General features: G+C 71.7%; 39 protein-coding genes and 2 pseudogenes (1 of these 41 cut by a window edge). 13 read left to right on the top strand and 28 right to left on the bottom strand.

Annotated elements, in window-relative coordinates; translation table 11 throughout:
• Positions 1-415, bottom strand: a 415-nt coding sequence (locus tag KUM39_RS14950; RefSeq protein ID WP_217786113.1) for an ATP-binding protein, incomplete at its 3' end; no start/stop codon positions are given.
• Between the two features lie 148 nt (positions 416-563).
• Here KUM39_RS14950 and KUM39_RS14945 point away from each other — a divergent pair.
• Positions 564-1,820, top strand: coding sequence for a helix-turn-helix domain-containing protein (locus tag KUM39_RS14945; protein ID WP_217786112.1), 1,257 nt, complete (start codon positions 564-566; stop codon positions 1,818-1,820).
• Between the two features lie 155 nt (positions 1,821-1,975).
• Here the strand turns inward: KUM39_RS14945 and KUM39_RS14940 are convergent, their stop codons facing one another.
• The 3 genes from KUM39_RS14940 to KUM39_RS14930 form a co-directional block, all read right to left on the bottom strand.
• Positions 1,976-3,130, bottom strand: coding sequence for a helix-turn-helix domain-containing protein (locus tag KUM39_RS14940; protein ID WP_217786111.1), 1,155 nt, complete (start codon positions 3,128-3,130; stop codon positions 1,976-1,978).
• Positions 3,131-3,199: 69 nt separating this feature from the next.
• Entirely contained in the window at positions 3,200-4,390 is a 1,191-nt protein-coding gene (locus tag KUM39_RS14935) for a helix-turn-helix transcriptional regulator (protein WP_217786110.1), read from the bottom strand.
• Between the two features lie 97 nt (positions 4,391-4,487).
• Positions 4,488-5,717, bottom strand: coding sequence for an NYN domain-containing protein (locus KUM39_RS14930; RefSeq protein ID WP_217786109.1), 1,230 nt, complete (start codon positions 5,715-5,717; stop codon positions 4,488-4,490).
• A gap of 236 nt (positions 5,718-5,953) precedes the next feature.
• Here KUM39_RS14930 and KUM39_RS14925 point away from each other — a divergent pair, with 236 nt between their 5' ends.
• The gene (locus KUM39_RS14925; RefSeq protein ID WP_217786108.1) at positions 5,954-6,130 is read left to right on the top strand and encodes a hypothetical protein; all 177 of its coding nucleotides are present in this window, start codon (positions 5,954-5,956) and stop codon (positions 6,128-6,130) included.
• 187 nt (positions 6,131-6,317) lie between these two features.
• On the opposite strand, the gene dnaE is transcribed toward KUM39_RS14925, so the two are convergent.
• Positions 6,318-9,860: a DNA polymerase III subunit alpha gene (dnaE, locus tag KUM39_RS14920; RefSeq protein ID WP_217786107.1), complete on the bottom strand. Its 3,543-nt coding sequence runs from the start codon at positions 9,858-9,860 to the stop codon at positions 6,318-6,320.
• A 354-nt stretch (positions 9,861-10,214) separates the two neighbouring features.
• On the opposite strand from dnaE, the gene KUM39_RS14915 reads away from it, so the two are divergent.
• The 3 genes from KUM39_RS14915 to KUM39_RS14905 all read left to right on the top strand — a co-directional run bounded on the left by KUM39_RS14915 (position 10,215) and on the right by KUM39_RS14905 (position 13,220).
• Positions 10,215-11,540, top strand: a complete 1,326-nt coding sequence (locus KUM39_RS14915; RefSeq protein WP_217786106.1) for a DUF2252 domain-containing protein — start codon at positions 10,215-10,217, stop codon at positions 11,538-11,540.
• Positions 11,541-11,622: 82 nt separating this feature from the next.
• The gene (locus KUM39_RS14910) at positions 11,623-12,309 is read left to right on the top strand and encodes a hypothetical protein (protein WP_217786105.1); all 687 of its coding nucleotides are present in this window, start codon (positions 11,623-11,625) and stop codon (positions 12,307-12,309) included.
• An 86-nt stretch (positions 12,310-12,395) separates the two neighbouring features.
• On the top strand, positions 12,396-13,220 hold the full coding sequence (locus tag KUM39_RS14905) for a thioredoxin domain-containing protein (protein ID WP_217786104.1): 825 nt from the start codon (positions 12,396-12,398) through the stop codon (positions 13,218-13,220).
• Positions 13,221-13,426: 206 nt separating this feature from the next.
• Here KUM39_RS14905 and KUM39_RS28875 read toward each other — a convergent pair.
• A pseudogene (locus KUM39_RS28875) lies at positions 13,427-13,549 on the bottom strand (IS630 family transposase); the annotation flags it as partial.
• A gap of 296 nt (positions 13,550-13,845) precedes the next feature.
• Between KUM39_RS28875 and KUM39_RS14900 the strand changes: the two are divergent.
• Together KUM39_RS14900 and KUM39_RS28205 are read left to right on the top strand one after the other, a co-directional pair.
• Positions 13,846-14,190, top strand: a complete 345-nt coding sequence (locus KUM39_RS14900; RefSeq protein ID WP_217786103.1) for a hypothetical protein — start codon at positions 13,846-13,848, stop codon at positions 14,188-14,190.
• A 174-nt stretch (positions 14,191-14,364) separates the two neighbouring features.
• A pseudogene (locus KUM39_RS28205) lies at positions 14,365-14,617 on the top strand (PhoD-like phosphatase N-terminal domain-containing protein); the annotation flags it as partial.
• Positions 14,618-14,645: 28 nt separating this feature from the next.
• On the opposite strand, the gene KUM39_RS14895 reads toward KUM39_RS28205, so the two are convergent.
• Complete coding sequence (locus tag KUM39_RS14895) at positions 14,646-15,230, bottom strand: dienelactone hydrolase family protein (RefSeq protein WP_217786102.1); 585 nt, start codon at positions 15,228-15,230, stop codon at positions 14,646-14,648.
• A gap of 110 nt (positions 15,231-15,340) precedes the next feature.
• Between KUM39_RS14895 and KUM39_RS14890 the strand changes: the two genes are divergently transcribed.
• Complete coding sequence (locus KUM39_RS14890; protein ID WP_217786101.1) at positions 15,341-16,453, top strand: mechanosensitive ion channel family protein; 1,113 nt, start codon at positions 15,341-15,343, stop codon at positions 16,451-16,453.
• Between the two features lie 48 nt (positions 16,454-16,501).
• Here the strand turns inward: KUM39_RS14890 and KUM39_RS14885 are convergent, their stop codons facing one another.
• From KUM39_RS14885 to KUM39_RS14865, 5 genes are all read right to left on the bottom strand, one after another.
• Positions 16,502-18,088: a Na+/H+ antiporter gene (locus KUM39_RS14885; protein ID WP_217786100.1), complete on the bottom strand. Its 1,587-nt coding sequence runs from the start codon at positions 18,086-18,088 to the stop codon at positions 16,502-16,504.
• Positions 18,089-18,261: 173 nt separating this feature from the next.
• The gene (locus KUM39_RS14880) at positions 18,262-18,729 is read right to left on the bottom strand and encodes a GNAT family N-acetyltransferase (protein WP_217786099.1); all 468 of its coding nucleotides are present in this window, start codon (positions 18,727-18,729) and stop codon (positions 18,262-18,264) included.
• A complete protein-coding gene (locus tag KUM39_RS14875; RefSeq protein WP_217786098.1) occupies positions 18,726-19,670 on the bottom strand; it encodes an RluA family pseudouridine synthase in 945 nt (314 codons plus the stop codon). Before KUM39_RS14875 ends, KUM39_RS14880 begins: the two co-directional genes overlap by 4 nt.
• A 106-nt stretch (positions 19,671-19,776) precedes the next feature.
• A complete protein-coding gene (lspA, locus tag KUM39_RS14870; protein ID WP_217786097.1) occupies positions 19,777-20,403 on the bottom strand; it encodes a signal peptidase II in 627 nt (208 codons plus the stop codon).
• 68 nt (positions 20,404-20,471) lie between these two features.
• Entirely contained in the window at positions 20,472-21,356 is an 885-nt protein-coding gene (locus tag KUM39_RS14865) for a TraR/DksA family transcriptional regulator (RefSeq protein WP_246620140.1), read from the bottom strand.
• A 582-nt stretch (positions 21,357-21,938) separates the two neighbouring features.
• Here KUM39_RS14865 and ileS point away from each other — a divergent pair.
• Entirely contained in the window at positions 21,939-25,082 is a 3,144-nt protein-coding gene (ileS, locus tag KUM39_RS14860; protein ID WP_217786095.1) for an isoleucine--tRNA ligase, read from the top strand.
• A gap of 252 nt (positions 25,083-25,334) precedes the next feature.
• Here the strand turns inward: ileS and KUM39_RS14855 are convergent, their stop codons facing one another.
• The 16 genes from KUM39_RS14855 to rsmH all read right to left on the bottom strand — a co-directional run bounded on the left by KUM39_RS14855 (position 25,335) and on the right by rsmH (position 43,213).
• On the bottom strand, positions 25,335-26,549 hold the full coding sequence (locus tag KUM39_RS14855) for a DivIVA domain-containing protein (RefSeq protein ID WP_217786094.1): 1,215 nt from the start codon (positions 26,547-26,549) through the stop codon (positions 25,335-25,337).
• Between the two features lie 55 nt (positions 26,550-26,604).
• Positions 26,605-26,892 carry a YggT family protein gene (locus KUM39_RS14850; protein WP_217786093.1) on the bottom strand — a complete coding sequence of 96 codons (288 nt, stop codon included), beginning with the start codon at positions 26,890-26,892 and terminating at the stop codon, positions 26,605-26,607.
• Positions 26,893-26,942: 50 nt separating this feature from the next.
• A complete protein-coding gene (locus tag KUM39_RS14845; RefSeq protein WP_217786092.1) occupies positions 26,943-27,584 on the bottom strand; it encodes a cell division protein SepF in 642 nt (213 codons plus the stop codon).
• 128 nt (positions 27,585-27,712) lie between these two features.
• Positions 27,713-28,432, bottom strand: a complete 720-nt coding sequence (locus KUM39_RS14840; protein WP_217786091.1) for a YggS family pyridoxal phosphate-dependent enzyme — start codon at positions 28,430-28,432, stop codon at positions 27,713-27,715.
• A 6-nt stretch (positions 28,433-28,438) separates the two neighbouring features.
• The gene (pgeF, locus tag KUM39_RS14835) at positions 28,439-29,167 is read right to left on the bottom strand and encodes a peptidoglycan editing factor PgeF (protein ID WP_217786090.1); all 729 of its coding nucleotides are present in this window, start codon (positions 29,165-29,167) and stop codon (positions 28,439-28,441) included.
• The gene (gene ftsZ / locus KUM39_RS14830; RefSeq protein WP_217786089.1) at positions 29,164-30,372 is read right to left on the bottom strand and encodes a cell division protein FtsZ; all 1,209 of its coding nucleotides are present in this window, start codon (positions 30,370-30,372) and stop codon (positions 29,164-29,166) included. Before ftsZ ends, pgeF begins: the two co-directional genes overlap by 4 nt.
• Positions 30,373-30,649: 277 nt before the next feature.
• On the bottom strand, positions 30,650-31,444 hold the full coding sequence (locus KUM39_RS14825) for a cell division protein FtsQ/DivIB (protein WP_217786088.1): 795 nt from the start codon (positions 31,442-31,444) through the stop codon (positions 30,650-30,652).
• A 26-nt stretch (positions 31,445-31,470) separates the two neighbouring features.
• The gene (murG, locus tag KUM39_RS14820) at positions 31,471-32,559 is read right to left on the bottom strand and encodes an undecaprenyldiphospho-muramoylpentapeptide beta-N-acetylglucosaminyltransferase (protein ID WP_217786087.1); all 1,089 of its coding nucleotides are present in this window, start codon (positions 32,557-32,559) and stop codon (positions 31,471-31,473) included.
• Positions 32,560-32,565: 6 nt separating this feature from the next.
• Positions 32,566-33,924 carry a putative lipid II flippase FtsW gene (gene ftsW / locus KUM39_RS14815; RefSeq protein WP_217786086.1) on the bottom strand — a complete coding sequence of 453 codons (1,359 nt, stop codon included), beginning with the start codon at positions 33,922-33,924 and terminating at the stop codon, positions 32,566-32,568.
• A gap of 66 nt (positions 33,925-33,990) precedes the next feature.
• Positions 33,991-35,424, bottom strand: coding sequence for a UDP-N-acetylmuramoyl-L-alanine--D-glutamate ligase (gene murD / locus KUM39_RS14810; protein WP_217786085.1), 1,434 nt, complete (start codon positions 35,422-35,424; stop codon positions 33,991-33,993).
• On the bottom strand, positions 35,406-36,479 hold the full coding sequence (mraY, locus tag KUM39_RS14805) for a phospho-N-acetylmuramoyl-pentapeptide-transferase (RefSeq protein WP_217786084.1): 1,074 nt from the start codon (positions 36,477-36,479) through the stop codon (positions 35,406-35,408). Before mraY ends, murD begins: the two co-directional genes overlap by 19 nt.
• Positions 36,476-37,891, bottom strand: a complete 1,416-nt coding sequence (locus KUM39_RS14800) for a UDP-N-acetylmuramoyl-tripeptide--D-alanyl-D-alanine ligase (RefSeq protein WP_217786083.1) — start codon at positions 37,889-37,891, stop codon at positions 36,476-36,478. Before KUM39_RS14800 ends, mraY begins: the two co-directional genes overlap by 4 nt.
• Before the next feature lie 4 nt (positions 37,892-37,895).
• Positions 37,896-39,548: a UDP-N-acetylmuramoyl-L-alanyl-D-glutamate--2,6-diaminopimelate ligase gene (locus KUM39_RS14795; RefSeq protein ID WP_217786082.1), complete on the bottom strand. Its 1,653-nt coding sequence runs from the start codon at positions 39,546-39,548 to the stop codon at positions 37,896-37,898.
• A gap of 44 nt (positions 39,549-39,592) precedes the next feature.
• Positions 39,593-41,563: a peptidoglycan D,D-transpeptidase FtsI family protein gene (locus tag KUM39_RS14790; RefSeq protein WP_308288136.1), complete on the bottom strand. Its 1,971-nt coding sequence runs from the start codon at positions 41,561-41,563 to the stop codon at positions 39,593-39,595.
• A 5-nt stretch (positions 41,564-41,568) separates the two neighbouring features.
• A complete protein-coding gene (ftsL, locus tag KUM39_RS14785) occupies positions 41,569-42,171 on the bottom strand; it encodes a cell division protein FtsL (protein ID WP_217786080.1) in 603 nt (200 codons plus the stop codon).
• An 85-nt stretch (positions 42,172-42,256) separates the two neighbouring features.
• On the bottom strand, positions 42,257-43,213 hold the full coding sequence (gene rsmH / locus KUM39_RS14780; RefSeq protein WP_217786079.1) for a 16S rRNA (cytosine(1402)-N(4))-methyltransferase RsmH: 957 nt from the start codon (positions 43,211-43,213) through the stop codon (positions 42,257-42,259).
• Between the two features lie 501 nt (positions 43,214-43,714).
• Here rsmH and KUM39_RS14775 point away from each other — a divergent pair.
• The 4 genes from KUM39_RS14775 to KUM39_RS14760 form a co-directional block, all read left to right on the top strand.
• Positions 43,715-44,263, top strand: coding sequence for a beta-class carbonic anhydrase (locus tag KUM39_RS14775; RefSeq protein WP_217786078.1), 549 nt, complete (start codon positions 43,715-43,717; stop codon positions 44,261-44,263).
• A gap of 325 nt (positions 44,264-44,588) precedes the next feature.
• Complete coding sequence (locus KUM39_RS14770; protein ID WP_217786077.1) at positions 44,589-45,608, top strand: AAA family ATPase; 1,020 nt, start codon at positions 44,589-44,591, stop codon at positions 45,606-45,608.
• Entirely contained in the window at positions 45,608-47,026 is a 1,419-nt protein-coding gene (locus KUM39_RS14765) for a DUF58 domain-containing protein (protein ID WP_217786076.1), read from the top strand. Before KUM39_RS14770 ends, KUM39_RS14765 begins: the two co-directional genes overlap by 1 nt.
• Before the next feature lie 16 nt (positions 47,027-47,042).
• On the top strand, positions 47,043-47,545 hold the start of the coding sequence (locus KUM39_RS14760; RefSeq protein WP_217786075.1) for a transglutaminase TgpA family protein. It continues 1,876 nt past the right edge of the window; the window shows 503 of its 2,379 coding nt (coding positions 1-503); the start codon lies at positions 47,043-47,045; its stop codon lies off the right edge, out of view.

The following is a 47,545-nucleotide window of genomic DNA, read 5'->3' as shown; positions in this document are numbered from 1 at the left end:
CCCCCCGCCCGCGCCCCCCGCCCGGGCCCCCCCCCCCCCCCCCCCCCCCCCCCCCCCCCCACCGCACGGAGAGCCCCGCCACAAGCAACAGCCCCCGCCCGCCGTCGGCCCCCGCCCCCGGCACGCACAGCTCCGGCACCCGCGTGGAGAAGTCCGAGACGGCGACCCGAACGGTGCCGGGCGCGGGCCGCTCCACCACCACCCTGACCGACTCCCGCCGCGCATGCCGCACGGCATTGCCCACCAGCTCGGACACGACGAGCGCGGCATCCTCGGCCAGTCCCTCCATCCCCCACACAGCACAGGCGGCCCACACCAACCGCCGAGCCACACCAGCACTCTCCGGCTGCCTGGGCAGGGTCTGGCTGTAACCGGGATGCCCGGTCGGACGTACCCGAGTAGTGGGCTGCTGCATGACGGTCTGCCTCCTCGGAGCGGCCGAGCCCGGAGCGGCGCGTACGACCGCCGGGGCGCTGTGGGTCCAGACAACCGGAGGGCGTGATCGCACGGAGGAGCCACACAGGGGGCCAGGGAGGGGCCACACTGGAGACCGAGGGGGCCACATGAGCAACACCACTGAGCGGCGCCGTGAGTTCGGGGCGTACCTCGCCGGTCTGCGGCGGCACTCCGGCCGCTCGCAAAGTCGGTTCGCCGCCGCACTCTGCGCCGTGTCCGGCGCGCAGTCGCTCACCCGGAACGAGGTCTCCCGGTGGGAGCGGGGCGGACGCGTCCCGGATGTATGGCTGCCTGCGTTCGCCCAGTTGCTCGGAGTGCCCCTGCCCGAGTTGGAACAGGCCGCCGCCTACGCGCGGGGTGACGCCCGGATCACCCTTCCTGGGATCACGGCCACCCTGGCGGACCTGTTGCCCGACGGAGACGCCTTGGAGGCCCTGGCAGCCCCATCCGGCCGTCGGATCGGCGCCACCGCTGTGGACGACTTGGCGGCTCGCGTACATGGCCTCCGGCTCGCGGATGACGTGCTGTCGGGTGGGGACTTGATTGCCCCCGCCTTCCGTGAACTGCGGGCTGCCATTCGGCTGTACCGAGAGTCCGAGCACTCCGAGGAGACCGGGGGTGGGCTGCTGGTCCAGATCGGGGAGTTGGGCCAGATCGTCGGGTGGATCGCCTCGGACGCGGGGCGCGGCGGGGACGCGGAACGGGCCTACCGAATCGGTATCTCGGCCGCCCGGCAGGCCGGGGACGCGCCCCTCGTGGCACAGCTCGCGGGCAGCCTCGGCTACCACCTGACGAACACGGGCCGAGAGAAGGAAGGCCTGGAGTTGGCGAAGGCAGCCGTGGCGGAGGCCGGGCCGGACGCGCCGGCCGTGGCGCGCGCTCTGTTCCTGGACCGTGTGGCTTGGGCGCATACCCGTACCGGGGAGTCGCAGTCAGCTCTGCGGGCGCTGGGCCAGGCACACGCCGCTCTGGACTTCACGGGCGGCCCCCCGGCCCCCTCATGGGCGTACTGGGTGAACCGCGAGGAACTGGAGGTCATGGACGCGCGGGTGTTCACCGAGCTACGCCGTCCGCTGCGCGCGGTGCCGCTGCTCCAGGAGGTGCTGGCGCGCTATGACGCCACCCACGCTCGGGAAATGGCCCTTTACCGGTCATGGCTCGCCGTGGCGCTGGCAGACGCGAACGAGCCCGAGCAAGCCGCCGAAGAGGCTCGTCGTGTCATCGACACGTCCGGAGACCTCTCATCGGAGCGCACGGCGGACCGGGCCCGGAAGGTTCTCCACCGGCTGAGGGAATTCGAGGACGTACCCGAGGCACGCGAAGTGCTCAACGACTACGGCCACTTGTTGCTGACCGTCCCATGAACGGCCCAGCGGAACAACGCCCGTTCGGAGCGCACTTGGCGGACCTGCGCAAGCGAACCAGGCCGCCACAGAACAATTCGGCGGAACGCGGGCGGATCACACGCGAAGTGAGAACAGCCTGACCTGGCACCAGCAACACATATGAACAGGGAAGTTCAGAGCGGGAGACCCATCAGGTCGGCAAGTTGACGCGTCTCGTTCGTGAGGGTGCGGCGTCGGGCGATCGTGTCGGCAAGCGTGTCTCGGGCGTACGGCTGCTCGGCGATCCACTCGGGCGCCTCGGCCGCGACTTCGCCCAGCACTTCCAAGGCGCGGCCGTGCTGCCGGGTCATGGTGTACGCCTTCGCCACGTCCAGCCGATGGCGGTGGTACTCGGAGCCCTTACCGCCCTTCATCCGGGAGGCGATCTCCAGCACCTGGTCCGGTCTGTCCGTCACGACTCCCTGCTCGGCGGCCTTGTAGGCGACCGTGGCGGGCCCCCAGGTGGCAAGGCGCACGTCACCGTCGCCCAGTGGCCCGGTGGCCACGGCAGCCGACCGGGCGAGGCGCAGCATGTCGGCGGCTTCCCCGCCCCGGTTGTCCCGGAGGGCGGCCGCCTGTCCCTGGATGAGCAGCCACCCCCAGGCCGCGATCTCCTCGCCGGTCGCGCGGGACAGCCGGGGCTCCGCGTCGTCCGCCCACTTCACCGCCAGGTCACGAGCGGCGTCGAAGCGTCCTTGGCGGACCAGCAGCCAGGACCAGGTGGTGATGACGCTCGCCGCCCTGAGGCGGTCCGGGGCTTCGTCCAAAGCGCGGCGCAACGCCGTCTCGGCGGCGGCGTACTGGCGGGCGCCCGTCAGCGTCGAACCGGCGATCTGGAGCAGCTGGGCACGCGCCGCCCGCGCGGCCGGTGCGTCCCCGAGGGCTTCCGCGTCCCGCAGCAGCGGCACCAGGAGGTCCACCGCCTCCCGCATCCGCTTGCCGAAGTGGGCCGCCCGAACAGCCTCCAAGCCGTCCAGCACACCTCGGGTCGTCGGCTCCTCCTCGGGCTGCTCGGCCGGGCGCTCCACGGCATGCTGAAGCGCCTGCCACGGCTCGGGAGCGGGGTACGGCTCGGCAGGCGCCCGCGTGACCAACGAGGTCGTCGGCACCCGCAACGCACTGGCCAGCTTCCGGGCGGTCTCCATCCGCGTATCCGCGACCACACCCTGTTCGAGCTTCGTGATCAGCGAATGGCTGACCCCCGAAGCCCGCGCCAATTCTCTTGATGAGAGGCCGCGTTGCTTCCTGATCTCACGCAGCCGGTCTCCGAGTCCGTGTTCACCGGGCATGGACTGCCCTCCCTCATCCGTCACCACGGTACTGCTGCGTGCGCGTGCTCAAGGAAGCTTCAGATCAAATCAGTTGATGCCCCTCACCCCCAGAAACTCCGCCAACTCCCCCACCCCCGGCGGCCGATCCTCCAGCTCCTCCAGATCCCGCACGATGCCCACGGCCGACGTGTGATGCCGCATCCACGCGGGCGCGATTCGCCGCAGGGACTCCAGTACCCGCACCGCGCGAGCCCCGTGCCCCAGATCCGTGTGGGCCCGAGCGACGTCCAGCAGCAGCCAGGTGCGCCAGGACGGCGGGGTGTCGCTTGCCAGCCGCAGCCCCTTCGCCAGGTGCAACGCCTCCTCGGGGTGCCCGAACTGCACGGCCAGGCGGACGCGTTCGATGCGTACCGATGACGTGCTGAAGACGCTCACCCTGCGGGGGTCACCGGCGGCGGGGAGCGCGGGGACACGGGCCGCCTCGGTCTCGGCGCGTGCCATGAGACCGGCCGCGCGGTCGTGGTCGCCGCTGCGGGCCGCCGAGGTGGCGGCACTCATCGTCAGCGCGCCCCAGACCTTGAGCCCGTCGGCCGTGCCGGTGTGGCCGCCGTCGCGCAGCGTCTCCGCGGCGCCGAGCGCAATGTACAGCGCGTCCTCCAGCCGCCCCTGGCGCTGGTACGTCCACGCGACGGAGTTCACGACCACGGCCCGGAGCAGCGGATCGGCGGACCGCTCGGCCGCGTCCACGGCGCGTTCCAGGGCCGTCAGGGCGAGATCGGTACTGCCCGTGCGGACGGCCACGTGCCCGGCGAGCTGGAGCGCCTTCGCCAGGGCCCCGTGTCCGGCGGCGTCGGTCACGGCGGCGGAGCGGGCCTCCGCGATCAGGTGGGGCAGCGCCTCCAGCACGGTGTCGAACTCGGCCGCGTGGTAACGGGTCCAGCCGTCCGCTGTCCGCTCGCGCAAGCGGTCCAGCGAGAAACCCTCCCCCGGCGGCTGCGAGGGCGCCCCCAGTACGGGCATGACGGCGCGTCGTACGGCGACGAAGCGCGGCCCCTCGGCAGGGACGGCGGGCGGGTCGCCGAGCAGCGCGGTCAGCTCCACGTCGAGGCCGTTCGCCAGGGCGTGCAGCACGGGGAGGCGCGCCGAGTGGGCGCGTCCCTGTTCGAGCCGGTGGATGACCTCCACCGGAACCCCGGAGCGCTCGGCCAGTTCCGCCCGGGTCAGGGACGCCGACCGGCGCAGGCGGGCCAGGTTCCCGCCGAGATCCTGGTCGGCCACGATGCCCCCACCCCCGTACGGACTCCGCCCGGCGAGGAATCGGCCCCGCGCCGAAGCCGACCCGCGCGCGCACTCCCCCGCCCGGACATCGGGCTCCTCACTCCCCCGCGGACGCGTGCTCCGCCCCCGCCGGGACATCCATCTCGCGCCAGAACCCCGCCCGAATGGCGTAACGATCATGTTCGTCGATCTGGTCGTCCTTGTGGGCGAGGAGGCCGAAGCGGGCGGCGTAGCGGAGGAGTTCGCCGTCCACGCGGTGGGGGATGCGGGGGTACATGGTGGAGAGCTTCTGGAGGTGGTGCTGGTCGCCGAGGCGGGACATCCAGCGGCGGGCGAAGACCTGGCCGACCTCGTAGGGGTCGCCGCCGACGGTGGTGATGTCCTCCTCGCGGTCGGCCCAGCGCTGCTCGGCGGTGGTGAGCTGGGCGAGGGTGGGCATGGCGGCGGCCTCGGGGGGCTCGGCGGCCGTGCCGGGGCGGTCCACCCAGCCCTTGTCCGAGGACCACCTCAGGGTCGCGCTGCCCGGCTGCTGCACGGGGTGCGGGCCGGGCGCGCGCAGGGCGGCGAGGTCCTTGGGGGTGGGGACGCCTTTGGCGGGCGCGGGCACCCGCTCCCGTGCCCCGTGCTCGGGTGTGTCGGGGGCGGCCGGGCGGACGGGCTCGTCTTCGGGGTGCTCGGCGGGCCGCGCGGACGACGGGGCGGACTCGGGCAGCGGCGCGGAGAGGATCGCGGCGATCTCGGGCCGGGGCACGGGCGGCGGGGCGCACACCCCGGCGTGCTCCTTGGCGCGGACGGCCTGGGTGATCCAGGCCCGGTCCAGCACACGCCGCTCGTCGGCCTCGGCGACCAGGTCCTCGGACTGGTTGTAGTCGCCGTCGGCGGCCTGCACCGCCCACAGGTGTACGGCGACTCCGTGCTCCTTGGCCGCCATCATGCCCGGCAGCAGATCACCGTCGCCGGTCACCAGGACGACATCGGAACAGGCGCGGTTGCGGGCGAGTTCGGTCAGCTCGGCGTGCATCGCGGCGTCCACGCCCTTCTGCGCCCACCGACCGTCACTGCGGGTGAGGGCGCCGAGCCGGACGGTCACTCTGGGCATCACGCGGAGCCGCCGGTGCTCGGGCTGGGGCACGCGGTCGGGGGCGCCGTCGAACCAGTAGATGCGCAGCAGTGGCTGCTGGGTCTCGGCCTCGGCGCGCTCGCGCAGCCCCTGGATCAGCGCGGCGTGATCGACGGTGATCCGGGAGCGGGAGGGCTCACCGGCGAGGAGGCTCGCGGCGGCGCCCAGCAGATACCCGGCGTCCACCAGGACGATGCAGCGGTCCACGCGACTCACCCTCTTCCCCGAGGCTCTGTATGTCGGCTGTTCGTTGGCTTCCTTCGAGTCTGCCCGACCACGCGGGGGTTAACGGCCCGAACTCGATCTTCGGCGTGGCGTTTGCGGCGGGCGTCCGCCCACCACCCCTGTCACACACGGTAATTATCCGACATGCGCCTGATATCAGCCTATGTGAATCTGGTTTCGGTCCTGGCCCCCCACGATCCCCCTTCAGGAGGCAGATCATGGCCAAGAACAAGAACCGCAAGCAGAACGGCCCCCAGAACCGCGCCGCCCAGTCCGAGCAGGGCGCCGAGCGCGCGCAGCGCACCACCGAGGAGCACGAGGCCCCGCTCGCGGGCGCCACCGGCAGCCCCTCGGCCGCCGCCCGCAAGCAGCAGAAGCGCTTCGGCCACAACTGAGCCGACTTTCGGGCCGACTTCCGGGCCGACTTCATGGGCAGTTGACGCCCGCATTCTGCGAAGGTCCCGCGTTCCGCGTCGATTCCACGGTGCCACCGCGTTGATCGTGCATGGTGCGTATGCGTGAGAAGGGGCGCACCCCACTCGGGTGCGCCCCTTGTTCACGCGGCGTTCGTACGGCGGCGTTTCACCCCGCCAGGCACGACGGGCCCAGCAGCACCTTCAGGTCACCGAACAGCGCCGGGTCCGGCTTCACCCGGTGCCGGTCGAGCCGCAGCACCGTCGTCTTGCGCGGGCCCTGGAGCTTGATCCGGACCTCGCTGTCGCCCCGGTGGTGGGTGAGGATCTCCCCGAGGCGGCTGATCATGGGCGGGCTGACGCGGGTGACCGGGATGGTGAGGATCACCGGCGCGTTGGTGCCCGCGTTGGAGAGGTCCGGAACCTGGAGCTCCATCGCGACCAGCCGGGGCACGTCCTCCCGCTTGTCGAGCCGCCCCTTGACGAACACCACGGCGTCCTCGACGAGTTGGGTCGAGACGAGCTGGTAGGTCGCGGGGAAGAACATGCACTCGATGGAGCCCGCCAGATCCTCGACGGTGGCGATGGCCCAGGCGTTGCCCTGCTTGGTCATCTTGCGCTGGAGGCCGGAGATGATCCCGCCGATGGTGACGACCGCGCCGTCCGCGTGCTCGCCGCCGGTGAGCTGGGCGATACCCGCGTCCGCCTTGTCGGACAGCACGTGCTCCAGACCGAACAGCGGGTGGTCGGAGACGTAGAGGCCGAGCATCTCCCGTTCCTGCGCGAGCAGATACGTCTTGTCCCACTCGTCCTCGGAGAACTGGACGTCGAGTCCGAAGCCGGGTTCACCGGCCGCCGCCTCGTCGCCCATGCCGCCGAAGAGGTCGAACTGCCCCTCGGCCTCCTTGCGCTTGACCGCGACCACGTTGTCGATCATCGGTTCGTACTGCGCGGTGAGGCCCTTGCGGGTGTGGCCCATCGTGTCGAACGCGCCCGCCTTGATCAGCGACTCGGTGGTGCGCTTGTTGCAGGCGACCGCCTCGACCTTGTCGAGGTAGTCGGGGAAGGAGGCGTACTTCCCCTTGGCCTTGCGGCTCTTGATGATCGACTCGACCACGTTGGTGCCGACGTTGCGCACCGCCCCCAGACCGAAGAGGATCACGTCGTCGCCCTGGGCGGCGAAGTTGTGCACCGACTCGTTGACGTTCGGCGGGAGCACCTTGATGCCCATGCGGCGGCACTCGTTGAGGTAGATCGCCGACTTGTCCTTGTCGTCCTTGACGGAGGTCAGCAGCGCCGCCATGTACTCGGCCGGGTAGTTGGCCTTGAGGTAGGCGGTCCAGTACGACACCAAGCCGTACGCGGCGGAGTGCGCCTTGTTGAACGCGTAACCGGCGAACGGGACCAGTACGTCCCACAGGGCCTGGATCGCCTCGTCGCTGTAGCCGTTCTTGCGCGCGCCGGTCTGGAAGATGGTGAAGTTCTTCGCCAGTTCCTCGGGCTTCTTCTTGCCCATCACGCGGCGCAGGATGTCGGCCTCGCCGAGGGAGTACCCGGCGACGATCTGGGCGGCCTTCTGCACCTGCTCCTGGTAGACGATCAGACCGTAGGTGACGTCCAGGACCTCGGTGAGGGGCTCCTCCAGCTCCTTGTGGATCGGGGTGATCTCCTGGAGCTTGTTCTTGCGCAGCGCGTAGTTGGTGTGCGAGTCCATGCCCATCGGGCCGGGACGGTAGAGCGCGGAGACGGCGGAGATGTCCTCGAAGTTGTCGGGCTTCATCAGCCGCAGCAGCGAGCGCATCGGGCCGCCGTCGAACTGGAAGACGCCGAGGGTGTCGCCGCGCTGGAGGAGTTCGAAGGTCGTCGGATCGTCGAGCGGGAGGCTCAGCAGGTCGATCTCGACGCCCTTGTTGGACTTCACCATCTTGACGGCGTCGTCCATGATCGTCAGGTTGCGCAGACCCAGGAAGTCCATCTTCAGCAGGCCGAGCGACTCGCAGCTCGGGTAGTCCCACTGGGTGATGGTGACACCGTCCGTGTGGCGGACCCACACAGGGACGTGCTCGGTGATGGTCTCGCTGGACATGATCACACCGGCAGCGTGCACGCCCATCTGCCGGACCAGGCCCTCGACGCCCTTGGCGGTGTCGATGACCTTCTTCACGTCCGGTTCGTTCTCGTACATCCCCCGGATCTCGCCCGCCTCGCTGTAGCGCGGGTGCGAGGAGTCGGTGATGCCGTTGAGGTCGATGCCCTTGCCGAGCACGTCGGCGGGCATGGCCTTGGTGAGCCGGTCGCCCATCGCGTACGGGTAACCCAGCACGCGCGCCGAGTCCTTGATGGCGTTCTTCGCCTTGATCTTGCCGTACGTGCCGATCATGGCGACCTTGTCGGCGCCGTACTTCTCCGTGACGTACCGGATGACCTCCACGCGCCTGCGCTCGTCGAAGTCGATATCGACATCCGGCATGGAGACGCGCTCCGGGTTGAGGAACCGCTCGAAGATCAGGCCGTGCGGGATGGGGTCGAGGTCGGTGATGCCCATCGCGTACGCCACGATCGAACCGGCCGCCGAACCACGGCCGGGGCCCACCGCGATGCCCTGGTTCTTCGCCCACATGATGAAGTCGGCGACGACGAGGAAGTACCCCGGGAACCCCATCTGGATGATGACGTCCATCTCGTACTCGGCCTGCTTCTGCCGGTCGTCGGGGACACCGCCGGGGAAGCGGCGTTCCATGCCCCGGCGGACCTCCTCCTTGAACCAGGTGATCTCCGTGAAGCCGTCCGGGATGTCGAACTTCGGCATCAGGTTCCGCTCCTGGAACATGCCGGTGGTGTCCACCATCTCGGCGACCAGGAGGGTGTTGGCGCAGCCCTCCTGCCAGGCGTCCGAGGAGTCGATGGCGTACATCTCGTCCGTGGACTTCAGGTAGTAGCCGGTGCCGTCGAACTTGAAGCGGTCCGGGTCGGAGAGGTTCTTGCCGGTCTGGATGCACAGCAGCGCGTCGTGGGCCTGCGCCTCGTGGGCGTAGGTGTAGTGCGAGTCGTTGGTGACCAGCGGCGGGATGCCGAGCTTCTTGCCGATCTCCAGCAGGCCGTCGCGGACCCGGTGCTCGATGTCGATGCCGTGGTCCATCAGCTCCAGGAAGTACCGGTCCTTGCCGAAGATGTCCTGGTAGTCGGAGGCCGCCTTGATGGCCTCGTCGAACTGGCCGAGCCGCAGCCGGGTCTGCACCTCGCCCGAGGGGCAGCCGGTGGAGGCCACCACGCCCTCGGACCACTGCGAGATGGTCTCCTTGTCCATGCGCGGCCACTTCTGGAGCCAGCCCTCGGCGTACGCGTCGGAGGAGAGCCGGAAGATGTTGTGCAGGCCCGTGCTGTTGACCGCCCACATCGTCTTGTGGGTGTAACCGCCGGAACCGGACACGTCGTCCCGCTTCTGGTGCGGCTGGCCCCACTGGATCTTGCGCTTGTTGCGCCGGGACTCGGGCGCGACGTACGCCTCGATGCCGATGATCGGGGTGACCCCCGCCTTCTTCGCGGTGTGGAAGAAGTCGTAGGCCCCGTGCAGGTTGCCGTGGTCGGACATGGCGATGTGCGTCATGCCCATCTCGTTGCAGGCGTCGAACATGTCCTTGAGCCGCGCGGCACCGTCCAGCAGCGAGTACTGGGTGTGGACGTGCAGGTGCGTGAACGGCGGCTTCGACACGGTTTCGGCCTCCAGGGAGAGCGGGCGGCTGCGGTGGTCCGGCCGGGGCTGATGTGACTGGCGCGCACTCCGGGGGACAGCGTCGAAGTCTATGCCCCGGCACCGACAGCGGGAGCGGTCCCCCGCGGACCCACGTCTCGATCTTGGAACCACCTCCCAACGTTGGGAGGTGGTCCGACAAAGCCAATCAAACAAACGGCCGCCACCCGGCCTCCGGGAACCGGGCACTCCCGTGGCGCGTCGCCCGTTGGAGACAGCGGTGACACCGCCGTGACAGGTCGTGAAATGCCCTGATCGGCCGGTATGTCCCGTCCGCACCAACCGCGTCACTCGCGCACCAGGAGGCACCCCCCGATGTCGGTTCCCCAGCTCGGCGACGAACAGCGCGGCGAGGAGATCCTCGCCGTCCTCGACACCGCCTTCGGCCGGCTGCTGGCCGCCGATCCGGCCGCGTTCCGGGTGAAGTTCCGGAAGATGGCCGCATCCGCGTTCGCCTTCTACCGGGGCACGGCCTGCCTCTTCTACCACGACCTGGCCGCCGAGCGCCGGGGCGGCCCGTACCTGGACGAGCGCACCTCGCGGGTCTGGGTGCACGGCGATCTGCACGCCGAGAACTTCGGCACGTACATGGACGCGTCCGGCCGCCTGGTGTTCAACGTCAACGACTTCGACGAGGCGTACGTCGGCCCCTTCACCTGGGACCTGAAGCGCTTCGCCGCCTCCGTGGCGCTGCTCGGGTACGCCAAGGCGCTCAGCGACGCGCAGATCACCGAGCTGATCACGGTGTACGCGGAGGCGTACCGCGAGCGGGTCCGCGCCCTGGCGACCGGCGCCAAGGACGACGAGATGCCTCCGTTCACCCTGGACAGCGCCGAGGGTCCGCTGCTGGACGCGCTGCGCGACGCCCGCGCGCAGACCCGGTTCGGGCTGCTGGAGTCGATGACGGAGATCCGGGACTTCGAGCGCCGGTTCGCGCCCGGCGGCGGCTCGGTCGAGCTGGACGCGGCGACCCGGTACAAGGTGCTGGCGGCCTTCGACGGCTATCTGGAGACGCTGCCGGAGACCTCGCTGGCCCGCCCGGACTCGTACCGGGTGAAGGACGTGGTGGGGCGCCGGGGCATCGGGATCGGCTCGGCGGGGCTGCCGTCGTACAACATCCTGCTGGAGGGGCACAGCGACGCGCTGGAGAACGACGTCGTGATCTACATCAAGCAGGCGCAGACCCCGGCGGTGTCCCGGCACATCACGGACCCGGCGGTCGCGGGGTACTTCCTGCACGAGGGGCACCGCACGGTGATCTCGCAGCGCGCGCTCCAGGCGCACGCCGACCCGTGGCTGGGCTGGACCGAGCTGGACGGCCAGGGCCAGTTGGTCGCTGAGGTCTCGCCGTACGCGGTGGACCTGGACTGGAGCGACCTGGACGACCCGGAGGAGATCGCGGCGGTCGTCGCGGACCTCGGCCGGGCCACCGCGAGCATGCACGCGGCGGCCGACGACCAGTCCGGCGAGTCCCTGGTGCCGTTCTCCACCGAGCGGGCGATCGACGCGGTGCTGGCGGCCGACGAGGAGGGGTTCGCGCCGCTGCTGGTGGACTTCGCGCACAGCTACGGCGCACGGGCGCGGGCCGATCATCAGATCTTCCTCGACCTGTTCCGCAACGGGCGGATTCCGGGGCTGTAATCTTCGGCACGCACCGCCCTCCGTCACGCACAGCCAGCCTTTAGGGGTCCCTTACCGGGCCCCGTGACACACTCCCCCTGCTATGGACATATCCGGGACCCACCTCAGAGCCGTGCGCGCGGCCCTGTTCACGGCCGTGGTCGTGACGCTCGGCACCGCGTCGCACGTCCTGCTGTCCCGGACCCCGCTGCCCGTCGCGGCCGTGGCCGCCGTCGCGGCGGGTGTCTTCGCCACCGCGTTCGCCCTGGCGGGCCGCGAGCGCGGCTTCGGCCGTATCGCGGCCCTGCTGGTGCCGCTGGAGCTGGCCTCGGACACCGTCTTCACCACCGGCCAGCACGCCTGCTACGGCGCGGCGGGCGGCCCGGTGGCGGGTCCGCTGCACGCGGTCGGCCTGGACGTGCTGTGCAGCGGCGCGGTCGGCACCCCGCTGGCGCGGGTGGCGGCCGATCCCGGTCACGCGCCCGCCGCGCTGTTCGCGCACGCCGGTCCGGCCACCGCCTGGCTGCTGCTCGCCGCGCACGTGGGCGTCGGGCTGCTGGCCGCGGCCTGGCTGCGCCGGGGCGAGCGGGCGCTGACCCAGTTCCTGCGCGCGCTGGCCACGACCACCTTCCGGCCGCTGCTGCTCGCGGTCGCCGCCGTCGCCGTACGGCCCCTGGTCCGCAGGGCGCCCCGCCCGCGCGCCTCGGCCGCCGCGCCCGGCACGGGCGGCCTGCTTCTCGCGCACTCCCTGGGACGACGGGGACCGCCGTCCGCCCCGGTGCCCGCCTGACCGGCGCGGCACCCTCCGGCGCACACCGAGTCCCCCATACGCATTCCGCGCACCCTGTGCGCGCGTCCCACATGGAGACATCCCACATGAGCAGCAGGAACAGCCAGGCGGCCAAGTCGCAGGCGCGCGAGCGGCTGCGCGTCGAGCGCGAGCGCCAGGCCAAGCGTGCCAAGGTCAAGCGCCAGGTCGTCGTGGCCGGGTCGGTCGTCGCGGTCCTCGCCCTCGCGGGCGGCATAGGCTACGCGGTCGTCCAGGCGAACAAGCCCAGCCACTGGGAGGCCGCCAAGACCGCCCCCGTCGTCGCTCCCGCCAACACCTCGGGCAAGGACGGCACCACGGTCGTCATCGGCAAGGCCGACGCCAAGAAGACCCTGACGATCTTCGAGGACCCGCGCTGCCCGATCTGCGCGCAGTTCGAGCAGACGGTCGGCCCGACGGTCAAGAAGGATCTCGATGCAGGCGAGTTCAAAATTCAGTACGTCGGCGCCACCTTCCTCGACGACCGAATCCCGGGCGAGGGCTCCAAGAACGCGCTGAGCGCACTGGGCGCGGCCCTGAACGTCAGCCCCGAGGCCTTCCTCGATTACAAGAGCGCTCTCTACTCGACGAAATACCACCCGGACGAGCAGGACGACAAGTTCAAGAGCGACGACTACCTGATCAAGGTCGCGAACACCGTGAGCACCCTGAAGAACAACACCGCGTTCCAGAAGAACGTGAAGGACGGCACCTACGACAAGTGGGCGCTGGTGATGAACGACAAGTTCGACACGGACAGCAAGAAGTACAAAATCCAGGGAACTCCGACGTTGCTCATGGACGGCAAGATTCTCACCGGCAGCGACGGCACGAACGCCCCCATGTCGGTCCCCGACTTCAATACCGCAATACAGAAGGCTCTTCAGTCCTAGCTCCGCGGCCCACAGAGATGGGAAGTGTCCTGGGCCGGCTTCCGGCCCAGGACACTTCCCATTCGAACCGCTCGGTGAACTCGTCGATTCCATCGACCAGACAGTCAGCTCCTCGACCACATGCGCGTTGATCTCGTCCCGGCACCACACCGCCGATGCCCCGAGCTGGACATGGCCATGCCGATCTGATCGCATCACCGGAAAGGCCCGAGGCGAAACATCCGCCCGATCAGCGGCCTGACCCGTTTCAGCGTCCGGCCCTGGAACTCGTCGCCCCATCCCCGTGCGAGTGGTCCCGACTTCAACTCGCCATCCAGCCGCTCCCATTCATGGGAATCGAGCATGCTCGATCCGGACAGGGGGCCGGACGGGACGCGGGTGATCGTACGCCGCGAGCTCGCTCAACCCCAGGACGAACACGATCTGAACGACTGCGGGAAGAAGACGGACCACTGCCCCCCGGGACACCGCATCGGGTGATTCTGCGGTCAGCCAACCCGCACCCATGCGTCAAACCTGATCATTTTCGGCCAGATCCTTTCCGAGAATCCTGTAGTCAGCTCCATCGACATCCGATTGAATCGAGGTTCCATAAGATCACTTTGTCAGGGAAACGGGGAAACGCATGGGATTCCGCAAGAAGCTGGCGGGGGTGCTGGGGGCGACCGCACTGGCAATGAGCGGCGTCGCGGTGAACGTGGCGACCGCAGGCACGGCGGCCGCCGCAGCCTGTGATCACGTGTCGGCCAGCAACATATCCAACGGGGTTGTCGTGGTCGTGGGCGGCGCGAAGGCGTACAAGGAGCCCGCGTCGGAGTGCACGGCGGTACAGAGCATGGCGCCGGGCTTCGACCTGAACGCCTGGTGCTTCGTCGTCAACAGCTACGGCAACCAGTGGACCCGCGTGAACGAGGGATGGATCTACAACGGGCACCTGGCCCTCAAGTCGGGCACGGTGAAGCACTGTTGACCGGCGTCCGAGTCAGCTGACATCCGGCCGTTTCCACGGTTTCCTGAATCGCCCTCTCGGAATTCCTTCAATGGGTCCGAGGGGGCGCTCTGTTGGCTGAGGACCCAAACGAAACAAAGGGCGCATCCGGGAGCTCACTCGCGAATACCACACCAATCAGTAACCTGATGTGCTGTGACCAGTCGATATAGATCAACTCGGCTTCCGAGGGTGCCAACTCGCGCTCCCGCGCCGCCGTACGATCGTCAAGGCCACGGCGGCGACGGCTGTCCTGGCCGCTCCGCTCGTCGCCGCGCCGCCGGCTCGGGCCGCCTCGGACGCGCCCGCCTTCCTGCGCGGCATCTCCTCCGGCGACCCGCTGCCCGACGGTGTCCTGCTGTGGACCCGGGTGACGCCGAGCGCCGACGCCACCCCGGGCTCCGCCGTCGCCCGCGCCCGCGCCGGACGCCCCCGCGCTAAGGCCGCGCGTCCTCGATCTCGGCGAGAAAGCCGAGCGCCACGCGCCAGGTGGCCTCGGCGGCCTCCGCGTCCCAGTCGGGGAGGCCGGGGTCGGTGTAGAGGTGGCCGGCGCCGGGGTAGCGGTGGATCTCGACGTCGGCGCCGGTGCGGCCCATCTGGAGGTACCAGGCGCTCAGCCAGTCGTCGGTCTCGAACGGGTCGGGCTCGGCCACGTGCAGCTGGACCGGGAGTTCGTCGGCGGTGGCGTTGGGCGCGATGTCCGAGGTGCCGTGCAGCAGGAGCAGTCCGCGTGCCCGCTCGTCACCGAGGGCGAGGGTCTGCGCGACGGACGCGCCCAGCGAGAACCCGGCGTACACCAGGCCGCGTTCGGAGTACGGCGCCGCCGCGAGCACCGCGCGCCGCAGGAGTTCGTCCTTGCCGACGGACTCGTTGAACTCCATGCCCTCCTCGACCGTGGTGAACGTACGCCCTTCGAAGAGGTCGGGGGTCCACACCTCGTGTCCGGCGGCGCGCAGCCGGTCGGCCGCCTCGCGGACGGCGGGCCGCAGACCGTAGGTCGAGTGAAACAGCATGATGTTCATGGGGCCATCGTGCCAGCAGGGGCGCGGGCCGGGACGCGCGCCACCGGATACCCGCTCGGCGCCGGAAGTCACATGTTCATCACCCGCCGACTCCGGTTAGGCGCGCAGGCATGGAGAACGTACTTCGCCCCCTGATCGTGCTCGGTGGCGCCGTGCTGATCACCGTGGCGATCGGCTGGGCCACCGACCGGCTGCTGCGCAAGGCCGACGAGAGAAACCGCGAGACACCCCTGTGGGGGCTGCTGAGGCGCGCCCGCGTGCCATACCAGATCGTGCTGTGCACGGCCCTGCTGAGAGGCTCGTACGACCAGACGCAGCTGCTCCAGGAGCACCGGGTCGGCATCGGCAGGACACTGTCGCTGGTGCTGATCGGCGCGGCGGCCTGGCTGGCGATCCGGATCGCGGGCGCGGTCGTGGAGACCTCGTACAGCCGTTACGCGCGGGCCCACCGGGACGCGGCGCGGGTGCGCCGGGTGCGTACCCAGGTGGAGCTGATCATGCGGGTGGTCTCCGCGGTCGTCATCGTGGTGGCCGGGGCCTCGATGCTGCTGACCTTCCCGACGATGCGCGCGGCCGGGGCCTCGCTGCTGGCGTCGGCCGGGATTCTCGGCATCGTCGCCGGTGTGGCCGCGCAGTCCACGCTCTCCAACATGTTCGCGGGGCTGCAGATCGCCTTCGGGGACATGGTCCGCATCGGGGACACCGTGGTGGTGGACGGCGAGTGGGGCACGGTCGAGGAGATCACCCTGACCTTCCTGACCGTGCGCACCTGGGACGAGCGCCGGATCACCATGCCCGTGTCGTACTTCACGTCCAACCCGTTCGAGAACTGGTCGCGCGGCACCCCGCAGATGACCGGCACGGTGTTCTGGCACCTCGACCACAGCGCGCCCGTCGCGGAGATGCGGGAGAAGCTGAAGGAGATCCTGCGCGAGTGCCCGGCCTGGGACGGGCGTTCCTACGGGCTGAACCTCACCGACACCACCGCGAACACCGTCGAGGTGCGTGCCCTGGTCACCGCCAAGGACGCGGACGATATCTGGACGGTACGGGTCGCGGTGCGCGAGCGGATGATCGCCTGGCTCACCGAGAGCCACCCGTACGCCCTGCCCCGCGTCAACACCGGCGAGGCGGTGCCCCCGCCCCGCGCGGACGCCCCCGAGCGGGACCACCGGCCCACGCTCCGCAAGGCGTACGACCTCCCGCACACGGCCCGAGGCTGACGCCTCCCCGCCACCGAGGCCCCTTCCGGACCACACCCGGAGGGGGCCTCAGCGCAGACTGCGCACGTCCAGGTGGCGCAGCACCCGGTCCACCACCTCCGGATCGGCGCCGGGCTCGCTGCGGGCGGCCAGCACCTCGTGCCGGGCGGCGCTGAGCATGTCGCCCTGGATGTGCCGGATGCGCTTGAGTCGCCGCGCGCGCTGCCGGTGCGCCTCGCGGCGTTCCTCCTCGCCCATGTCGGGGCTGATCCGGATGCCGATGTCGAAGGCGCGGCGCAGCATCTGCTCGGAGAGTTCCTCGGGCAGCTCCTCCACCTGTTCGATCTCCCGCAGCCGCCGCCTCGCCGCCTTGGCCGCGCGGACCGCGAGTTCCTTCTCGAACGCCTTCTCCCGCTCGGAGTCCGCGCGCACCCGCAGGCGCTTCACCAGCCAGGGCAGAGTGAGGCCCTGGAGGACGAGGGTGGCGATGATGACCCCGAAGGCGATGAACACGATCTCGTCGCGGTCCGGGAAGGGTGAGCCGTCGTCCACCTGGAGCGGCACGGCCAGCGCCAGCGCGACGGAGGCCACCCCGCGCATCCCGGACCACCACATCACGACGGTCTCCCGCCAGCCGGTCGGGATCTCCTCGTCGTAGTCGCGCCGGGCGTGCAGCCGTTTGGTCAGCCAGGTCGCCGGCATGAGCCACATCAGCCGTACCAGGACGACGACCGCGGCGACGGCCGCCGCCCAGCCGAGGAGTTCGGCCCAGCGCCCGGCCGCCGTCCGGATGGCGTTGTGCAGTTCCAGGCCGATCAGCCCGAACGCGACCCCGGTGACCAGGGTGTCGATGATGTCCCAGAAGGTGTGCCCGGCCAGCCGGGTCATCACGTCGTCGGCGCCGGTGGCGTACTCGGACAGGAACAGCGCGGTGGTGAGCACGGCGAGCACCCCGGAGCCGCGCAGTTCCTCCGCGAGCACGTAGGAGGCGTACGGGACGAGCAGGGTGAGGCCGATCTGGAGGGTGGGGTCGCCGAGCAGGTCCATCAGCCGGTTGGCGCCCCAGCCGAGCGCCAGCCCGATCACCACCGCGACCACGGCCGACAGCACGAGGGCGAGCCCGGCCCGCCAGGGCGAGAACTCGCCGCTCACGGCGGCGGCGATGGCCACGTGGTAGAGCACGATCGCGGTGACGTCGTTGAACAGCCCCTCGCCCTCCAGGATGGACACCAGGCGGCGGGGCAGGCCGAGCCGTCCGGCGACTGCGGTGGCGGCGACCGGGTCGGGCGGGGCGATCAGCGCGCCGAGCGCGACGGCGGCGGCGACCGGCAGGCCGGGCACGATGGCGTGCGCGACAACGGCCACGCTGAGCGTGGTGACGAAGACCAGCGCGACGGCGAGCAGGAAGATCGGCCGCTTGTTGGCGGCGAACTGCCGCCAGGAGGTGCGCCGTACGGCCGCGTAGAGCAGCGGGGGCAGCAGCGCGGGCAGGATGAGATCGGGCGGGATGTCCACGTCGGGCACGAACCGGGCCACCGCCAGCACACCGCCCAGCACGGTCATCAGCACCGGCGCGGGCAGTCCCAGCCGGTCCCCGACCGGGACGCTCAGCAGGGCTCCGAGCAGCAGCACGAACAGCAGAGCCAACTGGTCCACGGGCGGGCACTCCCCGATCGACGGTCACTTCGCGGGTCGGCGCCAGCCTGTCACGCCGTTCCCCGCGCGGCCGTCTGCGCCACCCTGATCACGGCGGTGCCCCGCCGGGACCGGATCATGTCCGCGCACGGTCCGGACAGGACCGGGATCACACCACCCGGCCCTCCGGTACGTCAGACCGCGCGCCGCATCGAGCGGTGCGGGATGCCCGCGTCCAGGTACTCCGGGCCGTACGCCGCGTAGCCGAGGCGCTCGTAGAAGCCGGTGGCGTGGGTCTGGGCGTGCAGGTCCACCGCGGTCAGTCCGAGGGCGCGGGCCGCGTCCTCGATGGCCCGCACCAGGGCCACGCCGACGCCGAGACCGCGCGCCTCGCGGGCGACCGCGAGCCGTCCCAGGGAGCCCACCGAGGGGTCACCGCCGGTCTTCCCGGCTGCCGCCGCGCCGTGCAGCAGCCGCCCGGTGCCGAGCGGCACCCCGTCGTCCCGGACGGCCAGCACGTGCAGCGCGGTCGCGTCGTACGCGTCGTACTCGATGTCCTGCGGGACGCCCTGTTCGACCACGAAGACCTCCTTGCGCACCGCGAAGCAGCTCTCGCGGTCGGCGGGGTCGTCGGCGGTGCGGACGGTGTACGCCGTGCTCACGCGTAGGTCTCCTCGCGGACCCGGTCCAGTGCCCGCTGGAGGTCCTCGGGGTAGTCGCTGGAGAACTCCACCCACTGTCCGTCGCCGGGGTGCTCGAAGCCGAGCCGGACCGCGTGCAGCCACTGGCGGGTCAGGTGCAGCCGCTTGGCGATGGTCGGGTCGGCGCCGTAGGTGAGGTCACCGACACAGGGGTGCCGGTGGGCCGACATGTGGACGCGGATCTGGTGGGTGCGGCCGGTCTCCAGCTTCACGTCCAGCAGGGACGCGGAGCGGAACGCCTCGATGAGGTCGTAGTGGGTGACCGACGGCTTGCCCTCGGCGGTGACCGCCCACTTGTAGTCGTGGTTCGGGTGGCGGCCGACGGGGGCGTCGATGGTGCCGCTGGTCGGGTCCGGGTGGCCCTGGACCAGCGTGTGGTAGCGCTTGTCCACCGTGCGCTCCTTGAACTGGCGCTTCAGCGAGGTGTACGCGCGCTCCGACTTGGCGACCACCATCAGACCGGAGGTGCCGACGTCCAGGCGGTGCACGATGCCCTGGCGCTCGGCGGCGCCGGAGGTGGAGATCCGGTACCCGGCGGCGGCGAGACCGCCGATCACGGTGGGGCCGCTCCAGCCGGGCGAGGGGTGCGCGGCCACACCGACCGGCTTGACGATCACGACCACGTCGTCGTCGTCGTACACGATCTCCATGCCCTCGACGGGCTCCGCGACGATCCGGACCGGGGCGGGCGCCTGGGGCATCTCGACCTCCAGCCAGGCCCCGCCGTGCACCCGCTCGGACTTGCCGACCACGGCGCCGTCCACCTGCACCTTGCCGGACGCGGCCAGCTCGGCCGCCTTCGTGCGGGAGAAGCCGAACATCCGGGAGATGGCGGCGTCCACACGCTCGCCCTCCAGGCCGTCGGGCACGGGCAGGGTACGGATCTCGGGAATCGTGCTCACCCGTCGAGTATGCAGGACGGGCGTGACCCACCCGACCGGGCCTGTGGACAACCGTCCCCGCCCGGCCCGCCGGGCCTGTGGAAAACCGCCCCGGAACCGCCCCGGCTCAGTCCTTGTGGACGGTCCCGTCCGGGTCCAGGCCCCGGAAGGACAGCAGCACGATCAGGATGCCGCCGCACACGATGGCGGAGTCGGCCAGGTTGAACACCGCGAAGCCCTTGGGCGCGATGAAGTCCACGACCTCGCCGGTGAAGACGCCGGGCGAGCGGAAGATCCGGTCGGTGAGGTTGCCGAGGGCGCCACCGAGCAGCAGCCCGAGCGCGACGGCCCACGGGAAGCTGTACAGCTTGCGGGAGAGCCGGACGATGACCACGATCACGGCCGCCGCGATCACCGTGAAGATCACGGTGAAGGCGGCGCCGAACCCGAAGGCGGCACCGGGATTGCGGATCGCGTTCAGCTCCAGCCAGTCACCGATCAGCCGGATCGGCGGGTGGTGCTCCAGCTTGGCCACCACGAGCAGCTTGCTGACGATGTCCAGGGCGTACGCGAACGCGGCCACCGCGAACAGCACCGCGATCCGGCGCCCGCGCCCGGTCCGCCGGGCGGCGTCCGCCCCCGCGCCGGGCGCCGCCGAGGCGGTCGCGCCGGAACCGTCGGGCACGGCGGCGGCTCCGGCCTCGCCGCCGTCCGGGGTGTCCGGCGTACCGATGATGCGCTCCGCCTCTGCCATGTGCGTCCCTCAGCCTGGAAACCTTGACCGATGACGAGGGTACGGCACGGCACGGCCGGGCCTCCCGGTCAGGAGCGGCGTTCCTGCTTCTGCTTGCACTCCACGCAGAGGGTGGCCCTCGGGAACGCCTGCATGCGCGCCTTGCCGATGGCGTTGCCGCAGTTCTCGCAGACGCCGTAGGTGCCCGCGTCCAGCCGTTCCAGGGCGCGGTCGGTCTGGTCGAGCATCTCGCGCGCGTTGGCGGCGAGGGACATCTCGTGCTCGCGGGTGATGTTCTTGGTGCCGGTGTCGGCCTCGTCGTCGCCCGCGCCGTTCCCGGAGTCCCGCATCAGCCCGGCCAGGGCCGACTCGGAGGAGCTGATCTCGGCGCGCAGCCGCTCCGACTCGGAGTGCAGCTCCGTACGGGCCTCCTCGACCTCCTGGAGGGTCCAGGGGTCCTCACCGGGGCGTACCGCCAGCTCGGCGGGGTCCACGACGCCCGTGCGCGCCTTGGGCACCCCGCCGTCCTGCTCCGCCGTGACCGTGCCAGGAGTCTTCTTCGCAACCACTGTCGTGGCTCCCGTCTGCTCCGCGGCCCGCGCCGCGCCCGCCTTCTTGGCCGTGCTCCTGCCGCCCGCCCGCGCGGTTCCCTCCGCGTGGGCGGCCTTCCCGCCCGCCGCTCCGGCGGCGGTCCTACGGGTGGTCTTCTTGGCGGTCCTCCCGGCAGCCGCCCGCGTCCCCTCCCCCGCGGCCGTCGTCCCGGCCGTCCCCTCGTGCGCGGCCCGCTTCGCCGCCGTCTTCTTCGCCGCGCCCTTCCCGGCGGCGGCTTTCCGTGCCGTCGCCTTCCCGGCCGCCGTCGCCTTCCCGGAAGCCTTCTTCGCCGTCCGCGCCGCGTCCGTACCGCTGTCCCCGGCCGCGGGCGTCCCCTCGGCACCGGCCACGGCCTTCTTCGCCGTCGTCTTCCTAGCGACCATGACCGCGGCCCCTTCACATGTGGTGATCATGTTCGTCAATCGTGCTGGGACGATAAATCGACTTGGCGCCCGCGGCAACGGGGCACACCGCCCGATTCGCCCGCCCGCACCCCCTCCCCGGCCGACTGCATCCGTTGTGCCCAGCAACCCGCCGGGTAATCGCCGCGCGCCCCGTCCCTCGCGCCCGGCCGCCGGAGCGCGGCGCATTCGGCCCAGCCGGGCGCCCTACGCGTCCCGTGCGCACATCCGGTCGGCCGCTGTCGGCGGGGCGCCGTACACTTGCGGCAGCGAGAAGCGTGGATGGGGACGAGTAGCGGCGTACGCGGCGCAGAGCGATCCGGGGACGGTGGGAGCCCGGAGGCCGGCGCGACGTGAAGATCACCCCGGAGCCGCCGGAGGAAAGCCCGCCCGTCGGGCCGTAGAACCGGCTTCGCACCCCAATGAGGGGGCCCGCCCGGGGTCAGGCGCCGCGGGATGGCCAAGGAGGGTGGTACCGCGGGAGCGCGCCGCACACGGCGTAGGCAGCACGAGGCTCTCGTCCCTCCGACGGAAGACAGCACGTCCGTTGGAGGATGCCCGCAGATGACAGCGCCGACGTACCGCCAGGTGCCCGCCCAGGTCGATTTGCCCGCGCTGGAGCACGCCGTGCTCGACTTCTGGCGCGACCAGAAGATCTTCGCCAAGACCCTGGAGCAGTCCGAGGGGCGCCCCGAGTGGGTGTTCTACGAGGGCCCGCCCACCGCGAACGGCATGCCCGGTGCCCACCACATCGAGGCCCGCGTCTTCAAGGACGTCTTCCCCCGCTTCCGCACCATGCGCGGCTACCACGTGGACCGCAAGGCGGGCTGGGACTGCCACGGCCTTCCCGTGGAGCTGGCGGTGGAGAAGGAGCTGGGCTTCACCGGCAAGCAGGACATCGAGGCGTACGGCATCGCGGAGTTCAACGCGAAGTGCCGCGAGTCGGTGACCCGGCACACCGACGCCTTCGCCGAGCTGACGACCCGCATGGGGTACTGGACGGACCTGGACGGCGCGTACTGGACGATGGCCCCCGAGTACGTGGACTCGGTGTGGTGGTCGCTGAAGCAGATCTTCGACAAGGGCCTGCTGGTCCAGGACTACCGGGTGGCCCCCTGGTGCCCGCGCTGCGGCACCGGCCTGTCCGACCACGAGCTGGCGCAGGGGTACGAGACGGTCGTGGACCCCTCGGTCTACGTCCGCTTCCCGCTCACCTCCGGCCCGCTGGCCGGTACGGCGTCGCTGCTGGTGTGGACGACGACCCCGTGGACCCTGGTCTCCAACACCGCCGTCGCCGCGCACCCCGAGGTCACCTACGCGGTGCTCACCGACGGCACCGAGCAGCTGGTCGTCGCCGAGCCGCTCGTCGGCAAGGCGCTCGGCGAGGGCTGGGAGCGCACCGGGGCGACCTTCACCGGCGCCGAGATGGAGCGCTGGACGTACCGGCGCCCCTTCGAGCTGGTGGAGTTCACCGAGCCCGCGCACTACGTCGTCAACGCCACCTACGTGACCACCGAGGACGGCACGGGTCTGGTCCACCAGTCCCCCGCGTTCGGTGAGGACGACCTCAAGGTCTGCCGCGCCTACGGCCTCCCCGTGGTCAACCCGGTCCGCCCGGACGGCACCTTCGAGGCGGAACTCCCGCTGGTCGGCGGGGTGTTCTTCAAGAAGGCCGACGAACGCCTCACCGAGGACCTCAAGGACCGCGGCCTGCTGTTCCGGCACCTGCCCTACGAGCACAGCTACCCGCACTGCTGGCGCTGCCACACCGCGCTGCTGTACTACGCGCAGCCGTCCTGGTACGTCCGGACCACCGCGATCAAGGACGAACTCCTCGCGGAGAACGAGAAGACCAACTGGTTCCCGGAGACCATCAAGCACGGCCGCTACGGTGACTGGCTGAACAACAACATCGACTGGGCGCTGTCCCGCAACCGCTACTGGGGCACCCCCCTGCCCATCTGGCGCTGCGACGAGGGGCACCTCACCTGCGTCGGCTCCCGCGCGGAGCTGACCGGGCTGACCGGCACCGACCACACGGAGCTGGACCCGCACCGCCCCTACATCGACGCCGTCACCTTCGGCTGCCCCGAGGAGGGCTGCGCGGCGACCGCGGTGCGCGTCCCGGAGGTCATCGACGCCTGGTACGACTCGGGTTCGATGCCGTTCGCGCAGTGGGGCTACCCGTACAAGAACAAGGAGCTGTTCGACAGCCGCTACCCGGCGCAGTTCGTCTGCGAGGCGATCGACCAGACCCGCGGCTGGTTCTACACGCTGATGACGGTCGGCACCCTGGTGTTCGGGGAGTCGTCGTACGAGAACGTGGTGTGCCTGGGCCACATCCTGGCCGAGGACGGCCGCAAGATGTCCAAGCACCTGGGCAACACCCTGGAGCCCATTCCGCTGATGGACCAGCACGGCGCGGACGCGGTGCGCTGGTTCATGGCGGCCGGGGGCTCCCCGTGGGCGGCCCGCCGGGTCGGGCACAACACCATCCAGGAGGTCGTCCGCAAGACGCTGCTGACGTACTGGAACACGGTCGCCTTCCAGGCGCTGTACGCCCGTACGTCCGGCTGGGCGCCGTCCGCCGCCGACCCCGCCCCGGCCGCCCGGCCGCTGCTGGACCGCTGGCTGCTGTCCGAACTGCACGCGCTCACCGACCAGGTGACGCGGGCGCTGGAGTCCTTCGACACCCAGCGCGCCGGAAAGCTGCTCTCGGCGTTCGTGGAAGACCTGTCCAACTGGTACGTCCGACGTTCGCGCCGCCGCTTCTGGCAGGGCGACAAGGCCGCGCTGCGCACGCTGCACGAGGTGCTGGAGACGGTGACCCAGCTGATGGCGCCGATCACTCCGTTCATCGCGGAGCGGGTGTGGCAGGACCTGGTGGTGCCGGTGACGCCGGGCGCCGCCGAGTCGGTGCACCTGTCGTCCTGGCCGGAGGCGGACCTGGGCGCGATCGACCCGGAGCTGTCGAAGCAGATGGTCCTGGTGCGGCGGCTGGTGGAGCTGGGCCGGGCGACCCGCGCGGAGTCCGGGGTGAAGACGCGTCAGCCGCTGTCCCGCGCGCTGATCGCGGCGTCCGGGTTCGACGCGCTCGACCCCGAGCTGCACGCGCAGATCACCGAGGAGCTGAACGTCTCGAAGCTGGCGTCGCTGGCGGAGGTCGGCGGTTCGCTGGTGGACACCACGGCGAAGGCCAACTTCCGCGCGCTGGGCAAGCGGTTCGGCAAGCGGGTGCAGGACGTGGCGAAGGCGGTCGCCGCCGCCGACGCCGCCGCGCTCTCCCTGGCGCTGCGCGAGGGCACCGCGTCGGTGGAGGTGGACGGGGAGACCGTCACGCTCGCCCCGGACGAGGTCATCGTCACCGAGACCCCGCGCGAGGGCTGGTCGGTGGCCTCCGACTCCGGTGCCACGGTGGCGCTGGACCTGGAGATCACCGAGGAGCTGCGGCGGGCGGGGCTGGCCCGTGACGCGATCCGGCTGATCCAGGAGGCCCGCAAGAACAGCGGCCTGGACGTCGCGGACCGTATCGCGCTGCGCTGGACGGCGACGGACCCGGCGGTGGTCGCCGCGCTGACCGAGCACGCCGGTCTGATCGCGGACGAGGTGCTGGCCACCGACTTCGCACAGGGCGAGGCGGACGGCGGCTACGGCGAACCGTTCACCGACGAGGGCCTGTCGCTGGTCTTCCGGCTGCGCAAGGCATAACCGGGCGAGGCGTCACCCGGCGGCGTACGGGGCCCGGTCCGGCACACGGACCGGGCCCCGACCCGTCTCCGGAGCACCGGCCGCGTCCGGGACACCGACCGTCTCCGGGACACCGGCCGCCTCCCTACCGGGCGCAACGCGCGTCAACGCGCGTAAAAAGGGCGGGACCCCGGATCTTCTCGATCCGGGGTCCCGCCCTCACGGCTGCCGACGCCGTTGTCGTACGGGTACCGCTGCCCGCTCAGGCCGCCGTCAGTTGTCGTCCTCGTCGATCAGGAACCCGCGCATCGGCGAGGGCGCCTGGCCCATCGGGGACGGACCCTGCGGACGGACCGGGGCCATCGGCTGGGTCATGGCCGGGGTCATCTGCTGCTGGCCGCCGTAGGACGGGGCCGCCGGGGACGGGGCACCCATCGACGGGTTGCCGCCGTAGGACGGGGCGCTCGCACCGGCCGGGGCCATCGAGGGCGCCGGGGACGGCGGCAGCGACGGAGCGGCCGGGGAACGCGGCGGGGCGAGGGAGTCGTCCGCCTGCGTCTCCAACTGCCGGAGCTGGGACTCCAGGTAGGACTTCAGCCGGGTGCGGTACTCGCGCTCGAAGCCGCGCAGGTCCTCGACCTTGCGCTCCAGCGTGGCGCGCGCGGACTCCAGCGAGCCCATCGCCACGCGGTGCTTCTCCTGCGCGTCCCGCTCCAGGGCGTCGGCCTTGGCGCGCGCGTCGCGCTCCAGACCCTCGGCGCGGCTGCGGGCCTCACCGACGATCTTGTTGGCCTCGGAGCGGGCCTCGGCGATCGCCTGGTCGGCGGTCTGCTGGGCCAGCGAGAGGACACGGGCGGCGCTGTCGCCGCCGGGGCCCTGACCGGGGCCGCCCATCGGGCCACCCATCGGACCGCCCATACCGCCCATCGGGCCGCCCATCTGCTGCGGCACGGGCTGCTGGCCCATCGGGCCCTGGCCCATCGGACCGCCCTGGCCCATCGGACCAGGACCCATCGGACCCTGGCCCATCGGGCCGGGACCCTGCGGGCCGCCCTGTCCGCCGGGACCGGCGGGAAGCTGCGGGGCACCGCTCGGCAGCTGCGGCGGGCCGCCCATCGGGCCGCCCATCTGCTGCTGCGGCGGGCCCGATATGCCGGCGGGCACCGGGGCGCCGGGACCGCGCATGCCCTGCTGCGGCATGCCGCCCTGCTGGGGCATCCCCTGCTGCATACCGCCCTGCTGCCCAGGCATGCCACCCTGCTGGGACTGGTCCTGCTCCGGGGGCTTGCGCATGTTCTGCTGGTTCTGCGCGGCGGCACGGGTCGCCGCGGCCAGCTTGGCGCGCAGGTCCTCGTTCTCCCGCAGCAGACGGGTCAGTTCGGCTTCGACCTCGTCGAGGAAGGCATCGACCTCGTCCTCGTCATAGCCTTCTCGGAGGCGGACGGTCGTGAACTGCTTGTTCCGCACGTCCTCGGGGGTCAACGGCATCTCTTCACCTCAACGTAGTCATCGGCAGTCGGCAAGACCGTATCGTCCACCCTCATCACACGAAGTTCCGCACGACGGCGATCAGGATGTAGACGATGATCATCAGTACGAAGAAGGACAGGTCGAGCGCCACGCCCCCGAGACGCAGCGGCGGAATGAACCGCCGCAGAAGCTTCAGCGGTGGATCGGTGACAGTGTAGGTGGCCTCCAGTACGACCACCATCGCCTTGCCGGGTTGCCACGAGCGGGCGAACTGGAAGACGTAGTCCATGACCAGCCGGAAGATCAGCACGACGAGGAACACCATCAGCGCGATGTAGATCACCTGCGCGAACACGCTCATGGTCTGACTTTCCCTCTCCCCTGTTCCGTGCTTCTTCCGGTGGTGCGTCTTCAGCTCTGGTTGAAGAACCCGCCCTCTGCGATGCGGGCCTTGTCCTCCGCCGTGACATCGACGTTAGCAGGAGACAACAGGAACACCTTCTGCGTCACCCGCTCGATACTGCCGTGAAGACCAAACACCAAACCGGCCGCGAAGTCGACAAGTCGCTTGGCATCGGTGTCGTCCATCTCCGTGAGATTCATGATCACCGGAGTGCCCTCGCGGAAGTGTTCCCCGATGGTACGGGCCTCGTTGTAGGTCCGCGGGTGCAATGTGGTGATCCGGTACGGCTCTCGTTCCGACACGACCTTGGGCATGATCACCGGCGCGTTCTTCTCCAGGGACTGGCGTTCTTGTGTGATGGATGCCACGGGCGCGATCCGTGCGGGGCGCCCGGATTCCGCGGCGAGCGAAGCGGACCGGGCCACCGGCTCGCGCGGGGCGGGAGGTTGCACGATTCGCACCTCTTCGTCCCTTTGGGGCTGGTGCGTACCGTGTGAGGAGTGCGACGGCTCGTGCCGCCGGTGGTCCCGCTCGGGTTCCGGGTCCAGTTCGGGCTCGAAGTCGTCGTCGGGATCGAATCCGCGGCCGTCGTACCCATCGTCCTCCACGAGGCCGAGGTAGACCGCCATCTTGCGCATCGCGCCGGCCATGCTCTGAGTCCTCCGCTCTGTGGTGGATCGACTGACGACTGCCAAATGCCCGCGATCCACGGGGTCGTTGCGCCCGCCTTGGACGGGCATTGACCATATTTTCTGCTGTGGTCCGACTCTTGGCGACGTTACCCGAGCCTCGGGCGGACTCCGAGTACCGCACTGCCGACGCGCACATGTGTCGCTCCGGCCGCCACGGCCTCCTCCAAATCCGCGCTCATCCCTGCGGACACCATCGTCGCAGCCGGATGGTCCCGGCGCAGGTCTGTGGACAAATCCATGAGCCGGTCGAACGCCGCGCGTTCGCGTCCGGCGTACTCGCCGGACAGCGGTGCGACGGTCATCAGACCGTCCAGCCGCAGTCCGGGGGCCGCGGCCACCAGCGCGGCCAACTCCGCGATCCCGCCGGGCGCGACACCGCCGCGCTCGCCCCGGCCGTCGGCCGCCGCGTCCAGCGCCACCTGGATCAGACAGCCGAGTTCACGCCCGGCCGCCTCCGCCTGCGCGGAGAGCGCGGTGACCAGGCGGGCCCGGTCCACGGAGTGCACGACATCGGCGTAACCGACCACGGAACGCGCCTTGTTGGTCTGCAACTGGCCGACGAAGTGCCAGGTCAGCGGAAGGTCGGCGCAGGCGGCCGCCTTGGGGGCCGCGTCCTGGTCGCGGTTCTCCGCGACATGAAGGACGCCCAGTCCGGCCAGGATGCGGACATCGCTCGCCGGGTAGGTCTTGGTGACCACGATCAGGGTCACCTCGTCGCGGTCCCGGCCCGCCGCCGCGCACGCGCCGGTGATCCGCTCCTCGACCGCCGCGAGATTCGCGGCGAGTTGGGTCCTGCGGTCGGTCATCTTCGGTCAGTCCAGCCAGACATAGCCCGCGAGCCGACCGGTGACGCGGTCGCGGCGGTAGGAGAAGTGGTCGTCCGACTCACGGGTGCACACTCCGGAAAGCGCGCGGTCGCGCACTCCGAGCCGGTCCAGCTGCGCGTGCACTCCGGCGGTCACATCGACGGCCGGGGTGCCCCAGCTCGTCTCCGCGTACGCCGCGGGTTCGGCGGCGGTCACCTCGTCGCGCATCCCGGCGGGCACCTCGTAGCAACGGCCGCACACGGCGGGGCCGGTGCGGGCGGTGATCCGGTCGGGTCGGGCGCCGAGTTCCGTCATCGCACGGACGGCGGCGGCCACCACGCCCGCGACCAGACCCGGCCGCCCGGCGTGCGCGGCGGCCACCACCCCGGCGGCCGGATCGGCCAGCAGGACGGGGACGCAGTCGGCGGTGAGGACGGCGAGGGCGAGACCGCGCCGGACGGTGACGAGCGCGTCCACCTCCGGTACGGGCCGCTCCCCCCAGGGCTCCTCGACGACGGCGGCATCGGCGCCGTGCACCTGGTTCATCCAGACCACCCGCCCGGCGTCCAGCCCGAGCGAGGCCGCGGCCAGGCCGCGGTTGGCGCGCACGGAGTCGGGGTCGTCACCGACCGCGCCGCCGAGGTTGAGCTGCTCATACGGAGCGGCGCTCACCCCGCCCCACCGGTCGGTGAAGGCGAAGTGCGCGCCGCTCACGCTCTCGCGCGTTCCTATCACTTGAGGAAGTCCGGGACGTCCAGTTCCTCGGCCGCGCTGTCCGAGTAGTTCCGGGACTGCGGGACCGGCGGGGCGACCGGGATCTCGGTGACCGGCTCGGGCGCCGGGACGGGCTCCGGCTCCTCCTTCGGGGTCACGCTGCCGAGCGAGCCGAAGCTCGGGCGGCTCTCCTGCCGCACCGGGGCCGGCTCCTCGCGCCGGGGCGCGGGCGAGGAGGCGGAGGCCGAGCCGAGGACGTTGTCCCGGCGGGCCGGGGGCTGGCCGCCGTCGAACCCGGCGGCGATGACGGTGACCCGCACCTCGTCGCCGAGCGCGTCGTCGATGACCGCGCCGAAGATGATGTTGGCCTCCGGGTGGGCGGCCTCGCTGACCAGCTGAGCCGCCTCGTTGATCTCGAACAGGCCGAGGTCGGAGCCGCCGGAGATGGAGAGCAGCACGCCGCGGGCGCCGTCGATGGACGCCTCCAGCAGCGGGGAGGAGATCGCCATCTCGGCCGCGGCCACCGCGCGGTCGTCGCCGCGTGCCGAGCCGATGCCCATGAGCGCCGAACCGGCCTCGGACATCACGGACTTGACGTCCGCGAAGTCGAGGTTGATCAGACCGGGCGTGGTGATGAGGTCGGTGATGCCCTGCACACCGGAGAGCAGGACCTGGTCGGCCGACTTGAACGCGTCCAGCACCGAGACCTGACGGTCCGAGATGGAGAGCAGCCGGTCGTTCGGGATGACGATGAGGGTGTCCACCTCTTCGCGCAGCTCCGCGATGCCGTCCTCGGCCTGGTTCGCCCGGCGCCGGCCCTCGAAGGTGAACGGGCGGGTGACCACGCCGATGGTGAGCGCGCCCAGCGAGCGGGCGATGTTGGCGACGACCGGAGCGCCGCCGGTACCGGTGCCGCCGCCCTCGCCGGCGGTCACGAAGACCATGTCGGCCCCCTTGAGGACCTCCTCGATCTCCTCGCGGTGGTCCTCGGCCGCCTTGCGCCCGACGGCCGGGTTGGCACCGGCGCCGAGTCCGCGGGTGAGTTCCCGGCCGACGTCGAGCTTGACGTCGGCGTCGCTCATCAACAGCGCCTGTGCGTCGGTGTTGATGGCGATGAACTCGACGCCCTTGAGGCCGACCTCGATCATCCGGTTGATGGCATTGACACCACCGCCGCCGACACCGATGACCTTGATGACTGCGAGGTAGTTCTGCGGTGCTGCCACGTCGAAGGCCTCTCGCCTCGAATTACGTTGCCGTCGCGGGCGGTTGCCCGCACCGGGACGGCGGATGCCGAATGGGACGGTCCGAATGCCGACCCGAACCCTAACCCTGAGGTTTAGGGTTACCAGTGTGTCTGTTTCCTGGAGTCTTCTGCACAGGACACTAAGTCGGCAAGCGGGGCGCGTTCAACGAACACGCCGAACCTCCCGTTTTTCTTTTCACCCTATGTGATCAGCCGTAGCGGTGCCCAACCAGGGGGCTGGCCTGCACCGATGTGCGTCAACTGCCCGCTGAGGCGGGGGCGGTGGGGACACTCACGTCGAGCTGCGCCGCTTTCGGCGCCGCCTTCATCAGAGCGGTCAGCGCCCGCGCCTTCGCGGGCCCGTTCTCCGCGCTCCCCCACACCACGGTCCGCCCGTGGTCCAGGTCGAGCGAGATGCCGTCGTAGGAACGGACTTTGAGGTTCTGGGTGTGCCGGGAGACGGCGGGCGGGATGTCGCCCGCGACGGCGACCGCGGCGCGTACGAGTCCGTCGGTGCCGAAGCGGCGGAAGCCCGCCGCGCCCGAACCGGTGCGGTCCGGCACGAGATCGAGCAGCGGCACGCCCTCGGGGGCGCGGGAGACGGTGGCGAACCGGACGCCACCGTCGTCCACTTCGACGAAGGTGCCCGCGTTGCGGATCAGCAGCACGGGGGTCCGCTCGGTGACCTTCAGCGCGATGCCGTGCGGCCAGACCCGGACCACGTCCACCCGGTCGATGCGCCGGAGTTGGGCGCGCAGCCGGGCGGCGACGGCCCCGGTGTCCACGGAGACCAGCGGCGCGCCCACGGGCACGGAGGCGGCCTCGCGCACGTCGGCGGGGGTCAGCACCCGGGTGCCGGAGACGGAGACGTCCCGGACCCGCAGCCACTGGGAGCCGTAGAGGGCCCAAGTGGTGCCCGCGCCCAAGAGGATGAGCAGGACGAGCAGGATGACGATCGTACGAAGGCGCGTCCGGCGCGCGCGCCGCGCGGGCGGCGGGCCGGACGACTCCTGCTGGCGTTCACCGCGTTCGGCGGTCGTCGGTCCGGCCACGCTCACTGCCCTTTCGTCATACGGTCCTAGCGGCGTGAGGCGATCGCCTCGCGCACCATGCCGACCAGGAGGTCGTCGGCGTCCCGGCGGCCGAACTCGCTGGCGGCGCGGGACATCTCGTAGAGGCGGTGCGGGTCGGCGAGTACGGGCAGCACGTTCTGCTGCACCCACTCGGGCGTCAGTTCCGCGTCGTCCACGAGGAGTCCGCCGCCCGCCTTGACCACCGGCTGGGCGTTGAGCCGCTGTTCGCCGTTGCCGATCGGCAGCGGGACGTAGGCGGCGGGGAGCCCGACGGCGGAGAGTTCGGCGACGGTCATCGCGCCCGCGCGGCAGAGCATCAGGTCCGCAGCGGCGTACGCGAGGTCCATCCGGTCCAGGTAACTTACCGGGATGTACGGCGGCATCCCCGGCATCTGGTGCACCTGCGGCAGTTCGTTCTTGGGGCCGACCGCGTGCAGGATCTGGATGCCGGACTGCTGGAGGCGCGGGGCGGCCTGCTGGACGACCTCGTTGAGGCGCCGGGCGCCCTGCGAGCCGCCGGAGACCAGCAGCGTGGGCAGGTTGGGGTCGAGCCCGAAGTAGGCGCGCGCCTCGGGGCGGGCGGCGGCGCGGTCCAGGGTGGCGACGGAGCGGCGCAGCGGGATGCCGATGTAGCGGGCGTCGCGCAGCTTGCTGTCCGGGGTGGAGACGGCGACGCGGGCCGCGTAGCGCGAGCCGATCTTGTTGGCCAGCCCCGGCCGGGCGTTGGCCTCGTGGATCACGATGGGCACACCAAGCCGTTTGGCGGCCAGGTAGGCGGGCAGGGCGACGTAACCGCCGAAGCCGACCACGGCGTCCGCCTTGGTGCGCTCCAGGACCTGCTCGGCGGCCTTGATGGTGCCGCGCAGCCGTCCGGGCACGGTGATCAGCTCGGGGGTGGGCTTGCGGGGCAGCGGCACGGCCGGGATCAGCGCCAGCTCGTAGCCGCGCTCGGGGACGAGCCGGGTCTCCAGACCGCGTTCCGTGCCCAGGGCCGTGATGCCCACGGTGGGGTCCTGCCTGCGCAGGGCGTCCGCGAGGGCGAGCGCGGGCTCGATGTGGCCCGCGGTGCCTCCGCCGGCGAGTACGACATGCACCGAAATTCACCGCTCTCCGGACGGACGCGCCACCGGGGCGCGCCGTCGCATCGTGTTCCATCTCCGAGGCCCCCGCTCCACACCGGGGCCTCCCGCCCGCTTTCTACCAAAGCGGGGTTGCCGCATCGCAAGCGCCGCCCGCGCACCGGGCTCGTCGCGCGCGAAGGCGATCAGCAGTCCGATGGCGAACATGGTCGGCAGCAGGGCGGAGCCCCCGTAGGAGAACAGCGGGAGGGGGACACCGGCGATCGGCAGCAGACCGAGCACCGCACCGATGTTGATCACCGACTGCGCGGTGATCCAGGTGGTCACTCCTCCCGCGGCGTACCTGACGAAGGGGTCCTCCGTGCGTCCGGCCACGCGGATACCCGCATAGCCTAGAGCCGCGAAGAGGGCGAGCACCGACAGCGTCCCCGCGAGGCCCAATTCCTCACCGGTGACGGCGAAGATGAAGTCGGTGTGGGCTTCGGGTAGTTGGCCCCATTTCTCCACGCTGGCTCCGAGCCCGGAGCCGAAGAATCCGCCGGAGGCGAGGGCGTAGATGCCGTGCACGGCCTGCCAGCAGTCGGCGACGCCGGTCTTCGGTTCGGTGGCGCCGATGCAGGCGAGCCGGGCCATGCGGTTGGCGCTGGTCTTGATGAGGACCACGCCGATGACCCCGGCGACGGAGAGCACGCCGACGAAGAGCCGGGTGGGGGCTCCGGCCAGCCAGAGCAGGCCGAACAGGATGGCCGTCAGGATGATCGCGGTGCCCATGTCGCCGCCGAGCATGATCAGTCCGAGCAGCAGGAAGGCGACCGGGACCAGCGGCACCAGCATGTGCTTCCACTGGGTCAGCAGCCGCCGTTCCTGCTTGCGGGCCATCAGGTCGGCCGCCCACAGGACGAGGGCCAGCTTGCCGAACTCGCTGGGCTGGATCTGGAAGGAGCCGCCGAGCGAGATCCAGTTCTGGTTGCCGTTGACCGACATCCCTATCCCCGGCACCTGCACCAGCGCCATCAGGAAGACCGCACCGGCGAGGATCGGGTAGGCCAGCGCCCGGTGCAGCTTCACCGGCATCCGGGAGGCGGCGAACATCAGGGCGCCGCCGATGGTGGCGGCGAGGAACTGCTTGCGGAAGAAGTACGAGCCGGGCAGCGAGAGTTGCAGCGCGGTGATCTGGGAGGCGGAGTACACCATCACCAGACCGAGCACGGTGATCAGCAGGCTGCCGCCGAGGATCAGGTAGTACGCGGTGAGCGGCCGGTCCCACGCCTTGCGGACCCGGTCCGCGGTGCGCAGCACCGGGTTGTCGCGGGCCGGTGCCGCGGCCGGGCGGCGGGTGGCCCGCTGCACGGGCGGACGGCCGGTACGGCTACCGGGCATCGGCTCCTCCTGTGAACGTCGGCCGTGCCACGGGTGCCTCCCAAGTTCCGCCCGGCGGCGGCCGGGTCAGGCGCCGAGTCCGCGGACCGCCTCCGCGAACGCGTCACCGCGCTGGTTGTAGTTGGTGAACATGTCCATCGAGGCGCAGGCGGGGGCGAGGAGCACCGTGTCGCCGGGGCGGGCGAGCCGCTTCGCCTCGGTCACCGCCCGGAGCATCGCCCCAGTGTCGGTCCGTTCGAGGTCCACGACGGGGACTTCCGGGGCGTGTCGCGCGAGGGCCTCGCGGATCAGCGCGCGGTCGGCGCCGAACAGCACGGCGGCGCGCAGGTGCTGGGCGGAGCGGGCCACCAACTCGTCGAAGGTGGCGCCCTTGGCGAGTCCCCCGGCCAGCCACACGATCGACTCGTAGGACGCCAACGAGGCCTCCGCGGCGTGGGTGTTGGTGGCCTTGGAGTCGTCGATGTAGGCGACGCCGTCCACGTCCGCGACGTGCGCGATGCGGTGGGCGTCGGGCGAGAAGGCGCGCAGTCCGTCGCGTACGGCGGTGGCGGGGACGCCGAAGGCGCGGGCGAGGGCGGCCGCCGCGAGGGCGTTGGCGACGTTGTGCGGGGCGGGCGGGTTGACGTCGGAGACCTCGGCCAGTTCCTGCGCGCTGCTGTGCCGGTCCGCCACGAAGGCGCGGTCCACCAGGATGCCGTCCACCACGCCGAGTTGGGAGGGCGCGGGGGCGCCGAGGGTGAAGCCGATGGCGCGGCAGCCCTCCTCGACGTCGGCGGCGCGTACCAAGTCCTCGGTGCGCGGGTCGGCCGCGTTGTAGACGCAGGCGACGCGGTTGCCCTCGTAGACGCGGCCCTTGTCGGCGGCGTACGCCTCCATCGAGCCGTGCCAGTCGAGGTGGTCGGGGGCGAGGTTGAGGACGGCGGCGGAGTGGGGGCGCGGGGAAGGCGCCCAGTGCAGCTGGTAGCTGGAGAGTTCGACGGCGAGGACGTCGTACTCCTCGTCGCCGAGGACGGCGTCCAGCAGGGAGACGCCGATGTTGCCGACGGCCGCGGTGCGCAGTCCGGCGGCGGTGAGGATCGACGCGAGCATCTGCACGGTGGTGGTCTTGCCGTTGGTGCCGGTCACGGCGAGCCAGGGCGCGGCGTCGGGGCCGCGCAGCCGCCAGGCCAGCTCGACGTCGCCCCAGACGGGGACGCCCGCTTCCCCGGCGGCCTTGAACAGCGGCTTGTCCGGCTGCCAGCCGGGGGCGGTGACGACGAGGTCGGTGCCCTCGGGCAGGGTCGCGCCGTCGCCGAGGCGGACGGTGGCGCCCAGCTTCTCCAGGGCGGCGGCCTGCTCGCGGGAGCGGGCGTCGTCGCCGTCGTTGACGACGGTCACGCGGGCGCCGCGGGCGAGCAGCGCCCTGGCCGCCGGGACGCCGGAGACGCCGAGCCCGGCGACGGTGACGTGCTTGCCCTGGAGTTCCGGGGACACCGAGGAGGTCACTTGTCCGCTGCCCATCCCGCGTAGAAGAGGCCGAGTCCGACGATGACGCAGATGCCCTGGATGATCCAGAAGCGGACCACGACCAGGACCTCGGACCAGCCCTTGAGTTCGAAGTGGTGCTGGAGCGGTGCCATCCGGAAGACGCGCTTGCCGGTGAGCCGGAAGGAGCCGACCTGGATGACGACCGACATGGTGATGAGGACGAACAGGCCGCCCATGATGGCGAGCAGCAGCTCCGTGCGGGAGAGGATCGCCAGGCCGGTCAGGACGCCGCCGAGGGCCAGCGAGCCGGTGTCGCCCATGAAGATCTTGGCGGGCGAGGTGTTCCACCACAGGAAGCCGAGGCAGGCGCCCATCAGGGCGGAGGCGACCACGGCGAGGTCGAGCGGATCGCGCACCTCGTAGCAGGCGGCGGGGTTGGTCAGGGTCATCGCGTTGGCGCAGGACTCCTGGAACTGCCAGACGCCGATGAAGGTGTAGGCGCCGAAGACGAGGACGGAGGCGCCGGTGGCGAGGCCGTCGAGGCCGTCGGTGAGGTTCACGCCGTTGGACATGGCGAGGATCATGAACAGCGCCCAGATGACGAACAGCACCGGGCCGAGCGACCAGCCGAAGTCGGTGATGAACGACAGCTTGGTGGAGGCCGGGGTGTTGCCGCGCGAGTCGGAGAACATCAGCGACAGCACGGCGAAGCCGATGCCGACGATGAGCTGTCCGGCCATCTTGGCCTTGGCGCGCAGACCGAGCGAACGGCGCTTGACGATCTTGATGTAGTCGTCGAGGAAGCCGACCAGGCCCATGCCGGTCATCAGACCGAGGACGAGGAGTCCGGAGTACGTCGGCGGCTTGCCGGTGATCACCTTGCTGAGGAAGTACGCGGCGATCGTGGCGAAGATGAAGGCGATACCGCCCATCGTCGGCGTACCGCGCTTGCTGGCGTGCTCGCGCGGGCCGTCGTCGCGGATGTACTGGCCGTAGCCCTTGCGGGCGAGGAGCTTGATCAGCAGCGGGGTGCCGACCAGGGTCAGGAAGAGACCGATGACGCCCGAGAACAGGATCTGGTTCATCATCGGGTCTCGACCCCGCTCCCGGCGGCGTTCTCGGTCAGCGCCTGGGCCACGCCCTCGAGCCCCACGGAACGGGACGCCTTCACGAGTACGACGTCCCCCGGCCGCACCTCGCTGCGCAACAGGTCGATCGCCGCCTGTGCGTCGGACACGTGCACCGACTCCTCACCCCACGAACCCTCGTTGTATGCGCCCAGTTGCAGCCAGGAGGCTTCGATCCCCCCAACCGCGACGAGCTTGCCGACATTGAGCCGGACGGCGAGCCGTCCGACCGCGTCGTGCTCGGCGAGCGCCTCGTCCCCCAGCTCGGCCATCTTGCCGAGCACCGCCCAGGTGCGCCGTCCCCCGCTCATGGCCGCGAGCGCCCTGAGGGCGGCGCGCATGGACTCGGGGTTGGCGTTGTAGGCGTCGTTGACGATGGTCACGCCGTCCGGGCGCTCGGTGACCTCCATGCGCCAGCGGGAGAGGGAGCCCGCCCCGGAGAGCGCGGTGGCGATCTCGGGTGCGGACATGCCCAGCTCATGGGCGACGGCGGCCGTGGCGAGCGCGTTCGACACGTGGTGCTCACCGTACAGGCGCATCGTCACATCGCTTGCACCGGAGGGTGTGTGGAGGCGGAACGCGGGCTGCCCGGTGTCCGTGAGTCGCACGTTCTCGGCGCGTACGTCCGCTTCGGCCGACTCTCCGAAAAGGACCACCTTCGCCTGGGTACGGGAGGCCATCGCGCGGACCAGCGGGTCGTCGGCGTTGAGCACCGCGATCCCGCCCTCCGCCGCCGGGGGCAGCGCCTCCACCAACTCGCCCTTGGCCTGGGCGATCTGCTCCCGGCCGCCGAACTCGCCGATGTGCGCGCTGCCGACGTTGAGGACCAGGCCGATCCTCGGCGGGGTGAGTCCGGTGAGGTAGCGGATGTGGCCGATGCCTCGGGCGCCCATCTCCAGCACGAGGAAGCGGGTCTCCTCGGTGGCGGACAGGGCGGTCAGCGGCAACCCGATCTCGTTGTTGAGCGAGCCGGGTGTGAACACGGTCGGCGCGTGGCTCTGGAGCACCTGGGCGATGAGGTCCTTGGTGCTGGTCTTGCCCGCCGAGCCGGTCAGGGCGACGAGGGTCGCGCCGAGCCGCTGGACGACGTACCGGGCGAGCGCGCCGAGGGCGGTCTGCACGTCGGGGACGACGATCGCGGGCACGCCGACGGGCCGGGCGGCCAGCACCGCGACGGCACCGGCGGCGACGACCGCCCCGGCGTAGTCGTGGCCGTCCACCCGCTCACCGGCGAACGCGGCGAACAGGCTGCCCGGCACCACGTCGCGGGAGTCCCGGACGACGGGTCCGGTGACCTGGACCGACGTGTCCGGTATGTCGTGCGTCTGCCCGCCGACGGCGGCTGCGATCTCGGCGAGGGAGAGGGCGATCAAGATTTCATCCCTGGGTCTTCTGGATGGCTTCGCGGAGCACTTGGCGGTCGTCGAAGGGGCGGATCACCCCGGCGATGTCCTGGCCCTGCTCGTGGCCCTTGCCCGCGATCAGCACGGCGTCCCCGGCCTGGGCACGGCCCACGGCGGCGGCGATGGCGGCGGCGCGGTCCTCGAAGAGGAGCACCTCGCCCCGCTCGTGCGCGGGCACCGAGGCGGCGCCCCGGAGCATGGCGGCGAGGATGGCGAGGGGGTCCTCGGAGCGCGGGTTGTCGGAGGTCAGCACGGCGGTGTCGGAGAGCCGCGCGACGGCGGCGCCCATCGGTTCGCGCTTGGTGCGGTCGCGGTCGCCGCCGCAGCCGAGGACGACGTGCAGATGTCCCTTGGTGACCCGGCGCAGTGCCTTGAGGACCGACTCGACGGCGTCGGTCTTGTGCGCGTAGTCCACGACGGCGAGGTAGGGCTGTCCGGCGTCCACGCGCTCCAGCCGGCCGGGGACGCCCGGCACGGCGGCGATGCCGTCGGCGGCGGTCTGCGGGTCGATCCCGGCGGCGGCGAGGGCGGTGACGGCGGCGAGGGTGTTGGCGACGTTGAACGGGCCGGGCAGCGGCGAACGGGCGTGCACGCGCACGCCGTCGGGACCGGTGATGGTGAACGTCGAGTCCACCGGCCCGACCTGGACGTCCTCGGCGCGCCAGTCGGCGTCCGGGTGGCCCTCGGCGGAGAAGGTGACGACGGGGACACCGGCCTCGCGCACCAGCCGCCTGCCGTACTCGTCGTCGGCGTTGACCACACCGAGGCGGCTGCGCTCGGGGGTGAACAGCTGGGCCTTGGCCTGGAAGTAGTCCTCCATGCCGGAGTGGAACTCCATGTGCTCCGGGCTGAGGTTGGTGAAGACGGCGACGTCGAAGACGCAGGCGTCCACCCGGCCGAGCACCAGCGCGTGGCTGGAGACCTCCATCGCTACGGCCTCGACACCGCGTTCGCGCATGACGGCGAACAGGGCCTGGAGATCGGTGGCTTCGGGGGTGGTGCGCTCGGACTTGATGCGCTCCGCGCCGATCCGCGTCTCGACGGTGCCGATGAGACCGGTCTCGCGGACGGTCTTCAGACCGCCCTCGACGAGGTAGGCCGTGGTGGTCTTGCCGGAGGTGCCGGTGATGCCGATCTGGAGCAGATCGCGGCCGGGGTGGCCGTAGATGGTGGCGGCGAGTTCGCCCATGACGCCGCGCGGGTCGGGCACGACCAGGACCGGCAGGCCGGTCGCGGCGGCGCGTTCGGCACCGGCCGGGTCGGTGAGCACGGCGGCGGCGCCGAGTCCGGCGGCCTGGGTGACGAAGTCGGCGCCGTGCAGCCGGGCGCCGGGCAGGGCGGCGTACAGGTCTCCGGGGCGGACGGCGCGGGAGTCGTGGGTGATGCCCGTGATCCCGGGGGTGCCGTCGGCGGCGGTCCCGAGCTGAGCGGCCAGTTCGGCGAGCGGGGTGGCGGAGACCTGGGCCGGTCGCGGCGGTCCCGGATACGTCACGGAAGCGCCCTTCGGGGAGGTGGGGGGCTGGTCGGCGTGTGGCACGGCGGTGAGCGTACCGGGCGCACCCGCTCCGGAGCGAAGCGAGGGCGGGCCGGGCTCGTGGTTCCCGGAGTCGGGGGTGATCGTTGTCACGGGTTCGTTCCTGGTGGTGTGCGCGGGGCGTGGGGGGCGGCCGGTCAGGGCTTGTAGGAGACGGGCAGGTTGGCGGACCTGGCGCCGGTCGGCGGTACCTGGAGGGTCTTGAGCGCGAACTCCATGACCTGCTTGTAGATGGGTCCGCAGATCTGGCCGCCGAAGTAGCTGCCGGAGGTGGCGTTCTGGATGGCGCAGTAGACGGTGACGCGCGGCTTGTCGGCGGGGGCGAACCCGGCGAACGACGAGGTGTAGCCGTGGTAGCGGCCGGTGGCGGGGTCCACGCGGTTGGCGGTGCCGGTCTTTCCGGCGACGCGGTAGCCGGGGATGCGGGCCTTGATGCCGGTGCCCTGCTCGTCGTCCACGACGGACTCCAGCATCTGGGCGAGGGTGCGGGCGGTCTTCTCGCTGACCACGCGCGTCTGTTCGGGCTTGGGCGCGGGGGCGAACCGGCCGTCGGCGCCCTCGGTGCCGCGCACCAGGGTGGGCGCGACGCGAATCCCGCCGTTGGCGATGGTCGAGTACACGGACGCCGCCTGCATGGCGCTGAGCGAGAAGCCCTGGCCGAACGGGATCGTGTACTGCTGCGAGGTGGACCACTTGGCGGCGGGCGCCAGGATGCCGCGCGTCTCACCGGGGAAGTCCAGTCCGGTGGGCTGCCCGATGCCGAACTTGCGCAGGTAGGAGTAGAGGATCCGGTTGGTCTGCGCCTGGGTCCGGCCGAGCTGGCCGGTGGCCAGGATGGTGCCGATGTTGCTGGACTTGGCGAGCACGCCGTTCAGGGTGAGGTACCACGTGGCGTGGTCCACGTCGTCCTGGAAGAGCCGGTCGCCGCGGTGCAGCCGGTTGGGGACGACGACATGGGTGAGCGGGGTGGCCGCGTCCCGTTCCAGTACGGCGGCCATCGACATGACCTTGGCAGTGGAGCCGGGTTCGTAGACGTCCTGGACGGCGAAGTTGCCCATCGCGCTGCCGTCGGCCTTGGAGAGGTCGTTGGGGTCGAAGCCGGGCGAGTTGGCCATCGCCAGGATCTCGCCGGTACGGGTGTCCTGGACGATGACGTAGCCCCGGTCGGCGTGGGACTTCCGCACCTGCTCGCTGATGGCGTTCTGCGCGGCCCACTGGATGTCGCGGTCGATGGTGAGTTCGACGTCGCTGCCGGGCACGGCGGGCGTCTCGGTGGACCCGGCGGTGGGCACCTCGCGTCCGCCGGACTGGGCGTAGCGGATCTTGCCGTCCTTGCCGGCGAGCAGCTTGTCCAGTTCCTGTTCGATGCCGCCGCCGCCCTTGCCGTCGGCGTTGACCCAGCCCAGTATCCCGGCGGCCAGGTCCCCGCCGGGGTACACGCGCTGGCTGCTGGGGTCGGCGAAGACCCCGGCGAGCACGTTGGGCGCGGTCTTGTCGGTGGACGCCTTGCGGGCGAGCGTGGAGCGCAGGTCCTTGATCTGCTTCCAGACCTGCGGGGTCTGCCGGGTGGCGAGCCGGGCGTAGCGGGAGAGCGGGTTCTTCGGCCGGAGCTTCTGGACGAGAGCCGCGCTGTCCTGGCCGAGGATCGGCGCGAGCAGGGCCGCGGCCCGCTCCGGACCGTCGTTGATCTTCAGCTCCTTGGCGCTGAACATCGTCGGGTCGGCGGTGATGTCGTAGGCGTCCTCGCTCATGGCGAGGGTGACGCCGTTGCGGTCGGTGATGCCGCCGCGCTGGGCGGTCAGGGTGTGGGCGACATAGCGGTTCAGCTGGGCCTTGGCGGCGTAGGTGCTCGCGTCCACCGCCTGCACCTGGAGCAGCCGGACGGTGAAGACCAGCAGGACGAGGGTCAGGCCGAGGCCGACGGCGCGCAGCCGGGGCCGGGGGCTGCCGAGGCGGAGCGCGGGCGCGGCCGGGGGCCGGGACCCGGCCGGGCGGCGGGGCGGCCGGGAGCCGGGGCCGGGGCCGGGGGCGCGCCGGACGGGTCCGCGCGGGCGGGGCGGTTTGGCGGGGGCGGGCACGCGGCGGCGCGGCGGTTCCCTGTCGGACACTTCCGTCACCTGCCGGGGGTCGTGGTGGGTGCGGGCGGTTGGGGGGTGAGCGGTGCCAGCGCCTCGGAGGGAGCGGTGACCGGGGCCGAGGGGGTGCCGGGCGGGGCCGGGGTGCCGCCGGGGGCCGTGGTCGGGGCGGTGGGCGTGGCCGTGGGCTCGGAACCGGGGGCTCCCGGTGTGCCGGACGGTGCGGCCGGGTCCAGGGTCTCCGGGGCGGGCGGCGCGATCAGCGAGGCGGGTTCGGGCGGGGCGGGGCTGGGGCTGCCCTGGACGGTGCCGCCGGGGCCGAGGAAGGCGGGGTCGCCGCCGGGCACCATGCCGAGTTCGCGGGCCCGGAGCTGGAGGGCGCCGGGCGAGGAGTAGGCGTCGATGTCCCGTTGCAGGGCCTGTTCCTCGTCGGTGAGGCTCTTGGTCCGCTTCTGCAGGTCGGCGAGTGCGAACGAGCCCTCGCTGAGCGCCGAGTTCAGCACCAGCAGCCCGATCAGGCCGCCGCCGAGCAGCAGGACGACGAGGAGCACGAACGGGGTGCGGGCGGCGCGGGCACGCCCGGCCGGAAAGAGCCGGGCCAGCCGGGCGGCCCTCCCCCGCATCCGGGGTGTCCCGCTCACCGGGCGCCCGCCGGGCAGGCCGGGGCGGACGGGACTTCCGCAAGACGCCCTGGTGGGTGCGCTCGGCCCCACCGACCCGTTCCGCTCACTCGGCGTCCTCCCTGATGCGCTCGGCGCCCCGCAGCCGGGCCGGGGCGGCCCTGCGGTTCTGCGCGATCTCTTCCTCGGTGGGAAGTTCGGCACCACGGGTGAGCAGCTTGAGCCGCGGCTGGTAACGCTCGGGCACGACGGGCAGTCCGGGCGGGGCTGTGGTGGCCGCCCCGGCGGCGAACACCTGCTTCACCAGCCGGTCCTCCAGCGAGTGGTACGACAGCACGGCGACGCGTCCGCCGACCGCGAGGGACTTCACCGAGGCCGGGATCGCCCGCTCCAGCACGGAGAGTTCGCCGTTGACCTCGATGCGCAGCGCCTGGAAGGTGCGCTTGGCGGGGTTGCCGCCGGTGCGCTTGGCGGCCTGGGGCAGCGCGTCGCGGATGAGTTCGACCAGCCGGGCGCTGTTGCTGAACGGCTCCCTGTCGCGCTCCCGGACGACCGCGGAGACGATCCGCTTGGCCTGCTTCTCCTCGCCGTAGGCCCGCAGGATGCGGACGAGTTCGCCGGGCGCGTAGGTGTTGAGGACCTCGGCGGCGCTGATGCCGGTGCTCTGGTCCATGCGCATGTCGAGCGGCGCGTCCTGGGCGTAGGCGAACCCCCGGTCGGCCTCGTCGAGTTGCATCGAGGAGACACCGAGGTCGAACAGTACGCCCTGGACGCGGGGCAGGCCGAGCCGCCGCAGCACGTCGGGGAGTTCGTCGTAGACGGCGTGCACGAGGGTGGCGCGGTCGCCGAAGGGGGCGAGGCGTTCGCCGGACAGGCGCAGCGCCTCCTTGTCGCGGTCGAGGGCGACGAGGCGGGCCTCGGGGAAGCGGGTGAGCAGGGCCTCGCTGTGTCCGCCGAGGCCGAGGGTGCAGTCCACGACGACGGCTCCGGGCCGTTCCAGGGCGGGTGCCAGCAGGTCCAGGCACCGGTGGAGCATCACCGGGACGTGGCGACTCTCGCTCAAGGGGGGCTTCTCCGTTCCGGCGGGCCGCACCGCCGGGTCCCCGCCCGCTCGGTGAAGGGGAGTCCGCCGAGTCCGCCGGAGGCGGCAACCGGCCGGAGCGGGAGGAGGCCGAGCCGTACGTACGCGCCGCGCACGTGGTCGGACGGTCCGGCCGGTGCCGGTGTCCTTGGGGGGTTTGAACAGCGGGGAGAGCCTCGTCTCCCGCTTCGCGCCACTTTAGTCCACGGTGTCGCGCGGTCAATCAACCGGCCTGCGCGTCGCGCACCGGGTCCGGGGCGGGGTGGGGGTGGGGTGGGGGCGGGGCCGTGGCTCACCCGCTCGGCGGAGGGGGCGGGGGCCGGGGCTGGGCCGTCCGGGTGGGCAACGGGGCGGATGAGCCACGGGGCGGGTGGGGCGGCCGGGACGGGTGGGGTGGCCGGTGCGCGGGCGACAAGCCGGGATGACGTTCTTTGTCGCTTCTCCCGACAGGCCGGGCCCGGAGGCGACCAGTACCGTCGTCCCATGACGACTTCCGCTTCCGTTCCCCCCGCCCCCGAAGGCGCCATAACCGGCGACGGCTCCGTGACGGACCGTCTGCTGGACGCCAACCGCGTCTACGCCGACGCCTTCACCGATCCGGGCATGGACGCCCGGCCGGTGCTGAAGGTGGCCGTGGTGGCGTGCATGGACGCCCGTATCGACCTGCACGACGCGCTCGGCCTCCGGCTCGGCGACTGTCACACCATCCGCAACGCGGGCGGTGTGGTCACCGACGACGTGATCCGCTCGCTGACCATCAGCCAGCGCAAGCTGGGGACCAGCAGTGTGGTGCTGATCCACCACACCAACTGCGGTCTGGAGGCGCTGACCGAGGGCTTCCGCGACGAGCTGGAGCAGGAGGTGGGCCAGCGTCCGGCGTGGGCGGTGGAGTCCTTCCGGGACGTGGAGCAGGACGTGCGCCAGTCCATCCGGCGCATCCGTACCTCGCCGTTCGTGCCGCACACCGACGATGTGCGCGGTTTCGTCTTCGACGTGCGCACGGGTCTGCTGTCGGAGGTCGAGGGGGCGTGACGCCCGGACGGGTCCGGCCTCCCGCGAGGGGGGCCGGACCCGTCGGCGTTTCCGCTGCTCCGCGCGGGGTGTTTGATGTGCCCCGCCCCCGCGTTCCTGTGACGCGACCACTCGAACAGGGTCACACAAGTGGTCGAAAACCACACAGGGCCGACATCGCGGAAGCGGGTTGTCCACAGGCGAGTGACACGAATCGGTAACGGCGGCAAGAATGCGGGGGTGGGCGTCGTTCCGGAACCTTTTCGGGACGGTGTCCGTGATTCGGGGTGGGCCGGTTTCGCGTCACAGAGCGCCGGTCCTTGTGCGAGGGGCCGAGGAGGGCCGGGTGACCACCTATGACGACCGAGCGAGCCTGAACGATCCGACCGCGACCGTGGATCGGGTCCGCGGTTCGGTGGAGAGCGTGATCGAGGGCAAGCCCGAGGTCGTACGGCTGGCGCTGACCGTGCTGCTCGCGGAGGGCCATCTGCTGATCGAGGACGTGCCCGGCGTGGGCAAGACGATGCTGGCCAAGGCGCTCGCGCGGTCCATCGACTGCTCGGTGCGGCGCATCCAGTTCACGCCCGACCTGCTGCCCTCGGACATCACCGGGGTGTCCATCTGGGACCAGCAGCGGCGGGAGTTCGAGTTCAAGCCGGGGGCGATCTTCGCGCAGATCGTGATCGGCGACGAGATCAACCGCGCCTCGCCGAAGACCCAGTCGGCGCTGCTGGAGTCGATGGAGGAGCGCCAGGTCACCATCGACGGCCTCAGCCGCGAACTGCCCAGCCCCTTCATGGTGGTGGCCACCCAGAACCCGGTGGAGATGGAGGGCACGTACCCGCTCCCGGAGGCGCAGCGGGACCGGTTCATGGCCCGTGTCTCGGTCGGTTATCCGAGCGCGGAGGCCGAGTTGCGGATGCTGGACACGCACGGCGGGGTGTCGCCGCTGGAGGATCTCCAGCCGGTGGCGCACGCGCACGAGATCGTGAAGCTGGTGGAGGCGGTGCGCGCGATCCCCGTCGCCGAGGGGGTGCGGGCGTACGCGGTCGCCCTGGTCGCGGCCACCCGCACCCACCCGGATCTGCGGCTCGGGGCCTCGCCGCGCGCCACGCTGCATCTGCTGCGCGCGGCGAAGGCGTCGGCGGCGCTGGCCGGGCGGGAGTTCGTGCTCCCGGACGACGTGCGGGACCTGGCCGTCGCGGTCCTCGCGCACCGGTTGCTGCCGACCGCGCAGGCCCAGCTGAACCGGCGTACGGCGGAGCAGGTGGTGCAGGAGATCCTGCGCGACACCCCGGTCCCGGCGTCCCCCCGGGGGTCCTTCGGCGGCTCAGGCGGGGTTCCGGACCGTCCGCGGGGCCTGTGATGAGCGGCGGGGCGCCGGACGGCCCGGCGCCGGACCGCGGGGAGGCGGGCGGGCCGGGCACCGTACTGTCGGGGCTGACGACGCGCGGCCGGTCGTTCCTGGCCGCCGGGATCGCCGCCGCGGTCTGCGCCTACGTCCTGGGGCAGGGCGGGCTGCTGCGGGTGGGGCTGCTGCTGGCGGCGCTCCCGCTGGTCTGCGCGGCCGTGCTGTACCGCACCCGGTACCGGGTGGCGGCGGGCCGACGGCTCTCCCCCGGCCGGGTCCCGGCGGGCGGCGAGGCGCGGGTGCATCTGCTGCTGGACAACGTCTCCCGGCTGCCCACGGGCGTACTGATGCTCCAGGACCGGGTGCCGTACGTCCTGGGACCCCGGCCGCGTTTCGTGCTGGACCGGGTCGAGCCGGGCGGGCGCCGTGAGGTGTCCTACCGGGTCCGCTCGGATCTGCGGGGGCGCTATCCGCTGGGCCCGCTGCAACTGCGGCTGACCGACCCGTTCGGGATGTGCGAGCTGACCCGCTCGTTCGCCGCGCGGGACACGCTGACGGTGGTGCCGGGGGTGGTGCCGCTGGCCCCGGTCCGCTTCGGCGGCGACGCGCGGGGCTACGGCGACGGCAGGCGCCGTTCGCTGGCCCTGGCGGGCGAGGACGACGTGATCCCGCGCGGTTACCGGTACGGCGACGATCTGCGCCGGGTGCACTGGCGCTCCACCGCGCGGCACGGCGAGCTGATGGTGCGCCGCGAGGAGCAGCCGCGCCGCTCCCGCTGCACGGTGCTGCTGGACACCCGTGCCCTGGCCTACGAGGGTGCCGGTCCCGAGTCGGCGTTCGAGTGGGCGGTGTCGGGCGCGGCGTCGGTGCTGGCGCACATGCTGGAGCGCGGGTTCACGGTGCGGCTGCTGACCGACACCGGGAGCGCGGTGCCCGGCGAGGGCACGGACGGCTTCGCGGGCGGCGGGCAGGACGGCGCGGACACCGCCGGGCTGCTGATGGACACGCTCGCGGTGGTGGACCACTCCGACGGGACGGATCTGTCCCGGGCTCACGACATGCTGCGCGGCGGCGGCGAGGGGCTGCTGATCGCGTTCCTCGGGGATCTGGACGAACCGCAGGCGGCGACGGTCGCCGCGATGCGCAGGCGCAGCGGCGCGGCGGTGGCGTTCCTGCTGGACCCGGACACCTGGGTCGGCCGGGAGCCGACCGCGTCGGGGCCGCACGTGCCGAACCCTGACGGGCCTGACGGGCCGGGCGGGCCGGGCGGAGTGGCACCGGGCGGGCCGCGGCCGGAGCGGCTGCGGATGCTGCGGGAGGCGGGCTGGACGGCGCTGGGCGTGCCGCGCGGTGCCGCGCTGGACGAGCTGTGGCGGCAGGCGGACCGGGACAGGTCCGCGCTGGCCGCGACGGCCGGGGAGGGGCTGGGATGAGCGCGGGGGCAGGGCGATGAGCGGGCGGGCGCGGCTGGCGCTGTGCGCGGCGGCGGCCACCCTGATGGCCGGGTGCGCGCTGCTGCCACTGGTGGACCGGCCGACCTGGCTGGTCCAGGCGGTGCTGCTGGTCGCCTGTCAGACCGGTGTGGGCGCGGCGGCCCGGCGGGTACCGCTGGCCCGGCTGCTGACGGTGGCGGCGCAGGCGGTGGTGAGCGTGCTGCTGCTGACCCTGGTCTTCGCCCACAAGGAGGCCGTCGCGGGGATCCTGCCGGGCCCGGACGCGCTGGGGCACTTCGCGGACCTGTTCCGGCAGGGCGGCACGGACGTGAAGCAGTACGCCATACCGGCACCGCTGACCAACGGCATACGGCTGATGCTGGTCGGCGGAGTGCTGCTGATCGGGCTGCTGGTGGACGCGCTGGCGGTGACGTACCGCAGTGCGGCGCCCGCGGGGCTGCCGCTGCTGGCGCTGTACTCGGTGGCGGCGGGCCTGGCGGACGGCGCGGCGGACTGGCT

The organism is Streptomyces corallincola, from assembly GCF_019104725.1.
GTDB classification, from domain to species: Bacteria; Actinomycetota; Actinomycetes; order Streptomycetales; family Streptomycetaceae; genus Streptomyces; species Streptomyces corallincola.
Note: the sequence above shows the minus strand (reverse complement) of the source record. Positions and strands in the feature narration are given on the sequence as shown.

Coding starts and splice junctions, on each gene's coding strand:
- KUM39_RS14945 (WP_217786112.1), top strand. CDS start 564: ATGAGCAACACCACTGAGCGGCGCCGTGAGTTCGGGGCGTACCTCGCC.
- KUM39_RS14940 (WP_217786111.1), bottom strand. CDS start 3,130: ATGCCCGGTGAACACGGACTCGGAGACCGGCTGCGTGAGATCAGGAAG.
- KUM39_RS14925 (WP_217786108.1), top strand. CDS start 5,954: ATGGCCAAGAACAAGAACCGCAAGCAGAACGGCCCCCAGAACCGCGCC.
- KUM39_RS14915 (WP_217786106.1), top strand. CDS start 10,215: ATGTCGGTTCCCCAGCTCGGCGACGAACAGCGCGGCGAGGAGATCCTC.
- KUM39_RS14910 (WP_217786105.1), top strand. CDS start 11,623: ATGGACATATCCGGGACCCACCTCAGAGCCGTGCGCGCGGCCCTGTTC.
- KUM39_RS14905 (WP_217786104.1), top strand. CDS start 12,396: ATGAGCAGCAGGAACAGCCAGGCGGCCAAGTCGCAGGCGCGCGAGCGG.
- KUM39_RS14900 (WP_217786103.1), top strand. CDS start 13,846: ATGGGATTCCGCAAGAAGCTGGCGGGGGTGCTGGGGGCGACCGCACTG.
- KUM39_RS14895 (WP_217786102.1), bottom strand. CDS start 15,230: ATGAACATCATGCTGTTTCACTCGACCTACGGTCTGCGGCCCGCCGTC.
- KUM39_RS14890 (WP_217786101.1), top strand. CDS start 15,341: ATGGAGAACGTACTTCGCCCCCTGATCGTGCTCGGTGGCGCCGTGCTG.
- lspA (WP_217786097.1), bottom strand. CDS start 20,403: ATGGCAGAGGCGGAGCGCATCATCGGTACGCCGGACACCCCGGACGGC.
- KUM39_RS14865 (WP_246620140.1), bottom strand. CDS start 21,356: ATGGTCGCTAGGAAGACGACGGCGAAGAAGGCCGTGGCCGGTGCCGAG.
- ileS (WP_217786095.1), top strand. CDS start 21,939: ATGACAGCGCCGACGTACCGCCAGGTGCCCGCCCAGGTCGATTTGCCC.
- KUM39_RS14855 (WP_217786094.1), bottom strand. CDS start 26,549: ATGCCGTTGACCCCCGAGGACGTGCGGAACAAGCAGTTCACGACCGTC.
- KUM39_RS14850 (WP_217786093.1), bottom strand. CDS start 26,892: ATGAGCGTGTTCGCGCAGGTGATCTACATCGCGCTGATGGTGTTCCTC.
- KUM39_RS14845 (WP_217786092.1), bottom strand. CDS start 27,584: ATGGCCGGCGCGATGCGCAAGATGGCGGTCTACCTCGGCCTCGTGGAG.
- KUM39_RS14840 (WP_217786091.1), bottom strand. CDS start 28,432: ATGACCGACCGCAGGACCCAACTCGCCGCGAATCTCGCGGCGGTCGAG.
- ftsW (WP_217786086.1), bottom strand. CDS start 33,924: ATGCCCGGTAGCCGTACCGGCCGTCCGCCCGTGCAGCGGGCCACCCGC.
- murD (WP_217786085.1), bottom strand. CDS start 35,424: ATGGGCAGCGGACAAGTGACCTCCTCGGTGTCCCCGGAACTCCAGGGC.
- mraY (WP_217786084.1), bottom strand. CDS start 36,479: ATGATGAACCAGATCCTGTTCTCGGGCGTCATCGGTCTCTTCCTGACC.
- KUM39_RS14775 (WP_217786078.1), top strand. CDS start 43,715: ATGACGACTTCCGCTTCCGTTCCCCCCGCCCCCGAAGGCGCCATAACC.
- KUM39_RS14765 (WP_217786076.1), top strand. CDS start 45,608: ATGAGCGGCGGGGCGCCGGACGGCCCGGCGCCGGACCGCGGGGAGGCG.